We start from the raw sequence: 57,205 nt of genomic DNA on the forward strand, positions 1-57,205 counted from the left end.
TTCAAGGCCGGCAAGTTCAAGTCATACACGGATCAATTCAGCCGCGCCGACATGTCGGAGCAGGAAGAGCAGGAGAGCATGGCGTGGTTGAACGCGCTGTGGGCTCAGTATCAGGAGGGTGTCACCAAGGCGCGCGGCCTGGATGCGGGCGCGATCGCCGCTTATGCGAATGAGTACGCCGAGATCGCCAAGGCCCATCGCGGCGACCTGGCCACGGCGGCGCTCGAAAAGAATCTGGTGACCGAGCTGAAGTCGCGCCGGGAGTTCGAGGATCAGATCAAGGCGCTGGTCGGCGAGGACAAGGACGATCATTCGTTCAACGGCGTGATGAACTGGGATTATCTGACTGCGGCCCGCTCCAGCGAGTCGCTCATCGAAGGCGATCACATCGGCGTCGTGGTGGCCTCGGGCGAGATCCTCGACGGCGCGCAGCCGCCGGGCACGATCGGTTCGGATTCGACGTCACGGCTGTTGCGTGATGCGCTGTATGACGACAAGGTCAAGGCGGTGGTGCTGCGAATCGACAGCCCCGGCGGCAGCATGCTCGCGTCGGAAGTCATTCGTCGCGAGGTCGATGCCTTGCGCCAGGCCGGCAAGCCGGTGATCGCGTCGATGAGCAGCACAGCGGCGTCGGGCGGTTATTACATCGCCATGGATGCAGATGAGATCTGGGCCAGCCCCGCGACGCTCACGGGCTCGATCGGCGTGTTCGCGGTGTTTCCAACCATCGAGCGTACGCTCGAAAAATTCGGCGTGACCATCGATGGCGTCGGCACGACGCCGTACGCCGGCTCGTTGCGCCTCGATCGCACGTTGAACGATGGCGCCAAAGAGATCCTGCAGAACTCCATCGATCATGCCTACAGCGTGTTCGTGAACAACGTGGCGACGGCTCGTGAGAAGTCTTTCGAGGACATCGATGAGGTCGCGCAGGGCCGGGTGTGGGCTGGCGTGGACGCGGCTCAACACGGCCTCGTCGATAAGCTCGGCTCGTACAAGGACGCGCTGGATTCCGCCGCGGAGAAGGCGGGCCTGGGCAAGGACTACAAGGTTCATTACATCGAGCCGCCGATGGGCTGGCGTCAGGCGCTGGCGATGCGTTCGCAAGCACTGGCGGCGCGCATCACCAGGGCGCTCGTGCCGGAACATGATTTGTTCGCCAACGCGCGCCGGGTTCTGGCGCCGCTGGAAGCGGAGCTGGCGCGCCTGGCGCGGTTCAATGATCCGCAGAATGTGTACTACTACTGCCCGTGCTCGGCGCCATGAGCTGAATGTTTTCTCTCCCTTCGGGGGAGAAGACGAGGGACGGTTGCTCAGTCCCTTGAGTCGCCCTCATCGATAGAAGATATGGTTGCCAATCCTGGCAACCATTTTCTTCGAGCTTGCCCAGTACGGCTGCACGCTCGTCGCGTGGTAGAACAGCGCGTCCGGTACCACCGGCTCGTAGTAGCCGTGATACACCGTCGTCGCGACGTCCATCGCCTGCTTCCAGGCCGGGCTCCCTGACTCCAGCCGCAGTTTGAACGCCGTCCACGAGAAGTGGGCGACGAGCCGCTGTCGTAACGGATCCCAGCGCGTGTCGTGCACCACCTCGCAGATCGTATCGGGGAAGTACGGCGACGCGAGTCGGTTCATGGTCACTTCCGCGACCGCGTACTGCCCTTGCAGCGTTTCACCGCGCGCCTCGAAATAAATGTTCTCGGCGAGACAATGAATCTCCCGGGCCCGTTCCTTGGCGGCGTCGACGCGTGAGCCGTCGATGGTCGATCGTGCGCTATACGCGAAGTAAACGATCAGGCCGACCACCAGAAACGGCACGCTGAGGATCGCGAAGAAGGCGAGGTCTCCCTGCTCGCGAAGCAGCCAATACAGGGTCCATCTGCGCCGGCGCAGGATGATCCAGGCGCGGGCGTCGTAGAACAACGATCTGAGCATCGGGTCGGTTCAGCGGCCGAACGTCACAGCAGGCCGTCGAGGCGCTCCAGGTCGTTGATCATTCGCCACCGTCCGCCGGCTTTCTCGACACGCTGCCGCCACGTGTCCACGCGTGCCAGATATTCGCGTGGATCGTAGTTGTCCGAGCGCAGCTTCGTCACATTGAGGGCCACGACTTCGAAGCCCTTCAGGTCGAACGGCACGTCGCGCACGTAGCCTTTCTCGAGGTCTTCCTTCAGATCCGAGAAGATCAGGATGGCCTTGCGGCCGGAGTTTTTCTCGTTGAGGAACTCGATGCCCTGGAGCAGCCCGCCGGTGATGTCCGTGTAGCTCGCCGCCTGCGAGTGTTCGACGAACACCTTGATCGCATCGGCGAAGGCGCGCTTCTGCACGTTTGCAGTACTGGGCCGATCGTCGAACGTCGCCTTGGCGATGATGTCCTTTTCACTGAAACTGCCGGTGTCGATGCGGGCCACCGCGAACGAGTCGGTCGGCTGCAGTTTGGTGAGCGTGTACAGAATGATGCTCTGAGCTTTCTTCAGTTCTTCGTTGTACGTGCCCGAGGTGTCGAGCAGCAGGTACACGCCTGTGTTACGAGGCGCAGTCGGCGCGCAGCCGCCGACCAGCAGTGCCGTCAGGACCAGGATGAGCCTTTTCATGTCTGGACCTCCTGGACGGGAGCCGGCGCTTCTTGAGCGCGTGCCTCGGTGGCTGCGGCTTTCGCTCGGTTTTCCAGCCACAAGGGCACGAACAGCGGCAGGTCGTAGAGGCGCTCGAGCAACTTGCCGATGTGCAGGAACGAGTTGCTGAGCACGCGGAAGATCAGCGCCACCGCTCTCAACAGACCGATGCCGCAGATCCCGAGCACGGTGCGCGATGAGTGCACGAACGTCTCGAACGGAATCGCTACGAACGTCAGCGCGAACGGCAGGATGAAGCCCATGCCCATCTGCGCGGCCGTCGTGATCCACAGGAACTCGTTCTTCAATCCGCCATTGTCTTCACCCCGCAGCAGCGCGCCGGTCGCCAGTTCGTCCTGAAGCAGCACTTCGCGCATGTAGGCCAGACCCGCCTCGACGCTGGCGAGCAATGTCAGCAGACAGAACGTGATCCAGATCATGCGCACGCGCATCTTGTCGGGCAGCGCGGCGATGACAGGAAACAACCGTGTGATACGCAGGGATTCCATCAGGAACAGACCCATCGAGATCTCGACCATGATGATCACGAGGGCGGCGATGTCGGCGGTCCGGAACGTGCCGATATAACTGGTGCCACCCACCATTTCCGACATGGGGCGGGCAATCAGCGAGAAGTTGATGGCCGCACCGCCGATCGCGATCATCAGCACCAGTCCCGAGACGAAGAACTGCACCACCGATGACGAGGACAGCGTCGATACGGCGTGGTCGTGGCCGCGCACGATGTCCTGATAATCCTGCATGTGCCGATCGATGGCATTGGACCGGTTCAGCAGACTCTCGACGGACGCCATCACGCGATCGAGCGTTTCTTTGATGACGCGCCACTCCGGCATCATCTTGCGCAGGAGGCCATGTCGCTCGGCGCTCGCCTCGCGATAGGTATCCATCGCTTCTTTGTGAGCTTTGACCAGCGACTTGTGGATGTCTTCGAGGATGGCGCCCGCGCCGTTCTTGCCTTCCATCTTGGCGACCGCATCGACCGCGCGCACCCAGCCCGGCGCTTCCGGCGGCACGTCGACGGCGGCCTGATGGTCTTCATCGATGCGCCGGATCGACTCGCTCAGCGCACGATGCAGCGTGGGATAGTTGGACAGATCCTTGCGCACGCTCTCGCTGATGCGCTCGAACTCACGTTCGATGATCCGTTCCTTCGCTTCGCGTCCGGCCGCCAGCAACACGTCGCGGTTGCGGGTCGCGAGCCTCGATTCGAGGTGGGTGGTCGAGTGAGAGGCCAGTCGCAGGCCGCGCGCGATCGCGCTGGTCGCCGTACGAATCGCCTGATGGGCCGTATCTCGCGCCAGGAACAGTACGAAGACTGCCACGATGAATAGGATCAGTAGGGAGAGAGTGGGCCAGGGTGTGAATTCGAGAACCGCGCTCAAGGACATAGCTTTCCCCTTGCAATGGGAGTCCGGCGCGGCACCCTGAATGAGGGTGCCGCTAGCAGTCTGAATTCGGCTGAACGGGGCGGGTGGATGCCGCCTGAATGAATGGGCCTGAAGAATTTAGACGCAGGTCTCAGGCCGCGAGACCTGCGCCGTTCAGATTTTCGTTCAGGCGGTTTCCCAGTCCAGCACCACTTTGCCCGACTGGCCCGCGCCCATGATTTCGAAGCCGCGCCGATAGTCGGCGATCGGCAGGCGATGGGTGATGATGGGTCGGACGTTCAGGCCGCTCTGGAGCATGGCGGCCATCTTGTACCAGGTCTCGAACATCTGGCGGCCGTAGATGCCCTTGATGGTGAGGCCCTTGAACACGACCTCGTTCCAGTCGATGGCGACCTCGGTCGAGGGAATGCCCAGCATCGCCAGGCTGCCGCCGTGATGTAACGTGCGCAGCATGCTGCGAATGGCGGAGGCATTGCCGGACATTTCCAGGCCGACGTCGAAGCCTTCCTGCATGCCGAGCTGTTTCATCGCATCGTCGAGGGAATCGCGCGTGACGTTCAGCGCCAGCGTCGCGCCCATCTTGCGGGCCAGGTCGAGACGATAGTCGTTCACGTCGGTGATCACGACGTTGCGCGCGCCGATGAAACGAACGATGGCAACCGCCATGATGCCGATTGGGCCGGCGCCGGTGATCAGCACGTCCTCGCCGACGACATCGAACGCCAGTGCCGTGTGCACGGCGTTGCCGAGCGGATCCAGAATGGACGCGATCTCATCGTCGATGGCGGCCGGCAGCTTGAACGCGTTGAAGGCCGGAATGACGACGTAGTCGGCAAACGAGCCCTGGCGATTCACGCCGACGCCGAGAGTGTTGCGGCACAGATGGCGACGGCCGGCGCGACAGTTGCGGCAGTAGCCGCAAGTGATATGGCCTTCGCCCGAGACCCGATCGCCCGGTTTGAAACCCTGCACTTCGCTGCCGACTTCGACCACTTCACCGCTGTACTCGTGGCCCACCGCCATCGGTACAGGAATGGTCTTCTGGGCCCAGGCGTCCCAGTTGTAGATGTGCATGTCGGTGCCGCAGATCGCGGTCCGCTTCACGCGGATCATCACATCGTTTGGGCCGACGGTCGGCTTGGGAATGTCTTGCAGTTCGATGCCGACAGCCGCATGGGCTTTGACTAGTGCGCGCATGATTGTTTGCTTGGGTTTGGATTGAAATAATTATCGAATGACGCCGAGTTCTTTGCCTACTGCGGTGAATGCGGCCACGGCTTTGTCCAGCTGTTGGGTGGTATGAGCCGCCGACATCTGGGTGCGGATCCGCGCCTTACCGTGCGGGACCACTGGGAATGAGAATCCGATGACATAGACCCCGTGATCGAGCAGCCGCTGCGCGAACTCGGACGCGACCTTTGCATCGCCGAGCATGACCGGAATGATGGGATGTTCGCCCGGCACCAGATTGAAGCCGGCCGCGCTCATCTGTTTGCGGAAGTGCGCCGAATTTTCCCAAAGGCGAGAGCGCAGCTTGTCGTCGGCTTCGAGCAGATCGAGCACCCGCAGGCTCGCGGCGGCGATGAATGGCGGGATGCTGTTGGAGAACAGGTAGGGGCGCGAGCGCTGCCGCAGCCAGGTGATGATTTCCTTGCGGCCCGACGTGTAGCCGCCAGCCGCGCCGCCGAGCGCCTTGCCGAGCGTGCCGGTGATGATATCGACGCGATCCATCACGCCGCGCAACTCATGCGTGCCGCGCCCGCGCTCACCGACAAAGCCCACTGAGTGCGAGTCATCGACCATCACGAGCGCATCGTAACGATCAGCCAGATCGCAGATCTCCTTCAAGCGGGCGATCACCCCGTCCATCGAGAACACGCCGTCGGTGGCGATGAGGCGCACGCGGCAGTTCGCGGCTTCTTTCAGGCGGGTTTCCAGCTCGTCCAGATCGTTGTTGGCGTAACGAAAACGCTGCGCTTTGCACAGCCGGATGCCATCGATGATGCTGGCGTGATTCAGAGAGTCGCTGATGACCGCGTCCTGCTCGTCGAGCAGGGTTTCGAACAAGCCGCCGTTGGCGTCGAAACAGGACGAATACAGAATGGTGTCGTCGGTGCCCAGAAAGCGGCTCAAACGTTCTTCCAGATCCTTGTGGATCTGGTGCGTGCCGCAGATGAAGCGCACCGACGCCATGCCGTAACCGTAGCGATCCAGCGCCAGCCGGGCGGCTTCGCGCACCGAGGCGTGATTGGCGAGGCCCAGATAGTTGTTGGCGCACAGGTTCAGGACCTCTTCGCCGCCGACCACCCGCACCGACGAGCTCTGCGGCGAGCTCAGCACGCGCTCCGGCTTGAACAGGCCTTGGGCGCGCAGTTGTTCCGTTTCCGCCGTCAGTCGCTGAAAAAAATCGCGCTTCACATGGACCTCACTACCCCTGTTCAGGGCGCGGATTGTGCCACTGTGCGGATGACGGCTAGCAGGTCAGCTAGGTTCCGCGGCTTGGAGTACAGCTTTATGGAACCGTGAATACAGGTCTGTAGTGCGGGATTATCCGGGGGCGCCCTTGCTCCACTGCGCCACGGCGGAATGCAGCACGTCGATGGGCACCGGCCCCGATCTCAACACCAGATCGTGGTAGAGCCGAACGTCGAAGCGGCCGGCCATTTTCTGGCGCGCGGCCTCGCGGGCGGCGCGGATTTCAGTTGCGCCGACCATGAAGCTGCAGGCCTGGCCGGGATAGACACAGTAACGATCGATCTCACGCTCGGTGGACAGCTGCCGTTCGCCCGCGTTCTCGACCATCCAATTGACCGCTTGCTCGCGCGTCCAGCGATGATGATGAATGCCGGTATCGACGACGATGCGAGCCGCGCGGAACAATTCCGATTGCAGCAGCCCGATCCGGCCCGCCGCGTTCTTCTCATAAATGCCCAGCTCATCGGCCACGCGCTCGGCGTACAGCGCCCAGCCTTCGGTGTAAGCGGAGAAGCGCACCAGTCGACGGAACAACGACAGTTCGCCCGCCGATCGCAACACGCTGAACTGGAAGTGATGTCCTGGAATGCCTTCGTGATGAGTCAGTGTCGGCAGACGCCACAAAGGCAGCTCGGCCGGCGATTTCAAATTAAGCGAGAACGTGCCGGGCGCGCCGCCGACGCCGTCGCTGTAGAACGCACCCGGCGCGCCATTCTCGATGGCGATTGGAATGCGCTTCACCAGCAGCTCGTCCTTCGGAATCGTCTTGAAGCCCTTCGGCAGCAGCGCACGAATCGCAGCGATGTCGTCACGTGCGGCGGCGAGCAACTGCTCACGTCCGGCATCGGTCTCCGGCACGAGGAAGCGAGGATCGGCATCCAGTGCTTTGATGCGCTCGCCGATGGGGCCTTTCTTCAGTCCTTGTTCCCGCAGGCTGCGATCGAGCTGCGCGGAAATGTCGGCAACGAGTTGCAGGCCGCGCTTGTGTAAATCGCCCGGCGCGATCCGGGTCGTCGTGTTCGAGAGCACGGACGCCGCGTAGTAAGCGTCGCCGTCGGGAAGTGCCCAAACGCCCGCGGATGTTTTTGCTTTCGGCGCGAGTGCGCGCAACGCATCCATCTGCCTTGTGAGTGCAGGCACGATCTGAGATCGGAATATTTCTTCCGCGCGCGGCCCGAGGTCGCCGAGCTTCTTCGCTCGGGCACGCTCGACGGCCGGGCCGATCATCGCGGTTCGAGCCGGTGGCGTCGCTTGCAAGGTCCGGATCTGATCGAGCGTTCTGGTGATTACGAAGCTGGGAGGAATCACACCGATGCCGGCGTCGTGACGAATCCTCTCGGTCTCCTGATCCAGCGCGCGTGCCACTGCGCTCATGCGCGAGAAATAGGCATCGACATCCGGTGCGGACTCGAGCGGATGACGCGAGCCGAGGAATTCCGGCAGCCAATAATAGGTGCCGTTCATCTGGCTGACCGGATACGGACTCGGTCGCAGATCGATATCCATGGTGCCGTAGCGGCCGGTTAGATCTTTCAGCGACGAATACACGAATACGCCGGTGTCGTAGTCGAGCCGGGCGCCGGCCCCGAGCCTGGTGCGATCGATCCGGGCAAGCTCGCTCAGTGCCCGGCTCGCCGATTCATGATCCTTCGCGGTGGCGGCCAGCGAGCGGTCGTCGAGCCTGGAGCGAAGCTCGGCATTGGCGCCGACATCGAATTCATATTGTGTCGCTTGTTCCGGGCTGCGCCGCAGATACTCCTCTGCCAACCGTTGCAGGAGAACATCGAGCGCGGGGGACGTGCCATTGGCTGCGAACGCGGGCAGCCCGCTGACAGCTGCAAGGCTGGCTCCGACGGCGGCGCGGAGTAGAGTGCGGCGGTTCATACATGTCCTCTGGTCGAAAGCGGCCAAGGCCCTTTCGACACGTCCGCCAAAAGGCGCGACTTTTGTCGGACTGCAGCTTACCCACTCCCGCCCGGGCCGGCCATGCGGGTACCAGCTAAGTTCGTTGCGAATCGAACAATTGCGCGACCCGGTGTCGTTGCGGTTCGTTCAAATGCAGTCCCAGCTTGGTCCGGCGCCAGAGTATGTCCTCGCCGCTACGGGCCCATTCATTGGCGATCAGATAGTCGATCTCGGCCTGGGTGAGGCCGGCGCCATAGTGCTCGCCCAGGTCCAGCATGGCTTGCGCCTTGCCGAGAATTTTCCCGACGCGCGTTCCGTACGCGTGCGCCAGCCGATTCGCCGTCGCCGCGGGCAGGAACGGCCAGCGTTTGTGGACGCCTTCGGCGAAGGCGGCAAAGTCCGCGCGCGGCAGGTCGCCGCCGGGCAGGGCCGCCTTATCGGTCCACTCACGATCGCTGCTGTTCAAATGGGGCTGCAGTTTTTCCAGCGCGCTTTCAGCCAGCCGGCGATAGGTCGTGATCTTGCCGCCGAACACGGATAGCACGGGCGGAGCGTCGGGCGTCGTTTCCGTCAGTTCGAGTTTGTAATCGCGGGTGACTTTGGAGGCGTTCTTCGATTCGTCATCCGACAGCGGCCGCACGCCGGCGTAACTCCATTTCACATCCGCGGGCGAGATGTGCTTGCGGAAGTAACTGTTGACGGTACTGCACAGATACAACACTTCTTCGGACGAGATGCTGACCCTGGTCGCATCGCCCGTGAACGGCACGTCGGTGGTGCCGACCAGCGTGAACTGATCCTGGTAGGGAATCGTGAATACGATGCGCCCGTCGGGATTCTGCAGCATGAAGGCGTGCTCGCCGTTGTATAGCCGAGGCACGACGATGTGACTGCCCTTGACCAGGCGCACGTGCGCTTCGTTATCCATCGCTGGAAAACCTTTGAGCACTTCCTGCACCCAGGGACCCGCGGCATTGACGATGGCGCGAGCATGCACCTGTGTGGTCTGGCTGCTCTTCACGTCTTGAAGGGTCGCTAGCCATTGCGAGTTGTCGACCTTCGCGGAGATGAAGCGTGTGCGCGTGCGAATCGACGCGCCACGCAGCGCTGCATCGAGCGCATTCAACACGACCAGCCGGCTGTCATCGACCCAGCAATCGGAATAAGAGAAGCCGTGATCCAGTCCGGGGCGCAAGGCGCCGTACTGACCGTTGGCCAGTCGCACGCCGCGTGACGCGGGCAGAATCTTTCGACCGCCGATGTGATCGTAAAAGAACAGGCCGAGACGCATCAGCCAGCGCGGCCGCAGCTCAGGCACGTGCGGCAGGATGAATTGCATGGGCCGGATGATGTGAGGTGCGATGCGCAGCAGCCGCTCGCGTTCCATCAATGCTTCGCGGACCAGCCGGAACTCGAAAAACTCCAGGTAACGCAGGCCGCCGTGAATCAGCTTGGTGCTGGCGGAGGAGGTGGCCGAAGCCAGATCGGCCTGTTCGACCAGCATGACTTTCAAGCCGCGCCCGGCCGCGTCGCGCGCGATGCCGGCGCCGTTGATTCCGCCACCGACGATGAGCAGATCGACGGCCGTCGCGGTCATGTGCTCAAGCCCAAGAGATAAAACCTCTGGTAATCGAAGCCACCCGGGTACATGGAAGTGCCCCGCCGCTTGCGGCGGCGAGAGGTGACAGTCACGCCTGTTGCCGAATCGCACGCGGGTCGCGGCAGGATGCCCGATCCCGCGTACGATGTGTATGCCCGTTCGTGCACCTGCGTTACGTGAACGGCGTACACTGCCTTCATGAGCGACGACAAGGCCTCCGGGGATCAGACCGGATTACGCATCGACAAATGGCTGTGGTTTGCCCGGCTGTTCAAGAGCCGTTCGCAGGCGACGGACGCGGTCGCGGGTGGCCTGGTGCATGTGAATGGCGATCGCGTGAAGCCCTCGCGTGTCGTGCATGTCGATGACAGGTTGCATATCACCAAGGACGAGACGCGGCTCGAAATCATCGTGCGGGGCATGCCGGTGCGGCGCGGCCCCGCGCCCGAAGCCCGGCTGCATTATGAAGAGACGCCCGGGAGCATCGCGGCGCGAGAGCTGCAGCGGGAGCGCAATCGACTCGCGGCCCCGGCGCCGGACGGCCGGCCCGATAAGCACTCCCGTCGAATCCTGCGCGATCTGCGTCGAGGCTAGCCCGGCGGCGCCTTGCTGAACGAGCCGCCTTCGCGACCCGCCATCACGGCCTGAATTTCGGCGACGATGGCCAGCGCAATCGCTTCCGGCGAGCGTGCACCAATATCGAGCCCGATCGGTCCATACAAGCGACCGCTGAGCCGGGCCGCTTGGTCGCCGAGCTCATGTAACAAGCGAATGCGTCGGGGCGCCGGGCCGAGCAAGCCCACATACGGAATCGAGCTGTCCGCGAGTGCCGCGAGATACGCTTGATCCGACAGCAGGTGATGACTCATCACGACCGCGGCGTCGTACTGCCCGACCTGCAATTCCTGTGGCAACTCGGCTGAGGGTTTGAGTGCAACCCGTCGGGCTCGTGGAAAGCGCTCCGCGACGGCGTAGGCCGGTCGGTGATCGAGCACAGTGACTTGCCAGTTCATCAGGCCGGCGATCTCCACGAGCGGCATGGCATCCGGCCCCGCGCCGAGCAGCAGCAGGCGCGGCGGCAGTTCGATCGGCACGACCAGAAAGGTCGCATTGTCCGCCTCGACCACCCGGCTCGACGGCCCGGCACCACGCGGCGTCGATATCTCCATCGCGGCGGCCACTGGCGCCGGCACCGAATGTTTGTTCTGAGTCCAGAACGCCGCGCCCAAAGGAAATTTCGGATTGCCCGACTGCGTGACCACGACGAAGCTCGCCTCGGTTTGATCGAAGCGGCACCGCGACGCGAACTGGAACGGCTGATAGTCGTTGGCGGGCTCCAGCCGGCTCAACAGGATGGTCATCGCGCCTTCGCACCCCAGGCCGATGCCCCAGATCACGTCGTCCGAGCTGCGCGTGTCGTAATGAACCGTTTCCGGCTCGCCGCTCTGGAGCACGGTCCGCGCGCGCTCCATGAGGTCCGCTTCCAGACAACCGCCGCTCAGCAGGCCGGCGACGCGTCCATCGCCGGCGATCAGCATCTGGGCGCCGGCCTTGCGATAGGTCGAACCCAGAGTCTGCGCGACGGTGGCGAGCACCAGCGGCTCGCCGCGGTCGACGTAGTGGCGAAAGAAGTCGTCGGCGGCGACGCCGCTGTGGATCAGGCCTGGCTGAGTCATGGCTGGGATTGGAACTGTCGCGACTGACAATCATCCCAGCTTCGTGGCGGCCGTGCATGCAAAACGGCACGCAATGCTTGCCTGATCCAGCAAGATTTCACACAGCAGTATGGCGCGGGATGCTGGCAATTCTGCACACACGCGCAGTTCCTGCATGGCCGGTACGCGCTTACAATGACTCGCCGAACCGATGGGGGAGATGACCAGCAATGCCGGGGCCCGAACCGCAGACCAGCACGCCAGCCTCTGACGTTGCTCTGATCGACGTCCTGCCTCAGCACCGGTTCGATGAAGCCCCCCTGTGGCAATACCTGCAGCAGCACCTCGAGGATTTCTCGACCCCGGCGCGGCTGCGCCAGTTTCAAGGCGGCCAATCCAACCCGACTTATCTGATCGAGACTCCGACCCGGAAGTTCGTGCTACGGAAGAAGCCGCCGGGCAAGCTGTTGCCATCGGCGCATCTGATCGAGCGCGAATATCGCATTCTGCGCGCGCTGCCCGATACGGATGTCCCCGTGCCTCGCGCGCGCCTGCTTTGCGAAGACCCGAGCATCATCGGCACGCCGTTCTATGTGATGGATCATGTCGAGGGTCGCGTGATCACCGGCGTGCATCTGCCGAATCTGACGCCGGCGGACCGCCGCGCAATTTACACCGACTACGCACGCGTCGCCGCCAGGCTGCATGGGGTCGACTACAAGGCCTGCGGCTTGAGCGATTTCGGCAAGCCGGAGGGATACGTCGCGCGCCAGCTGGATCGCTGGACCAAACAGTATCTGGCGTCGCAGACCGAACAGAACGCCGACATGAACGAGTTGATGGCGTGGCTCGGCGCGCATCTGCCGGCGAGCGATGAGACGGCGATCGTTCATGGCGACTACCGGATCGGCAACACGATTCTGCATCCCACGGAGCCGCGCATCATCGCGGTGCTGGATTGGGAGCTGGCGACCCTCGGTCATCCGCTCAGCGATCTGGCGTATGCCTGCATGTTCTATCGCATCCCGCCCAGCGATACCGGCGGCGGTGGGCTCGCCGGTCTCGACATCGCGGCGCTGGGCATTCCAGATGAGCAGGAGTTCCTGAGCCTGTACTGCAAGTACTCCGGTCGCGAGCACATCGCCGACTGGCCGTTCTTCCTGGCGTTTGCCTATTTCCGCATGGCTGCGATCACGCAAGGCGTGTACGCGCGAGCCCTGCAGGGCAATGCCGCCGATCGACGCGCCATCAAATATGGTGAGCATGCCAAGGCCTTCGCCGCCGCCGGTCGCGAGATGACACGCCGGGCGGGCTGACGAGCGCCGCTGTTTTGGAGAGAACTCATATGTCCGCACCACTGAATTCAGACCAGACCCTGGCCGCGTTCCGTCGCGACACTCGCGCGTGGCTGGAGGCGAATTGTCCTGCCGAGATGCGTCAGCCCATTGTCGATGAATACGATGTTTGCTGGGGCGGCCGGCGCGCCCAGTTCAAGAACGACGCGCAGCGTGTGTGGCTGGAGAAGATGGCCGAGCGCGGCTGGACCGTGCCCGAGTGGCCCAAGCAGTACGGCGGTGGCGGCCTGAGCAAAGACGAAGCGCGCGTGCTGCGTGAAGAGATGGCGGCGCTGAAATGCCGTCCGCCGCTCACTTCATTCGGCATCTCGATGCTCGGCCCCGCGCTGTTGAAGTATGGCAACGAGAAACAAAAGAGCGAACACATTCCGAAGATCGTGCGCGGTGAGATTCGCTGGTGCCAGGGCTATTCCGAGCCGGGCGCCGGTTCCGACCTCGCCTCGCTGAAGACGCGCGCCGAGGACCAGGGCGATCACTTCCTGGTCAACGGCTCGAAGATCTGGACCAGCTATGGCGACCAGGCCGACTGGATCTTTTGTCTGGTGCGCACCAGCTTCACCGGCAAGAAACAGGAAGGCATCAGCTTCGTGCTGTTCGACATGGAGTCGCCCGGCGTCAGCACCCGTCCGATCCGTTTGATTTCCGGTTATTCGCCGTTCACCCAGACGTTCTTCGACAACGTCAAAGTGCCCAAGGAGAACCTGCTCGGTGAATTGAACAAGGGCTGGACCATCGCCAAGTATCTGCTCACACACGAAAGGAACATGATCGGAGGCATGGGCACGCAGCGGGTCACGCCGCTCAGCCAGCTTGCGATCAGGAACCTCGGTCTAACTGCAGGTCGTCTCTCCGAGCCTGCGTTACGTACCGATATCGCGCGCTTCGAGATGGACGCGCTCGCGTTCGCACTCACCATGAACCGCGTGACCGATGAGGCGAAGGCGGGCAACGAAACGGGCGCGATGTCATCGATGCTGAAGTACTACGGCACCGAGCTCAACAAGCGCCGCGCCGAGCTGACCATGTCGGTGGCCGGCAGTGAAGGGCTGAAGTTCGGGGACGCGCACAGCGAGGAGCAACTGGCCGCGATGTGGTTGCGGACCAAGGCCAACTCCATCGAGGGCGGCACGTCGGAAATTCAACTCAATATCATCGCCAAGAACGTGCTGCGTCTGCCGGGCGCCTGACGCGGAGGATGAATTCATGACTCTGGTACTCACTGACGATCAATTGATGTTCCGTGACGCCGCGAAGCGCTTTGCCGCCGAGCGCACGCCGGTCTCACAACTGCGCAAGCTGCGCGACGATCTGGACCTGGACGGTTTCAGTCGACCGGTCTGGAAGGAAATGGCCGAGATGGGCTGGGCCGGCGTGCTCGTGCCCGAGGAGAACGGCGGCGTGGGCTTCGGCTTCGTCGGCGCGGGGCTGATTGCGACCGAGATCGGCCGCAATCTCAGCGCAACGCCGTTGCTGTCGAGCGCCGTGCTGGCCGTGGCCGCTCTGTTACGTGGCGGTACGCCCGCGCAGAAAGAAACATTGCTGCCCGCCATCGCCGGCGGCGATCTGCTGATCGCGTTCGCAAGCGATGAATGCGTGCGTCATACGCCGTATCACATCGCCACCCGCTGCACGGGCAAGTACAAGTTGAGTGGCCGGAAGCTGCACGTACTCGACGGCCACGTCGCGGACCGGTTGATCGTCAGCGCGCGCACGTCGGGCGACATCGGCTCGCGCGACGGCATCACGTTGTTCCTGGTCGATCCGAAGGCCAGCGGCGTCACGATCACGCGCTCATCGATGGTCGACAGCCGTAACAGCGCGGTCATCGATCTGCGTGACGTGGTGGTGGGCGAAGCCGACGTCATCGGCACCTTCGATAAGGGCGCGATCGTTCTGGACGCCGTGCTCGATGCGGGCCGTGCGGTGTTGTCGGCGGAATTACTAGGCGTCGCCGAGGAAGCCTTCGAGCGCACGTTGACTTACTTGCGCGAGCGCGAGCAGTTCGGCGTGAAGATCGGCACCTTCCAGGCGCTCCAACATCGTGCGGCTCACCTGTTCTGCGAGATCGAATTGGTGCGTTCGGTGGTGCTGCGAACCCTGCAGGCGCTGGATGCTCAGGAGCCGACGGCATCATCGCTCGTGTGTCTCGCCAAGGCCAAAGCCAGCGATGTCGCGCGCATTGCGACCAATGAAGCGGTGCAGATGCACGGTGGTATCGGTATGACCGACGAATTCGACATCGGATTCTTCATGAAGCGCGCTCGCGCCGCCGCGGAAACGTTCGGCGATCAGTACTACCACACCGATCGCTTCGCTCAATTGTCTGGTTATTGAGGCCTGTCTGGAAACAGGAGTTGGCAGGCTATTCGCATGACATAGCCTGTCACTACCTTGTAACCCGACCAGCGGAACCTGGGCTTCCAGCCATGCATTGGTCACGAAGCGTGTGCGAGACCGCGATTCGTGCGCGAAGGTTCACTTCAGGATGACGAGCTTGTGATCCGCTGCTCACGACCCCATTGGGGTTGCGGGTAGGGTGTCCAAATCGTCTTGAGCGTTGAGTGTCGAAGATTATGACAACCGAGCGAGAATACGATCCCGAAGCCACCCTCGAGATGCCACGCCCGGTATTGATCGATCCGGCACTGGAAGAGGTGGATCCCGAGAAGACTTTGGTTCGCGAGGACTGGGAGAGCACGGTGATCCGTCGCGTCGCTCCCCATGTCGCTGCCGTGCAGAGCGCGGTCGGCGAGGATGCCGCCGCCGAGGCCCGCTTTGGTTGGGAGGCTCAGACCCTGCGCCTGCTGTCGCGCGCCGTGACGCGCGAGCAGGGCGAATGATTCAGCCGATACTGGCTTTGCTGGTACCCGCGGTCACATCGAACTGCTGACCGACCTTCAGCTCATGGCCCACCCCGCCGGTCAGGATCATGTTCTGACCGAACAGCACGCCGCGTAGATTCCGATCGAAGCGGAATTCCTTCAGCGCCTTGAGCGGCTCGTCACTGGTGCGCTCGCCGGTGATCTGATCGGTAGTCGTGACCACGCACCGATCGCAGGGCTTCACCACTTTCAGTCGCACGGCCCCGGCGACGAATTCATCGACACTGTCTTCGCCGAACGGCGGCAGCCCGTCCACCACGATGTTGGGACGGAAGCGGTTCATCGGCAGCGGCTGCTCCATCCGGCGATTCAGCTCATCGAGCGAGCCCTGCGAGATCAGCAGCCAGGGATAGCCGTCGGAGAATTGATTCAGGGCCTCGACCCCGCCGGTCCACTTGGCCTCGCTGGCGCGCTTGTGGCGCTTGTCGAAACGGACCAGTCGCGCGGGCTTGCCGAGATGCTCGGTGAGCCAGGCCGCAGCCTCGTCGCCGGCGTCGAAGGCCTGTGCCTTGTCGCGCCAGATCGTGACTTCCCGCTCCGGGCCCGTCATGTTGAGCGGCACCGACAGATCGGCACCGTTCGGCTTGCGCAACACCAGCTGATCGCCCGTGATGGCGGTTGCCACCTGCGCCAGCTGCGGACGTTCACGCTGCGTCAGGAAGCGGCCCTCGGGCGTGATGACCAGCCACTCGCGGTCGTGCTCGAAGCCGGTCTCGGTGAGGCGTGCCTGCGTGAGCGCAATTCCGCGACAAGACTTGACCGGATAGATATTGAGTCCCGTGACCTGGACCATGAGCTGGCGAACCCTGCGAAGGAAGGATTCGAAGCATAACTGGTTCGCACCGGGGCGGCACCGGTTGCCGGGCTGGAAGTGGTGCATACTCGTACGGATCCAAAACTCCAATATCACCTGGTGAACCTTGGTTTCATCCGCTGACTCAGCCCGGCCGCCCGCCGGCGGCCCGGCCTCGCAGGCCATCGACCTGGTGGCGACGGCCGTGGTGGAACATCCCGTCGAGAACCGGGCGGCGAAGCTGTTCCTGGTGCTCGCCGCGTTCCTGGTCTGCAATGCCATCATCGCCGAGTTCGTCGGCGTGAAGATTTTCGCGCTGGAGCCGACGCTCGGCCTGGAGCCGTTGAACTGGAATCTGTTCGGGCAGAGCGGCTCGCTGTCGTTCACCAGCGGCGTGCTGCTGTGGCCGTTCGTGTTCCTGATGACCGACGTCATCAACGAATATTTCGGCACGCGCGGCGTCCGGTTCATTTCCTGGCTGACGGTCGCGCTGATCGTTTACGGATTCCTGGCGGCCTACGCGGCGATCGCGCTGACGCCGGCGGGCTTCTGGGTCGCGGTCAACAGCGGGCGCGGCGTGCCGGACATGCAGGCGGCCTTCAGCAATATCTTCGGGCAAGGGATGTGGACCATCGCCGGCTCGGTGACCGCCTTCCTGATCGGTCAGTTGATCGACGTGGCGGTGTTCCACCGCATCCGGATGGTGACGGGCGAACGTTGGATCTGGCTGCGTGCCACCGGTTCGACGGCGGTGTCACAGCTGGTCGACAGCTTCGTGGTGCTGTACATCGCGTTCGTGATCGGCCCGCAGAAGTGGCCGATGTCGTTGTTCCTGGCCGTCGCCAGCGTGAACTATGTTTACAAGCTGCTGATGGCGTTCGCGCTCATTCCGCTGATCTACCTGACGCGCCAGGCCATCAAGGGCTACTTGGGAGCCCATACGGCGCAGCAGCTGGAAGCGGCGGCGCGCGTCGTTCGTTGAGGCGCGGCGCTCAGAACAGCAGGCGCGCCATTTCCTTGCGGGTGCGCGCCACGATGGGATCGGCGTCGCCGATCAGTTCGAATGCTTGCAGCAGGCTGCGGCGTGCCAGGTCGTCCTTGTAGCTGCGATGATTGCGCATCATGTCGAGCCACGTCTGCAGCGCCGGCTCGACGTCCCCGCCCAACAGCTGATGCACGGCGAGTGCATGACGCAAGTCGAGATCGTTGCCGTTGCTCCCGACTCGTTCACGTAGCGAGCGAACATCGGGATACGCGGCGACGATATCGCTGAAGGCGAGTATTGCCGCCAACCGTTTCACCGCGGCGTGATTCGGTTCGAGGCCTCGCAGGCGTTCGAGCTCGGTGCGTGCGCCGTCGAGATCGCCATCCAGCGCCCGCAGCTCGGCCAGTTCGGTCAGATAGGTGATGTTCTCGCGATCGCTCGCCAGCGCGGTTTCGATGATGGCCCGCGCCCCGGAGAAATCGCCCTGGGTTTTCAACGCCTGCGCGCGTTCCAGCGGTGCGTCGGAGCTGGTGGGCAAATGCTTGTCGAGCAGGCGCCGGATCTGCGCCTCCGGCACCACACCGACGAAATGATCCACCGAAGTGCGATCCTTGAACAACACGACGGTCGGCAAGCTGCGGATGCCGAGCTGCTGAGCCAGCTCCTGTTGCTCATCGGTGTTGATCTTGGCCAGGCGAAAGCGGCCACCGTATTCCCCGGCGAGGCGGTCGAGAATGGGCATGAGCTGCTTGCACGGCCCGCACCACGGTGCCCAGAAGTCGACCAGCACCGGCACGCGTGCCGAGGTCTCGACCACTTCGGCCATGAAGGTATCCGCGGTGACGACTGTCGTTTCCTGGCTCACTGAAATCCTCCGGTCAGACCGAAAATAATCGTCGGCTCAGACATTGAGTTCCTGGGCGGGAATTTCAAGCGATTGTGACAACGCCCGCTGTCGCCATCTACGTACAGCGGGTACCGCACTGCGTGTGTATACCGGGGTTCCCTGCCAGAAGAAATAAACCATGCTGTCGTCTCGGCAATACACCAATGCTCGGCGGCCCATCGCCGACGCCATCAATAGGAACTATCTCGGCGACGAGGAGCAGATCGTTCGCAGGCTGGCGGAGGCCGCGCGCGTCTCGGAAGGGCAACGGGCCAGAATTGCGAGTCGGGCGCAGGCGCTGGTCGAAGGCGTCCGCACGTATCAGGCGCGCAGAACCGGCCTCGATGCGTTCCTGCGCAAGTACGATTTGTCCTCGCAGGAAGGCGTGATTCTGATGTGTCTGGCGGAGGCGCTGCTACGCATCCCCGACGATGCCACTGCGGATCGCCTGATCGCCGACAAGATCAAAGCGGGCGACTGGGCTTCGCACCTGAGCGATGCCGAGTCGCTGTTCGTCAATGCGTCCACCTGGGGCTTGATGCTCACCGGTCGCATCGTTCGTCCCAGTGATTCAGATATGCACGACCCGCGCGGCGTGCTGGCGCGTATCGCGGGTCGCATCGGTGAGCCAGTGTTGCGAGGCGCGTTTCGTCAGGCCATGCGCATCATGGGCCATCAGTTCGTCATGGGCCGCACGATCGAGGAGGCACTGGATCGTTCCGTCGGTGCCGAGAGCAAAGTGTATCGTCACTCGTTCGACATGCTGGGCGAGTCGGCGCTGACGACTGGGGATGCCCTGCGCTATCTGAAGGCCTATCACGAGGCGATCCAGAAGATCGGCGCGCACTCCAGCAAGCTGTCGGCGATCGAGCAGTCGCCGGGCATTTCGGTGAAGTTGTCGGCGTTGTTCGCTCGCTATGAATTCGCGCAACGCGCGCGCGTGCTCAAGGAGCTTGCGCCGAGGCTGCATGAGCTGGCGGTTGCGGCGAAGGCGGTCAACATTCCATTGACGGTGGATGCGGAGGAGGCCGAGCGGCTCGAGCTGTCGCTGGAGTTGATCGAGTACGTCGCGCAGTCGAGGGAATTGCAGGGCTGGGATGGGTTCGGCCTGGCCGTGCAGGCTTATCAGAAGCGGGCGATCGACGTCATTCGCTGGCTGAAGGCATTGGCGCAGTCGAACGGCCGGCGCTTGAACGTTCGCCTGGTGAAAGGCGCGTATTGGGACAGTGAGGTCAAACGCGCGCAGGAGCGAGGGCTGTCGGGCTATCCGGTGTTCACGCGCAAAGTGAATACCGACGTTTCCTATATCGCCTGCGCTCGCGAGCTGCTTGCCTCGGGCGGCGAGATCTATCCGCAGTTCGCGACGCATAACGCCCAGACGGTGGCGACCGTCATCGAGCTGGCGGGCGAGAAGGGGCGGAAGTTCGAGTTCCAGCGTCTGCATGGCATGGGCGAGGAGCTGTACGAGCAGATCGTCGGCGATCACAAGCTCGGCATTCCTTGCCGCGTGTATGCCCCGGTGGGTTCTCACGAAGACCTGCTGCCGTATCTGGTGCGCCGTCTGCTCGAGAACGGGGCAAATACGTCGTTCGTCAATCGCATCGTCGATGAGGAGCACGCGGTTGCCGACATCGTTCGCGATCCGGTGCTCGAAGTGTTTTCCTTGAAACAAATCTCGCATCCGCGCATCCCGTTGCCGCGCATGTTGTACGGCTCGTCTCGATTGAATTCCCTGGGGGTCAATCTCGCCGATCCGGCGGAGCGTGAGCCGCTGCTCGCGAAGATCGAACAAGCCGCTCAGCAGCGGTGGGTGGCCGGTGCCATCGTCAAAGGTCAGTTGCTGGGCGACGGTGGCGTCGAGGTGCGCAATCCGGCGAATCGGAATGAAGTCATCGGCACCGTCAAAGACGCGGATGCCGCGCTGGTCGACAAGGCGCTCGCGGCAGCGGTCCCGGCGCAAGTGGAATGGGATGCGGTGCCCGCGACCGAGCGCGCGGAAATATTGGAACACGCCGCGGATCTTTATGAAGAACGCATGCCGGAACTGATCGCCTGTTGCGTGCGAGAAGGCGGCCGCACGATTCCGGACAGCATTTCCGAAGTTCGTGAAGCCGTCGATTTCCTGCGTTACTACGCCGATCGCGCGCGCCATGAGTTCGGCGCGGGAATTCGCCTGCCTGGGCCGACCGGTGAGAGCAATGAGTTGAAGTTGCGCGGTCGCGGAGTGTTCTGTTGCATCAGTCCTTGGAACTTCCCGCTCGCGATCTTTACAGGCCAGATTGCCGCCGCGCTCGCTGCTGGAAATTCGGTGCTCGCGAAGCCGGCGGAACAAACGCCGCTGATTGCGACGCGTGCCGTTCAAATCCTGCTGGAGGCGGGCGTGCCGCCGGACGTTCTGCATCTGTTACCCGGAGACGGAGCGACGGTGGGTGCGCGCATCGTTGCGGATCCGCGCGTCGCGGGCGTTGCGTTCACGGGCTCGACCGATACCGCGAAGTTGATTCACCGCTCGCTCGCGAATCGAGAGGGTGTGATTCCGGTGTTGATCGCGGAGACGGGCGGCCAGAACGCCATGATCGTCGACAGCTCGGCGTTGCCTGAACAGATCGTGCTCGATGTCGTGCAGTCGAGCTTCAACAGCGCGGGCCAGCGCTGCTCGGCGCTGCGTGCGTTGTATGTGCAGGAGGAGATTGCCGACCGTGTCGCTGAGCTGCTCGCCGGATATATGGAAGAGCTGACGCTCGGCGATCCGATGTTACTGACGACGGATGTCGGGCCGGTGATCGATCCGCCCTCTTGCGACATGCTCCGGGCCCACGCGGAGAAAATCACGCGCAAGGCTCGCTGGAGTCATGCTTACAAGCTGCGTCCGGAACATGAGCAGGGGACGTTCTTCGCGCCGGCAGCGGTGGAGATCGAAGCGCTGTCGCAGCTGACGGGCGAAGTGTTCGGCCCCATCGTGCACTTGATCCGCTATCAGGCGCATCAGCTCGACAAGGTGATCGAAGCAGTCAATGCGACCGGCTTCGGCTTGACGCTTGGCGTGCACACTCGCGTCGATGCGACGGCTCGTTACATAGCCGCACGGGTTCGCGCCGGCAATGTCTACGTGAATCGAAACATGATCGGCGCCGTGGTTGGAGTGCAACCGTTTGGGGGCCGCGGGTTGTCGGGCACGGGCCCGAAGGCCGGTGGACCCTACTACCTGCATCGCTTCGCGACCGAGCAAACCGTGACCGTCAATACCGCGGCGGTCGGCGGCAATGCCAGCTTGCTGACCCTGGCCGGAGAGTAACCGGCCCGATCTGCAAAGTTCTTTGCCCGGATGGTACGGCCGGGCGGCGGCGCCGGGACTACCGTGACAGTGCCGGAAAAACGGCGCTGATTCGTCTTCAGTTGCATGTCCGGCAACACCTTCCTGTTCGACGTCTTCATGGCCTGCCGGGCCCGCCTCGCGCGGGTCGTGTCGCGCATCGTGCCGCCTCACGAAATCGAAGACATCGTCCAGGAAACCTACGTCCTGGTGTGCCAATCCAAAACCAGCCGGGACATCACGCGGCCGCTCGGCTTCATGGTGAAGACCGCCCGCAACCTGGCGCTCGATCACATCAAGCGCGCTGAATGGCGGCTGGCGTCCTCGCTCGACGAGCAGATGGAAGCGTTGCTCGAGGCTGGCGCCGACGCCACTGACGACACGTTCAAACAGGCTGCATCGGATGAGGAGTTCGCCCGCTTTTGCGAGGTCGTCAGGCAGTTGCCGGTGCAGTGCCGGCGCGTCTTCGTGCTGAAGAAAGTCTACGGTTACTCGCAGAAAGAGATCGCTCGCGAGCTGGGCTTGAGCGAACACACCGTCGAGAAGCATGTCGCCAAGGGGCTCGAGATCTGCGCCCGGCACCTCCTGGCAAGCGATGCGGCGAATGACAGCATGGACACCGCAAAGAGGCGGGCCGCCACGAGGGCGCGAGGATGAGCAACGTATATCGTCTTCCCGGTTCCCGCGGGATCTCTCCGGCTGCGCTTCCTGGGTCGCACAGCCTTGAGGGAGAACCGGCCGCTGTGGCCGGCGAGGCCAGCGAATGGATCGCGAGAATCGATCGCGGTCTGTCGGCAGTGGAGCAGCAGTCGCTGGAAGAATGGCTGGCTGCCGATCGAGCCCACGTCGTCGCCTTGATGAAGCTGGCCCGCGTCTACGACAAGCTCGACTCGATGGGGCGGCTGGCGGATCTGTTTCCCAGGCCGGAAGCACGCCCGCGTCGCTGGCTCCTGCCTGCTGCCGCTGCCGCATCGCTGCTCATCCTGATTGGCGCCGTGAGCGTCCTCGCCTGGCGCGCCACAGAGGCCCCTCACAGCGCAATGACGGCTGCGTTGGAGATTGCCGCCGGCGAGCAAACATTCTCGACGCCCGTGGGCGAGCACTCCACGATCCGTTTGCCCGACGGCTCCAGTCTGACCTTGAACACCGATACGCGCGTTCGCGCGCGCTTCACGGCTCGAACGCGCGAGTTGTTTCTGGATCGAGGCGAGATGCATCTGCAGGTGGCGCATGAGCGCGATCGCCCGTTGAACGTCTATATCGGCGACCGTTTCGTGCAGGCGGTCGGCACCGAATTCAATCTGCGCATCGCGAACGATCAGCGGGTGGAACTGCTGGTCACCGAAGGCAAGGTGCTGGTCGGGCTGCGCGGCGAGTTGCCATCGACGACCGAGCGCATGCCGGGCGTGGTTCCAGCGGGCAAGTCGGTGAAGCTCGCCAGCGCCGGCGATCTGCTGGTCGTGAACGATGCGTCGCCGGGCGACGCACGGCATCTGGCGCCGGAAGAGATCGTCGTTCGCTTGTCCTGGCGTGCCGGCAATCTGGTGTTTCGTGGCGAATCGCTCGCGGAGGCGCTCGGCGAGATCGAGCGCTACACGTCCGTGGAATTCATCATCTCCGATGAGCGCTTGAAACAGATCCGCGTCGCCGGCCTGTTCAAGACCGGCGACGTGGAAGGCCTGCTCAAGACGTTGCAGGAGAACTTCAACGTCAGTTACCGGCGCGTGGGCGATGACAAGATCATTCTCGCCAGCGCTCCTCAGACTGTTCTTTGATACGTTTCCTCGCGATGACATGGCGGAAAATTCCAGCACAGTCGTCCTTGGTTGCAGCGTGCGTGACGCACGCCGCTGAGGAAGACCGGAACGAATTGCAGCGATGCCTGGCCAGCATCGTGCTCGCGCTCGCCACGACGATGCTGTCGGCGGCAGCGTGGGCGGGCGAAACCATCGCCGGCAAGCGGGTCGCTTTCGATATTCCTCGGCAAAGAGCGGATCAGGCGCTCATCGAATTTGCTGAGCAGGCGGATGTGACCTTCATGTTTCCTTATGAAGTGTCGCGGGACCGGACGACCAACCAGGTCGTCGGCGTCTATGCCGTGGCCGAAGCGATAACGCTGCTGCTGCGGGATACAGGATTGCATGCCGAGTTCGGTGTCGATGGTGCATTGACCGTGAGTAAGGGGTCATCGGCTCCGGCTTATCGCCGGGCCGACCATGCAACGAGAGACGACACCATGGGCGCGAGCAAACAAAGAATTTCCTTCCTGGCACGAGTCACCGGCGCGGTGGGCTCGCTGTTCTCCCTCGGCGCGGCGGCACAGGTCGCCGACAACGAGACGACCAGAGTGGAGCCGACGACGGTCGAGGAAGTCGTCGTGGCGTCCTCACGCATCACGCGCGAAGGCTTCAATGCGCCCACGCCGACGACCATCCTCGGCGCGGAGGAGCTGCAGAACAGTGCAGTCGTCAACGTCGCCGATCTGCTCAACGAATCGCCGGCGTTCAGCGGCTCGGTCACACCGTCCACCACGGTGGTCAACTCACAGAACGCCGGTGGCAACTTTCTGAATCTGCGCGGCCTGGGATCGGCGCGCACCCTGGTGTTGTTGAATGGGCGGCGCCACGTGCCGACGCGCGTCACGGGCTCCGAAGTCGACATCAACGTCATTCCTTCGGCATTGCTGGAGCGTGTCGAAGTCGTTACGGGCGGCGCTTCGGCGGCCTGGGGCTCGGATGCGGTGGCGGGCGTCGTGAATCTGGTGCTGCGGACCGATCTCGACGGTTTCGAAGGCAAGCTGCAGTCCGGTATCTCCGAGCAGGGAGACAACGAAGAGACGCTCGGCACGCTCGCGTTCGGTACCGGCTTTGCCGGCGGACGCGGGCATTTCACTGCCGCGGCTGAAATGTCACGTAGCGAAGGCGTGTCGCCGCAAACCTCGCGCGATTGGGCGACGGGCGCCTGGGGCATCGTTGCGAATCCAGCTTACGCACCGGGCAACGGACAGTATCGTCAGTTGATCGTCAGCGGCTACGGCATGTCGAACGGCGCGCTCGGCGGCTTGATCGTGAACGGCCCGTTGCGTGGCACGCAGTTCGGCGCCGGCGGCGAGCCGATTCCCTATAACTACGGCTCGTACGTCGGCAGTCAGTACATGGCGGGCGGCGATGCCGTGTGGCTCGGTCAGAACATCGCGATCAAGATTCCGGTCGATCGCGACAACGTGTTCTCCAGCGCACATTTCGATCTGACCGACAACCTGCGTGTGTTCGCCGAAGCCTCGTATGCCACGTCGACGACCGAGAGCGATCTGGTGCCGACCTACAGTCTCGGCGCCACCACGATCTATCGCGACAACGCGTTTCTGCCGCAGTCGATTCGCGATCGGATGGCGCCCGAGAATCTGAATCTGACCTCGTTCCTGCTCGGCCGCTTCGATTACGACCTGCCATTGATCACCACCGATATCGAGACGACCACGCGTCGCGGCGTGCTCGGGCTGCAGGGCTCGTTGGGCGAGTGGAAATGGGAACTGGGCTACCAGTACGGCAAGAGTCGCTACGATTCGAAACTGCACGGCAATCGCATTCGAACCAACTACGCGCTCGCCACCGATGCCGTGCTCGATCCCGTGACCGGCCGCATCGTGTGTCGCTCGACGCTGACCGATCCGACCAACGGCTGTCAGCCGATGAACGTGTTCGGCGTGGGATCGCCGTCGCCGCAGTCCATCGCTTATACGACGGCAACGCAGTGGCTCGATGCGTACTACACGCAGCGTGCGGTCGACTTCAGCGCGCAAGGCCCGCTGTTCAACACTTGGGCGGGTGAGGTGTCCGCGGCCTTCGGTGCCGGCTATCGCAAGGAAGAGTTGAGCTCCGCGGTGGATGCGCTGTCCGCGAGCAACGCATTCCTGATCGGCAATCCCAAGGCCAACTCCGGTTCGTTCGACGTGAAGGAAGCGTTTGCGGAGGTGGTCGTGCCGCTGTTGTCCGGCCGCGCCTGGAGCGAATCGCTGGAGTTCAACGGCGCCGTGCGTCACACGGACTACAATCTCAGCGGCAAAGTCACCACCTGGAAGGGCGGCCTGTCGTGGCAGATCAACGATCAGGTTCGTCTGCGAGGCACGCGCTCTCGTGACATTCGAGCGCCGAATCTCGCCGAGCTGTACACGCCGTATCAGCTGAGCCTGGGCAACATCATCGATCCGGCGACCAACGTTCAGGCCAACACCTACTTCATCACCACCGGCAATCCGAATCTGGATCCGGAGGAGGCCGATACCACGACGTTCGGCATCGTGTATGAGCCGTCATGGGCGAGCGGCCTGCGCACGTCGGTGGATTTCTATGACATCAAGGTCGCGGGCGCGATCTCGACCATCAGCGGACAGAACATCGTCAATCGCTGCTACTCCGGTGCCGCGCACCTGTGCGCTCTGATTACCCGCGATGTGAGCTCGGGCGTGATCACGCAAGTTGCGCTCAGTGCAGTGAATCTCAGTGAGCTGACGACGCGCGGCGTGGATATCGAGCTCAGCTACGACCTGCCGCTGTCCGTCGGTAAGCTCGGGATGCGATTGTTGAGCACGTATGTCGATGAACTCGCGACCAGCGATGGCATCACGACCATCGATCGCGCTGGCGACGTCGGCGCCGGGCACGGTGGCGTGCCGCATTGGAAGGCGCAGGCGAGCCTGACGTACACGCTCGATCCCATCACCGCGAACGTCGAGGGTCGTTATATCGGCGGCGGCAAGTACGACAACACCTTCGGCCCGTACGACATCAACGACAACACCATCGGCTCGGTCTTCTATCTGGACACGGCCTTGCGCTACGCGCTCGACGCGGACGGTCGCATGGAAGTGTATGGACGCATCCAGAACCTGCTGGACAAGGATCCGCCGATCAACGTTTATAACTTTTCACAATCCATGGCCACCAACTTCGCGCTCTACGACGTGATCGGACGCTCGTATGTCGCGGGAGTGCGTTTCAAATTCTGATGCTGGAGAAAGCGCCTTGACTGTTGCCAATATCACACGTCGTTCAAGAGTCGCCCTGGTGGTTGCGCTGGCTTTGGCCAGCGCCTCATGCAGCCGCGAGAGCGTGCCGGCGTACGACATCGTCGTCGCCGGCGGCACCATCTATGACGGCTCGGGCGGTGAGCCGTTTGTGGGCGATGTGGGCGTGAAGGGCGATCGCATCGTCTACGTCGGCCCGAAGGCCGAGGGAGGGGCGAAGCAAGTGATTCAGGCGCAGGGCAAGGCGGTGGCGCCGGGCTTCATCAACTCCATGAGCCACGCCACGTATTCGCTGCTGACGGATCGCTCCGCCGAGAGCGATCTGCGCCAGGGCATCACGCTCGAAGTCATGGGCGAAGGCGGTTCGCCCGGTCCGCTAACCGAAGCAATGGCGGCGAAGGCGATGGCGGATTCCTCTCCGCCACCGCCTTTTCAATGGCGCACGTTTGGTGAGTACATGGAAGGCGTGGAGAAGCTCGGCGTTTCAGTGAACTTCGCCGGCTGGGTCGGCGCGACCACGGTGCGCAGCTACGTGCTCGGCGATGAGCATGTGAAGCCGACACCGGAACAGCTGCAACAGATGGGCCAGCTGGTTCGTGGAGCGATGGAAGAGGGCGCGCTCGGGTTGTCGACGGCGCTGATCTACTTGCCCGGTTTGTTTGCCGATGTTGACGAGCTGTCGTCGCTGGCGACGGAGTCGGGGAAGTGCGGGGGCATGTATGTGAGTCACATGCGCAGCGAGGGCGATCATTTCATCGAAGCATTGGATGAGCTGATCGAAATCGCCCGCCGCTCGCAGGCGCCCGCCGAAGTGTTTCACCTCAAGGTCGGCGATCCCAAGAACTGGCCGAAGATGGAGGCGGCGTTGAAAAAGATCCGCCTGGCTCGCAAGCAAGGGGTGAGGATCACGGCCGACATGTACACCTATCCGGCGTCCGGGACCGGCATGACGGCGTCGATGCCGCCGTGGGTGCAGGAGGGCGGGCCGGAGAAATTCCGCGCGAGATTGAAGGATCCGAAGATTCGTGCGCGGGTGATTGCTGAAATGCGGGAGCCGGTGACGGATTGGGAGAATGTCATGCGCGGCGCCGGTGGCGCGAAGGGCGTGATGCTGGCGTCGTTCAAGAATGAGTCGCTGCGGCCTTTGATCGGCAAGACGCTGGCTGAAGTCGCGCAGATGCGAGGCGTGAGTCCGGAGGAGGCGGCGCTGCAGCTCGTCGAGGAGGATGGCAGTCGCGTCGGGGTCTTCTACTTCACCATGAGTGAAGACAATCTGAAGATGCAGATCCAGGAACCGTATGTTTCCTTCGGCTCGGACGCGCCGGCGGTGACGGCGGCGGGCGAGGTGTTGAAGTCCGGCGCGCATCCGCGCACGTATGGAACGTTCGCGCGGGTGTTCGCCAAGTTTGTTCGTGAGGATAAGTTGCTCACGGTGCAGGAAGCCGTGCGGCGGTTGACCAGTCTGCCGGCGGCGAATTACTCGCTGTCCGAGCGGGGCTCGCTGAAGAACGGATACTTCGCCGACATCGTCGTGTTCGACCCGGCGACCATTCAGGACCACGCGACCTACGTCGATCCGCACCGCTATTCCACCGGTGTGTCCGATGTGGTCGTGAATGGTGTGCCGGCGCTGGCGAACGGCGAGCCGACCGAGGCGCGGCCCGGTCGTTTCGTTCGCGGGCGGGCATGGACGGGGCACGAGGGCGGAGGATGCAAGGCGTCGGCGACTGAGTGGAGCTGGGTGGGATAACGCAGCAGCTATCGTATTCTCTGCTGAGTTCACGGGTCCGGACTGAAGCGGCGTCGGTGGTTCGCATCGCCGGGGCGGGGTATCTCCCCCGGCACCGCGCTCGCCCGTCGCACATTGTGCTCCGAGGCGCACGTCCCTGATGTGCGCTGATACGAAAACACGTCCCTGTATTTTCGAATCTGCCGGGAGGAGATACCCCGCCCCGGCGATGCCGAGATGTTCGTTTGAATTGACGCAGCCCCGGAAGCGGAGCTGTGGCTACGCTAACCCGCCAGGTCCTCGAACTCACCCGACACTGCATCGCCGGCCAGTTTCTTGAACGGCCGGCGCTTCTGCTCGAATCGCTTGCGCGCATCCGGCTCGGATAGCGCGGTGTCGAGTGCGGTGTTCATCTCATACACGTTCGTGTCGTAGCCCGCTTCACGCATCGCGCGCGTGAAGGCGTCGACGTGGGCGGCGCCGGCTTGATAGACCATCGGCGCGAACTCCGGATCGATCTCCAGATTGTCGGGATCTTCGAACGATTGCTGGCAGCCGGCCACGTCGGTCGCGTGATAGTTGCGACAGGTCTGTGGGCGGGCTTCGTAGATGGAGCAGCGGCCGGCGCTCAGGAACGGGCATTTGACGTTGTGTCGCATGCGCTCCATGTCATCCAGGCCCTTCAGTGCAGTGCTATTCGCGCGCACCTCAGAAAAAATGCGCGCCTTCTCCTCGGCGGGCAGTGAGCGTTCAACGAAGTCCAGGATGGTGAAGACTTCGACCCCACGGATATCCACGCTGAAATGACAGCACCAGGTGCAGCCTGCGCGACAGGCGAGCGTGCTGACATCGGGTGCCGCGGCGATTCGGGCATCGTGACGGAGGCGCGAGTTCTCGTATGCCTGCACGACACCGAGCTCGCGAATCTCACGCTGAGCGAGCTGCTGTTCCTCGGCGAGCACGCCGAGTACGAAAGGAACGTCGAGGGAAATCTCCATGAGAGAAGAGCTGCTTCTGATAGCCCCTCTGCCTGGGCAGAGCGGCTGGGGTGAGGGTCAACGAGCGAGCCCGTTGACGCGGTGTCAAAGTAAGGAGCTGCAGCTAACAACTGCTGCAGTTCTTCGGATAATCCAGCTCGGCATTCACGCCGCTGTCCCATTCCAGCTCGCTCCAGTCCTTGATCTCGAACTCGACCGTATAGATCGCGCAGGTCGGCATGTTGTCGATCTCGCGCTCGGCCGAGACCCGGTCGGCGAACTCCGTCAGGCCGGGGTTGTGGCCGACGATCATCAGGTGCGGCACCTTCCCGCCGAGCTCGCGGACGACTTCCTTCAGCACCTTGGGCGACGCCAGATACAACCGCTCATCCTGCCGCATCTTCGCTGCCGGCAAATGCAGCTCACGCATGAAGATCTGCGCCGTCGTCAGCGCTCGCACCGCTGGGCTCGTGATCACCAGATCCGGCTTGAGCTTGCGCTCGCGCAGCCGGCGCGCCATCTCCGGCGCATCTTTCTGGCCGCGAGGTTCGAGCATGCGATCCCAATCTTCCTGACCCGAATGCTGAGCTTCGGTCTTGGCATGGCGAAGCAGAGTGAGGCGCATGGCAATCCTTGGTGGCTTTGGCCTTAGTCGGTTTCGATCTCGACCATGCCGTCAGTGACGCGGGTCGGGTAGGTGCGCACGGGCTCGTAAGCAGGTGGCGTCAAGGCCGCGCCGGTGCGCAAGCAGAAGCGGGCGCCGTGGCGTGGGCAGATGACGACGTCGCCGTCGACCGCGCCGCCGGCCAGCTCGCCGCCATCATGGGTGCAAAGATCGTCGATGGCGTAGAACGTGCCGCAGATATTGAACACGGCGATCAGTTGAGCGTCGATCTCGGTCTGCGCGTAGTCGCCTGGCGCAATCGACGCCGCCGGAGCCACGGGATGCCAGCTCATTACATCATTCCTGTCTGCAGGCGCGCCGCTTCCGACATCATGGTCTGATTCCAGGGCGGGTCGAACACCAGTTCGACATCGGCGCGCGACACCGTCGGCACCAGCTCGACTTTGTCTTTGACGTCCTGCACCAGTACTTCACCCATGCCGCAGCCCGGCGCGGTGAGCGTCATCTTGATGTCGGCAACGCGAGTGCCTTCGGGCGTGTGCGTGATGTCACACGAATACACCAGCCCGAGCTCGACGATGTTGATGGGAATTTCCGGGTCGTAGCAGGTGCGCATCTGATCCCACACCAACTGTTTCACGTCGTCGTCGGTGGCGTCGGGCGGCAGCTCGGGCGCGAGACTCGGCTCCTTGCCGAGCGCGTCCGCGTCCTTGCCGGGGATGCGAAACAGGTTGCCCTCCACGTAAACCGTGAAGCTGCCGCCGAGGGCTTGAGTGATGAAGCCTGTCTTGCCTTCGCGCAGGGTCACCGGGATGCCGGCGGGCACCATGATGGCTTCGACGTCGCGCTGTAGGGTTACAGGTTCGTTGTCGTGGCTGTGCATGAAAAGAACTAACTACTCTGTAGTCACTGGTTCGGCGGCGCGGTCCAGGGCTGCATTCAAGGTATGCCAGCACAGGCTGGCGCATTTCACGCGGGCCGGAAACTCGCGTACGCCGGAGAGCGCGGCGAGCTTGCCGAGCTTCGACGGATCCACCGCTGCATCGTGCTGAGTGAGCAGCGCGTGCACGTCTGCAAACAATTCCTTCACTTCCGACCTGGTCTTGCCTTTCACGGCTTCGGTCAGCAACGACGCGGACGCGACCGAGATCGCGCAGCCGGTGCCTTCGAATTTCACATCGGTGACATGCTCGCCTTTCAGATTGGCATACACCGTCAGCCGATCGCCGCACAGCGGATTGTGGCCGTCGGCGTGCACGTCGGCAGGATCGAGCTTGCCGAAGTTCCGCGGATGGCGGTTGTGATCGACGATGACGTCGCGATAGAGATCTTTCAGGTCCATGTCGTCAGCCCAACACTTTGCGAGTGTGTTCGAGCGCGGCCACCAGCCGGTCGATTTCCTCGCGCGTATTGTAGAACGCCATCGACGCGCGCGCCGTCGCCGGAATCTTGAAGAAGTCCATCACCGGCATGGCGCAGTGATGACCGGTGCGGATCGCGACTCCCTCGGTATCCAGAATGGTGCCGATGTCGTGCGGATGAATGCCGTCGAGCGTGAACGACACGACCGCCGCCTTTTCCGGCGCCGTGCCGACGATGTGCAAGCCGGGCAGGGCGCTCAAACGCTCGGTCGCATAGTCGAGCAGCTCATGCTCATAGGCAGCGATGCGCTCCATGCCGATCTTTTCCAGATAGTCGATGGCCGTCGCCAGTCCGATCGCGCCGGCAATGTGCGGCGTGCCGGCTTCGAACTTCCACGGCAGCTGATTGAATGTCGTCTTCTCGAACGACACCGACAGGATCATGTCGCCGCCGCCTTGCCACGGCGGCATTTTCTCCAGCAGTGCCTGCTTGCCGTACAGCACGCCCATGCCGGTCGGGCCGAGCATCTTGTGGCTGGAGAAGCAATAGAAGTCGCAGCCCAGTGCCTGCATGTCGACCGGCGTGTGCGGGATGGCTTGCGCGCCATCGAGTAACACGGGCACGCCGTGCTGTTTGGCGACCTTGATGAACTTCTCGACCGGAACGATGGTGCCCAGCGCATTGGAAACATGCGCCAGCGCCAGCAAGCGCGTGCGCGGGCCGATGAGCTTCTCGAACTCATCGAAGTCGACGATACCCTGCTCATTGATCGGGATGACCTTGAGCACCGCGCCGACCTGTTCGCGCAGCATCTGCCACGGAACGATGTTGGCGTGATGTTCGAGCGCGCTGATCAGAATCTCGTCGCCGGGCTGGAAGCCGGGACGCAGGAAGCTCTGGGCCACCAGGTTCACGGCTTCGGTCGTGCCGCGGACGAAGACGATCTCCTTGGTGTCGCGGGCATTGATGAAGCGACGGATGGTTTCGCGAGCGCCTTCGTACGCGTCGGTGGCGCGCTGGCTCAGCGTGTGCACGCCACGATGCACGTTGGCATGATCGTGCTCGTAATAGCGCGAGATCGCCTCGATCACGGACTTCGGCCGCTGACTCGACGCCGCGTTGTCCAGGTACACCAGCGGTTTGCCGTTCACCGTCTGGTGCAGGATGGGAAAGTCGCGCCGGATGGCGGCGACGTCGAGCGCAGTCGCGCTCCGCGTGGCTGTCACAGCAGCGTTCATGCTTTGGCCTCGTTCGCTAGCTTGAACCGCTCATCGATCTGTTTCTCGAGCGCGGCGCGCACCGGAGCGAGATCGATGGTCGAGAGAATGGATTCGGCGAATGCCCGGATCAGCGCGGCGCGGGCGTCGGATTCCGACAGGCCACGCGAGCGCAGATAGAAGAGGGCGGTGGCATCGAGCTGACCGGTCGTCGCGCCGTGACTGCATTTCACGTCGTTGGCGTAGATCTCCAGCTCGGGCTTGGTATCGATTTCGGCGGTGGCCGAGAGCAGCAGATTGCGGCTCGACTGGCGGGAGTCGATCTTCTGCGCATCCGGGCGGACGATGATCTTGCCATTGAAGACGCCGCGTCCGCGCCCGCCGGCGATGCCGCGATAGTCTTCTTCGCTGGTCGTGTGCGGGGCGATGTGATCCAGATGCGTATGAGCGTCCAGATGCTGATTGCCCATCGGTGCGAACAATCCGAACAGCGCGGCGTGCGAGCCGGCGCCTTCCAGCAGTCCGGTGATGCCCGTCCGGCCCAGGCTCGCGCCGAGCTGGATGTCATGAACGCAATAGCGGGCGTCCTTCGCGAGCCTCGTCTGGATGTGGCCGATGTGGAACGCGCGGGGCGCTTCCTGCTGAACCCGGAAGTGCGCGATCGCGCCACCCGCAGCGACTTCGAAGCGAGTGACCGAATTCGTGAAGTATTCAGTCTCGTTCGCGCCCAGGTAATGCTCGACGATCGTCGCGCGGCTGTTGCGACCGGCACGAACCACGATGCGCGGATGACTCATCCGGCCCGCCGCTGCGGTGGTCGATTGGTGCACGATATAGATCGGCTCGTCGAGGATCGTATTGTCCGCGAGATTCACCACGACGCCGTCTTCAAAGAACGCCAGATTCAACTGCTCCAGCGCGTTGCCGGTGAGCTGATCGTGTTCCTTCAAGTAACTGGCGACGGCGGCAGGGTCACGTTGCAACCATTGTTTGAGCGTGAGCACGGTGACGCCCGGCGGCTGTGCCGTTTGCGACGATAGGGCAGGCAGCCAATGACCATTGACCAGCGCGATCCGTGTGCCCGTCGTGGTCAGCCAATCGGGCTGGTGCGCGTCCAATGCGGACGCATCGGCGGACGTGAACGAGCGCGTTTCCAGGCGGCGCAGGTTGGTGTACTTCCAAGCCTCGTCACGCTGCGTCGGAAAGCCAGTCGACAGGAACCGATCGAGCGCGGCTCGACGCAGCGCTGTCAGCTCGTCATTACCTTGCCATCGCGCATCGAACGCGGCTTGGTACCGTTCGACCGGCGCTGCAGTGGCTTTTGCGTCAACGGCGCTCACGCCGCGGCCTCCTGCTTCACCCAGTCGTAACCGCGCTTCTCGAGCTCCAGCGCCAGCGACTTGTCGCCGCTCTTGATGATCTTGCCGCCGGAGAGCACGTGGACATGATCCGGTTCGATGTAGTCGAGCAGGCGCTGGTAATGCGTCACCAGCACGATGGCCCGGTCCGGGCTGCGCAGGCTGTTCACGCCGTTGGCGACCACACGCAGCGCGTCGATGTCCAGGCCCGAGTCGGTTTCATCGAGCAGCGCGAGCGAGGGCTCGAGCACGGCCATCTGCAGGATCTCATTGCGTTTCTTCTCGCCGCCGGAGAAGCCTTCGTTGACGCCGCGGTTCAGGAAGCTCTCGTCCATCTGCATGAGCTTCATCTTCTCGCGCACCAGCGTGAGGAACTCGAACGCGTCCATCTCGGACTCGCCGCGATGTTTGCGAATGGCGTTGAGGCCGGCTTTCAACAAATAAACATTGTTCACGCCCGGGATTTCGACCGGGTACTGGAACGCGAGGAACACACCTTCACGCGCGCGCTCTTCGGGCGACAGCGAGAGCAGGTCCTTGCCTTTATAAGTGACGCTGCCGCCGGTGACGGTGTAGCCCTCGCGACCCGCGAGTACCTGCGCGAGCGTGCTCTTGCCCGAACCGTTCGGACCCATGATGGCGTGCACTTCGCCCGCGCCCACTTCGAGGTCGAGGCCGTGGAGCACCTGCTTTTCGCCGGCGAGCGCGTGGAGATTCTTGATACTGAGCATGATTAAAACTGCGATTCCAGGTTGGCGATGGCTATCGAGTCGACTGTCAGCCGACTGAACCCTCGAGACTGACGGCCAGCAGGTTCTGCGCTTCGACGGCGAACTCCATCGGCAGTTCCTTGAACACGGCCTTGCAGAAGCCGTTGACGATCATGTTCACCGCGTCCTCCTCGGAGATGCCGCGGCTCAGGCAATAGAACAATTGATCGTCGCCGATCTTCGACGTGGTGGCTTCGTGCTCCACGCTCGCGGTCGGCGTGCGGACTTCCATATAAGGGAAGGTGTGCGCGCCGCACTTGTCGCCCATGAGCAGCGAGTCGCACTGGGTGAAGTTGCGCGCGTTGATGGCACTCGGCAGCACCTTCACCAGACCGCGATAGGCATTCTGGCCATGACCGGCGGAAATGCCCTTGCTCACGATGGTGCTGCGGGTGTTCTTGCCGATGTGAATCATCTTGGTGCCGGTGTCGGCCTGCTGATAATTGTTGGCCACGGCCACCGAGTAGAACTCGCCGACCGAGTTGTCGCCGGTCAGGATGCAGCTGGGATATTTCCAGGTGATGGCCGAGCCGGTCTCGACCTGAGTCCAGCTGATCTTGGAGTTCGCGCCCCGGCACTCGCCACGCTTGGTGACGAAGTTATAAATGCCGCCGACGCCGTTCTCGTCGCCCGGGTACCAGTTCTGCACGGTCGAGTATTTGATCTGCGCGCCTTCCAGCGCGACCAGCTCGACGACTGCCGCGTGCAGCTGATTCTCGTCGCGCATCGGCGCCGTGCAGCCTTCGAGGTAGCTCACATGCGAGTTCTCCTCGGCGACGATGAGCGTGCGCTCGAACTGACCGGTCTTGGCCGCGTTGATGCGGAAGTAGGTCGACAGCTCCATCGGGCAACGCACGCCCTTGGGCACGAACACGAACGAGCCGTCGGTGAACACCGCTGAGTTCAGGGCCGCGAAGTAATTGTCGGTGTGGGGCACCACGCTGCCGAGATACTTCTCGATCAGCTCGGGGTGCTTCTGCACGGCCTCGGAGAACGAGCAGAAGATCACGCCAGCCTTGTTCAAGCGTTCCTTGAACGTGGTCGCGACCGACACGCTGTCGAACACCGCGTCGACGGCCACGCCGGCGAGGCGGGCGCGCTCGTGCAGGGGAATGCCCAGCTTGTCGTAAGTCTCGAGCAGCTTCGGATCGACTTCTTCCAGGCTCTTGGGCGCATCCGTCTTGGGCTTGGGCGCCGAATAGTAGGAAATCGATTGGTAGTCGATGGGCTGGATGCGCAGGTGCGCCCAGTGCGGCTCTTTCATGGTCAGCCAGTGCCGGTACGCGCGCAGGCGCCAGTCGAGCATGAACTGCGGCTCGCCCTTTTTGCGCGAGATGAGACGAATGACGTCCTCATCCAGGCCGGGCGGCACGGTGTCGGATTCGATGTCCGTGACGAAGCCGTGCCGGTACTTCTGGGCAACCAGAGCTTCAAGAGTCGGATCGGTTTGCGGATTGCTTGCCATTGCTAACTTCAACCCAAAAATTATTCGTGCGAGACGCGCAGCCGGGTGAGCGGCACGGTGGTCGTCGTGACTCCGCGCGGCGCACCGGCCAGCTCGGCGAGCGAAATGTCGGTGAGCGCGCGACGGATCGCGGCGTTGACCTTCTGCCAGGTATGACCGACAGCGCATTTCGACTCGATGCCACAGGTGCTGTGGGAGCCGCTGCATTCGGTGATGGCGAAGGGCCCTTCGAGCGCGTCCAGGATGCGGGCGGCGGTGATTTCACCGGGCGGCTGGGCCAACTGGTAGCCGCCGTGACTGCCGCGCGTGGAGGTGACCAGACCGCTCCGTTGCAGCTTTTTCAGCAGCTTGCTGACGGTCGGCAGGCCGATATGAGTGGCCTCGGCCACCTCGGCGGCCGTCCACAGGCGGTCCGGCTGCCCGGCGAGGCGGGCCAGGATCACCGTGCCGTAATCGGTCAGCTTGCTGATGCGAAGCATGAGGGTTCTGTAAAGGAGGTCCGAAGAGGATATGGGACCATTCTAGTCCCAATACAACCGTATGACCACCCCGTGACACTCTTGAGCTTGGATTGCGTCGATTTTACCCGCTGGAAACCGGCGCCGGGCCGGATAGTCCAACGTTGTCGTTCCAGTACAACATGTGTATCGGCCGGAGCTGAAGGCGATTTGCTATCCTACGCGCCCCATAACTTGAGGCTTGCCGTCGCATCGCGCGCAAGCTCACCCCTGACGGTGGAGGATCGTATGAATCGCACTGAGCTCGAATCGATTGCGCGCGCAATGGTTGCAAAAGGCAAAGGCATCCTGGCGGCTGACGAATCCAGCGGCACCATCAAGAAGCGCTTTGACAGCATCCAGCTCGAATCGACCGAGGAAGCGCGTCGTACCTATCGCGAAATGCTGTTCACGACGCCGGACGCGGCGAAGTACATCAGCGGCGTCATTCTTTATGATGAAACCCTGCGCCAGAAGACCAAGGACGGCACGCCGTTCTCGCAGTACCTGACCCAGCTCGGCATCGTCCCGGGCATCAAGGTCGATGCCGGCGCCAAGCCGCTGGCCGGCTTCCCGAACGAAACGATCACCGAAGGCCTCGACGGCCTGCGTGAGCGCCTCGCCGAATATCACAAGCTGGGGGCCCGTTTTGCCAAGTGGCGCGCCGTGATCGACATCGCCAAGGACATCCCGACCCGGTTCGCGATCGACGCCAATGCGCACGCGCTGGCCCGTTACGGCGCGCTCTGCCAGGAAGCGAACATCGTTCCGATCATCGAGCCGGAAGTGCTGATGGACGGCGATCATTCGATCGAGCGTTGTGAGGAAGTGACCAGTGCCGTGCTGCAGTCGGTGTTCGAACAGCTGGATTCACACCGCATTCATCTCGAAGGCATGATCCTGAAGCCCAACATGGTCATCTCGGGCAAGAAGAACACCTCCCGCGCGGGCCGCCAGCAGGTTGCTGAAGCCACCGTGCGCACGCTGAAGCGTTTCGTGCCGAGCGCCGTGCCGGGTATCGCGTTCCTCTCCGGCGGTCAGAGCGCTGCCGAAGCCTCCGAGCACCTGAGCCTGATGAACAAGCTCGGCAATCTGCCTTGGGAGCTGACCTTCTCTTACGGCCGCGCCCTGCAGGACGAAGCTCTGAAGGCGTGGGGTGGCAAGGCGGATCAGTTCGCTGCCGGCCAGAAGGCGTTTGGTCGTCGCGCCCGGTTGAATGGCGACGCGCGCAACGGCACTTACACAGCCGCTTCGGAGCAGGCTGCTTAAGCCTGGCATAAGTATGGGCGCAGACAATGCATCGCGTGTTCATATCGGGGTCGTGAATGGTCTCTGCTGTTAGCACCGATGTGTCTGCCGCCCAACGCTCCACCGCCGCCGAATCGCTCATCGAGATTCGGGATGTGTCCTATTCGGTCGGCGGCCGGAGCATCTTCTCCGGCCTGAACCTGTCGATTCCGCGCGGCCGGATTACCGCGCTCATGGGGCCGAGCGGCACCGGTAAAACCACGCTGCTGCGTTTGATCACCGGCCAGATCAAGCCGACCAGCGGCACCATCCTGTTCGACGGCATCAATGTGTCGTCGCTCAAGACCCGGGATCTGTTTGCGCTGCGCCGGCGCATGGGCATGCTGTTTCAGAACGGCGCGCTGCTCACCGACATGAGCGTGTTCGAGAACGTCGCGTTCCCGTTGCGCGAACATACCGATCTGCCCGAATGTTTGATCCGCAACATCGTGCTCACCAAGCTGCAGGCCGTCGGCTTGCGAGGCGCGGCGCAGCTGATGCCGGCCGAGCTGTCGGGCGGCATGAATCGTCGGGTCGCGCTCGCGCGCACCATGGCGACCGATCCCGAAGTGCTGATCTACGACGAGCCGTTCACCGGTCTGGACCCGATTTCGATGGGCATGATCGTGCGACTGGTGCGTCACATGAACAGCGCGCTTGGAATTACCAGTATCGTCGTCTCACACGACGTGAAAGAGCTCTCCGAACTGTCCGACACCAGTTACATCATCGCCGGCGGCAAGGTCGCGGCGTCGGGCGAGCTCAAGAACCTGAAAGGTCATCAATCCGACATCGTCAACCAGTTCGTCAACGGACTGCCGGACGGGCCGGTGCCATTTCATTATCCGGCGGCTGACTACTACCAGCAGCTGCTGGGGTCCGAAGCATGAAATTACTGCGAGAGCTGACGGACAACGCGGGCGATTTCGCGGCGACCGTCGGCGGCGTCACACTGTTTCTCGGCCGCGTGCTCGGCCAGGTGCCGCGCGCGTTGATGCGGCCGTCGCTGGTCATCGATCAGATCCACAACGCCGGCGCGCTGTCGCTGGTCATCATCATGACTTGCGGACTGTTCGTCGGCGCCGTGCTCGGCCTGCAGGGGTATGACTTGTTGTTACGTTTCGGTTCGGAAGACGCGCTCGGCACGGCCGCGGCGCTGGCGCTGATCAAAGAGCTGGGGCCGGTTATCACTGCATTGCTGTTCGCCGGTCGCGCCGGCACCGCGCTCGCCTCCGAAATCGGCTTGATGCGTGCCACCGATCAGCTGACGGCAATGGAAATGATGGCAGTCGACCCGATCCGCCGCGTCATCGCGACCCGTTTCCTGGGCGGCTTGATCGCGATGCCGTTGCTCACGATCATCTTCATCGCCATCGGCATCTTCGGCGTGCAGGTCGTCGGCGTGCAATTGATGGGCGTGGACTCGGCCTCGTTCTGGTCGCAGATGCGCTCGAGCGTCGATTTCGATGACATTTTCGAAGGCCTGCTCAAAGGCTGTGTCTTCGGCTTCGCCTGTAGCTTGATCGCGGTGTACGAAGGCTACACCGCCGAGCCGACCGCCGAAGGCGTCGGCCGTGCGACTACCCGCACCGTGGTGATTTCCGCGGTACTGACCCTGATGCTGGATTACATGCTCACAGCCTTGTTGCTGTGATTGCGGAGCGATTATGCGTTCGACACGCACTGTAGAAATCTCGACCGGTCTGTTCGTGCTGCTGGGCTTCGCGGCACTGTTTTTCATGGTGACCCAGATCACCAACCGTGAACTCTCGGTCGATGGCGGGAGTTATGACGTCACTGCCCGGTTCGAGAACATCGGCAGCCTGAAACCGGGCGCCGCGGTCTCGATGGCCGGCGTCACGGTGGGCCGGGTCGATTCCATCAGCTTCGACCAGAATGTTTACAAGGCGGTTGTGAAGATGCGGATTGCCTCCAATTACAACCGCATTCCGAATGACAGCGATGCGGCCATCATGACCTCGGGCCTGCTGGGCGGTCAGTACATCGGCATCACCGCCGGTGGCTCGGAAGAGTTTCTGAAGTCCGGCGATCAAATCGAGTTGGTGCAGGACGCGCTGGTGCTGGAGAACCTGATCAATCAGCTGGTCGCCAGCTTCATGAGCAAGAAGGACGATCAGTCGTCCGGCTCGGGCGGACAGCAGAGTGGACAGAACAAGACGGAGGAAGCGAAGCAATGAGTATCTTCGTGCGGAGTCGTAGAAACATTCTTGCGGCCGGCCTGGCGCTCATCGCCACGTTCGGTCTGTTCGCCGCCGGCGCGCAGGCGCAGGACGCGGCCAAGCTGGGGCCGCAGGAGCTGATCTCCAAAGTCGCCAACGACACGCTGAAGGATCTCGACGCCAATCGTGCTGCGTACTCCAAGGACAAGTCCAAGGTGCACGAGCTGGTCGACAAGACCATGCTGCCGTACTTCGATACCGCCTACGCCGCGCAGCTGGTGCTGGCGAAACATTGGCGCACGGCGACGGCGGAACAGCGCAAGCGCTTCATCGACGCGTTCTATCAGTCGCTCTTGCAGAACTATGGCGAGGCGCTGCTGGAATTCACGCCGGATCGTCTGAAGATCCTGCCGTTCCAGGGCAACCCGACCGATAAGGTCGCCACGGTTCGCACCGAGGTCCGTCGTGACAATGGCAGCCGAGTGCCGGTGAACTACTCGTTGCGTCAGACCGAGAAGGGCTGGAAGGCTTACGACGTGCAGATCGAAGGCGTGTCGTATGTGAAGTCCTTCCGCACCGACTTCGGCTCGGAGATCGACCAGAAGGGTCTGGAAGCGGTGATCCAGCGTCTGGAGCAACAGGTCGCCAGCGGCACGGTGAAGAAGCCGACCGAGAAGGCGAATCCCGCTTGATCAAGCCGGCCACGACTCCCGGTCCCGCCAGGCTTGAAGCGCTCGGTGACGGGCGCTTCAAGGTCTTCGGCGCGCTCAATGCCGATACCGCGACCGAGCTGCTGAAGAATAGCGAGGCGGCTTTCAAGGGCGCCACGGCGCTCGACATCGACCTGGCGAATGTTCCGGAAGGGGACAGCGCGGGGCTGGCGCTGTTGATCGAGTGGCTGCGGCTGGCGAAACAGCGTCAGCAAACCATTCACTTTGAGAATGTGCCGGAGCCCATCGCCGCCCTGGCCCGGATCAGCGAAGTCGAAAAGCTGCTGAACTGCAACGGCAAGCACTGAGCTATCGGTTCATAATGCGTGCTCCGCCTCAGGCCGGTGTCCGCATGCTCTCTCAAGTCGATACATTCAACGCCCTTGCCATCAGCCGCCTCGCTCACGAGCTGCAGGCGCAGGGCCGCTCGGTCATTCATATGGAATTCGGGCAGCCGTCCACCGGCGCGCCCCGGGCCGCGATCGCGCGGGCCCATCAGGTGCTCGACAGCGATCCGGGCGGCTATTGGGAAAGCACCGCGCTCAAAGCGCGGCTCGCCAGGCACTATCTCGACAACTACGGCGTCAAGGTCGAGCCCGAACAATTCATTCTGACGTGCGGCGCTTCCCCGGCGCTCACGCTGACGTTGACCGCGACGTTTTGTGCCGGCGACCGGATTGCACTGGCTCGGCCGGGCTACGTTGCTTATCGCAATACATTGCGCGCGTTGCATCTCAAGCCGGTGGAGATTCCTTGCGGACCGGAATCGCGATATCAGCTGACCGCCGCCGGCCTGGCTGCACTCGATCCCGCACCCCACGGCGTCATCGTCGCGAGTCCGGCCAATCCGACTGGCACCATCATTGTTCCTGCCGAACTGGAAGCGATCGCGCGCGTGTGTCGTGAACGCAATATCACCCTCATTTCCGACGAGATCTATCACGGCCTGAGCTACGTCGGCCCGGCGCGCTCGATGCTGGAGTTCGAGCCGAACGCACGCATCGTCAACAGCTTCTCGAAATATTTCAGCATGGTCGGCTGGCGCCTGGGCTGGCTGCTCGTTCCCAAGGAGCACGTGCCTCGCGCCCGCGCCATCATGAGCAATTTGTTCCTGACGGCTCCGTCCCTGAGCCAGCACGCCGCCCTCGTGGCGATGGACTGTCACGAAGAGCTCGACCAATACGTCGCGACGTATGCCCGCAATCGCAAGCTGTTGCTGGAGGCTCTGCCCCAACTCGGCTTGAACAACATCGCCCCGCCCGACGGCGCGTTTTATATCTACGCCGACATCGCCCACCTCACCGATGACAGCCTGTCGTTCTGCCAATCCCTGCTCCGCGACACCGGCGTCGCCACCGCCCCCGGCGTCGACTTCGACCCCGTCGAAGGCCACCACTTCATGCGTATGAGCTTCGCCGTCTCGACCGCCGAAGTCGAAGACGCGATTGCTCGCATGACGCCGTGGTTCGCGGCACGTGCACGCACCTAACACGCTGTAAATAGGTCTACTGCTATTGGCCGAGCCCGCCCCGGAGGGGCGAGGCCCGCCGCCTTGCCGGTCTATACAAGAATTTGTATAGTGAGGGCGAGGCATGAAGCCCATCGAGTTCTGCGCTGATTCGCTGGACTGTCTGCGAGAGTTCCCCAGGGATGCCCGGCGTGAGGCCGGTTTCCAGCTTGATCGCGTTCAGCGTGGTCTGGAACCCTTTGATTGGAAGCCGATGTCGACAGTGGGGGCAGGGGTTCGCGAAATCCGGGTTCGAGAGGATTCGGGCGCGTTCCGAGTGCTGTATGTGGCCAAATTCGCGGACGCTGTTTACGTGCTTCACTGTTTCCAGAAGAAGACACAGGCCGCGTCCAGGCGTGATCTCAGTCTGGCGGAGCAGCGATACCGCGATTTGTTGAAGGAGCGGCAATGACCAAGAAGCGTTTTTCCTCCGTCTGGGACGCGATCGAGGATTCGGCGTCGGAGGCGGCGAGCATGAAACTGCGCGCGGAGTTGGCGAACGAGATCATCGAAAGATTGCGCGCCCGCAAGCTGACTCAGGCAAAGGCGGCGGAGCTGATCGGCGTGACACAGCCGCGGGTTTCCGATCTGATGCGCGGTCGGTTGAATCTTTTCTCGTTGGACTCCTTGGTGGATATCGCCGATCGGATCGGATTGCGCACGCGGGTGGTCGTCAGTCCCAAACGGGCGGCATGAACTGAAAATGAAAATCCCGGCCTTGGCCGGGATTTTCGTTAGCGAGTCTGCGATTGCCGCTCACTGCGGCGGCGGATTTTCCGGGGGCGTCTCGGTCTCGCCTTCTTCCGGCTCCTCACCGATATCTTCCAGCGTCTCAGGCGGCGGGTTGCCGTCGAAGATGTTGAATTCGCGTTGCTGGACCCAGGCGTCGCGGATGAAGACATAGGGGTCGTAGGTGCGCTTGAGGGTTTCGTCCAGCGGCAGCAGTTCCGAGCGCGTGTGGATCGGGTTGATGATGCGCACGGCCCAGTCGGCTTCCCAGGGAAGATCGGTGTATTGCAGCGGCGTGGTGAACCAGTCGACGACCCGCGACGGTGCATCACGCACCGAAGAAGGGCCGAACAGCGGCAGGTTCACGAACGGCCCGGAAGGCACGCCCCACACGGCGAGCGTCTGACCGAAGTCTTCGTCGTTCTTTTCCAGGCCGAGCGGGGTGGCCACGTCGAAGATGCCGGCGACGCCGAGGGTGCTGTTGAGCAGAAAACGGCCGGTGTCCTTCAGCCCCAGCAGCACCTTGCCCTGCAGGAACTGATTGAGGAACGTGCCCGGGTATTCGAGGTTGCTCAGCACATTGCCGATGCCGGTGCGGACGAACTGCGGGGTGACTTTGCGGTAACCCTTGGCGACCGGCTTCAGCGCGGCCTTGTCGATGGTGTCGTTGAATTTATAGACGCCGCGATTGAATCCTTCGAAGCTCTCCTTGTTCGTGGTGCGGCCTGGTGCGCTGGCGCATCCGGCCGCGGCGAGGGCAAGCAACACAAGCGCGGCGCGCAGTAACGTGGACATGCGTCGTGATCCTTCAAACAAACTCAGATGGGACGCCACGGCCCGGCGAAATCATTCGCCGGTGGGCAAAGTCGGGCGGAAGAGGATATCTCACACCCGACGGGTGCGAGGATTGTATCAATTTACGCGGCGGCGGCTGCCACTGCCGCCATTGCTGGCTTCGATGGGCCGGCGGGCGGCCCGCTTGGGCAATGCTTGCTGAATTTCGTCCAGCCGGGCTTCGAAGCGAGCGCGCTGCACCTCGGAGATCTTGGGCACAGCCAGGGCCAGCTGTAGCTGGTTGACGGCCAGCAACAGATCGCCGCTCATGATGTGGTACTCCGACATGTAGTAGTACGAATCGGCCACGTCGCCCGCGGCGTTCGCTGCCTGCGCGGTGAGCTTGGCCTGTTCCGGTGTCGGCGGGACGGTGTTGAACAGGTCGAGCAGAATTTCGTGCGCCTTCTTCGAGTCGCCCTTTTGCATCAGCGTTTCGGCATATCGAATGGTGACGGCCACATTGCGCGGGAACAGCTCCGAGGCGCGCTTCAATGTTTGAATGGACGCCTTGCCATCGCCCGCCTGCAATTGCGCCTGACCCAGCGCCGTGTGGTACTGAAGAATGGTCGGATCGGCCGAGCGCAGCCGTTCGAAAATCGGCACGGCCTTGGCGGGCTGACCGGCCATCATCAACGCCAGCGCCTGTCCGTAAGTCTGCGCGGGTGTCGCGTCGGGTTCGTTGGTGATCGTGGCGGCGTAATACGCACGCGGATCTTCGCCCGCCGGCGTCGAGAGCACGCGCAGACGTTCGCGCGTCAGCGCATAACTCGCACTCTGCGGAGCCGGTGCCACCTCGAGCTGCGCGGCACGTTCCTTGGTCTCGGCGATACGCGTGGTGCTCACCGGGTGGGTGCGGAGCATTTCGGGGATATTCATTTCGCTGCTGCCCGCCAGCCGGCTCATGGTCTCGAAAAATCTGGGCATGCCGTTCGGGTCGAAGCCCGAGCGCGCCAGAAAGCCCAGGCCGACCCGGTCGGCTTCGGTCTCGTTGGAACGTGTAAAGCTGATCTGCTGCTGGATGGCCAGGCTCTGCGCCGCCGCGACACCCGCCATCGCGGCATCGCCGCCGCCGGCCGCCGCACCGACCAGAATCGCCGCCAGCATGGCCGCCGTGGAGACCAGGCTCGAGCGACTTTGAGCCGCGATGCTGCGAGCAATGTGTCGCTGCGTAACGTGTGCAATTTCGTGCGCGAGCACGCCGGCCAGTTCGCTCTCGTCCTCGGTCTTCAGCAGCAAACCCGTGTTCACTCCGATGAAGCCGCCCGGCAGCGCGAACGCGTTGATGGTGTTGTCCCGGACCATGAAGAAGTTGAAGCGCTGCGCGCCGTCGTGCGCCTGGCTCGAGAGCTTGTAGCCCAGCGAGCGGATGTACTCGGTGACTTCGGGATCTTCGAGGATCTGATCCTGATCGCGCAGCCCACGCACGATCATGCGCCCGATCTGGTACTCGTCGTCCAGGGTCAGCATGGTCGACGCTGGACTGCCGATGTCCGGCAGATCGTCCGGATCGGCATGGCTCACGCCCCCGGCCATGACCAGGGACGCCACGGAGGCGCACAACAGCGCCTTGAACGTCGAAAAAGAAGGCATTTTCACAGCGAGCAGTGTGGTGCGGGCCGGCGAGGCTGTAAAGCGTCACTGCTTGGACCTTAACCGCCGCTGTACGTTCATCGCCGACCCAAAAGTCGCGACGGGTCAGGGAGTTGGAGGTCCCAGGCAGGGCCGGGGACCGGGCTGGAGGAGTACCGGCGCGCACGGCTCGATAATTCGTGACGGGGTCGGCGAACGGATTCCCCAGCCGCGATCTGTAGCAAAAACCCCTTTCTAGCCGCAGACGACTCCATTAGAATGCGCGGCCCCGCACGGAGAGGTACCGAAGCGGTCACAACGGCACCGATTCGAAATCGGTTGAGGGCATTACGTCCCTACGAGGGTTCGAATCCCTCCCTCTCCGCCACCTTCCGCCGAAGCCGCGGATTTTTTTCCAATTCTGATCGGGACTTGGACAAGTCGTGTGTCGACCTGTCCGCCATACCGTCCACCATAAAAAAGCGCGTCGCCAGAAAAGTTCACAGCCCCGTGGTCGCGAGGAGGTGTTCTGGATAACGCTCACCCTCGACCTGAATCGCTGCCGCGGCCCGCTGAATTTCAAACAGATTGCCTGCTGTCAACGTCACGTTCACCGCGCCGAGGTTCTCTTCGAGCCGATGCAGCTTCGTGGTGCCGGGAATCGGCACAATCCAAGGCTTTTGCGCGAGCAGCCAAGCCAACGCGATCTGGGCCGGCGTGGCTCCCTTCTCGGCAGCAATCCGCTTCAGCAGATCGACTAGCGCCTGATTCTTCTGCATGGCTTCAGGCGTGAAGCGCGGCAGGATGTTCCGGAAGTCGCCTTCGCCGAGCTTGGTGTCTTGACTCATCGCTCCGGTCAAGAACCCTTTCCCGAGCGGACTGTAAGGCACCAAGCCGATCCCTAGCTCCTCGCATGCCTGGAGAATGCCGTTCGTCTCCACGCCGCGCGTCCACAATGAATATTCGTTCTGCAGAGCGCTGATGGGCTGCACAGCGTGAGCGCGGCGCACCGTCTGAGCACCTGGCTCCGAAAGTCCGAAATGCTTCACCTTACCCGCGGCAATCAGATCCTTCACGGCGCCGGCCACCTCTTCGATCGGAACGCTCGGATCGACCCGGTGCTGGTAGAACAGATCGATCCGCTCGATACCCAGGCGCTTGAGCGACGCTTCGGCGACTGCCTTGATGTGCTCTGGCCGGCTGTTTAGTCCACTCTGCTTGCCGCCGACGATGTTGAAGCCGAACTTGGTGGCAATGACCACTTGGTCGCGCACGGGGCGCAACGCTTCACCGACCATTTCCTCATTAGTAAATGGCCCATATATCTCCGCAGTATCGAAGAACGTGACGCCACGATCCGCTGCTTGCCGAATCAGCGCGATGCCTTCCTGTTTGCTGACCTTGTTCGCGTAACCGAAGTCCAGGCCCATGCAACCGTAGCCGAGCGCGGAGACTTTGAGTCCGCTCTTACCAAGAGTGCGAGTTTGCATCGTGAAATCTCACTTAGCTATCGAATCAAAGCTTGATCATCACCTTGATCGACTCGCGCTCATTCATGGCGCGATAGCCATCTGGCACGCCATCGAGGTTGATGACTCGATCGAAGACGCGTCCCGGCTGAATCCTTCCTTCAAGAACATCAGGCAAGAGTTCCTCGATGTACGCTCGCACCGGTGCCGGCCCACCGGCGATCGTGATGTTTCGATAGAAGGTTTCCTCTGCATCGGGAATCTGGCCGTTTTGAGGGACGCCGACACGGCCCACAGCGCCACCAGGGCGAGCGATGCTCATCGCCGTTCGCGTCGATTCACCATGGCCGACACACTCGAGCACTGAATGTGCGCCGAGGCCGTTCGTGAGTTCCTTGACGCGCTCGATGGCCGCATCGCCGCGTTCGCTCACAACCTCAGTAGCGCCGAAGTCGCGTGCCAGTGAGATCCGGTCGGGATGACGCCCGAGCATGATGATTTGCTCAGCACCAAGACGGCGGGCGGCGACTACGCCGCAAAGACCGACAGCACCATCTCCAACCACTGCCACGATCTTCCCCGGAGAGACTTTCGCAGCGAGTGCGGCATGATGACCCGTACCCATCACGTCAGTGAGTGTGAGCAAGGAGGGCATAAGTGCGTGATCAGGGCCCACTGGAAGTCTGACGAGCGTTCCATCTGCAAGCGGCACGCGCACAGCCTCGCCTTGTCCGCCATCCAGCTTGGTTCCACCCCAAAAGCCGCCGTGGATGCACGAAGTTTGTAGACCGCGCTGACAGAACTCGCACGTGCCATCGGACCATGCAAAGGGTGCGACGACGAGATCTCCTTTCTTCACATTGCGAACCTGCGCACCGACCTCCTCGATCGTGCCAATGAATTCGTGACCCATACGGTTGCCCGTATCGCTTGCTTCCATCGAGTTGTAAGGCCAGAGGTCACTGCCGCAGATGCATGCCCGCGTGACGCGAACCAAGGCGTCGGTGGGCTCGACTATTCGCGCGTCAGGTACGTTCTCGATTCGAACATCGTGGGCGGCATACATAATGGTTGCACGCATGGCAACTCCTTCAACTGTATCTATGGGGATGAGGGCGCAGCAGGCGTACTCACTGTCGGTACTGCGTATCGGTTACCTGTTCCATCCAGGTCACGACGTTCCCGGCTTGCGATTCGGCGATCGCGATGTGGGTCATGGCGCTGCCCGTGGTGGCGCCATGCCAATGCTTGACTCCAGGAGGAATCCACACGACATCACCGAGGCGGATGGTCTGCTTGGATGCGCCTTCGCGTTGAACCCATCCGGTTCCCGCAGTCACGATCAGCGTTTGACCCAGAGGATGAGAGTGCCAAGCGGTGCGTGCACCGGGCTGAAACGTGACCGTGGCGCCGCCGACGCGCGCGGGGGCGTCGCGCTGAAATTGAGAGCGGACCGTTACGTCGCCAGTGAAGTTTCTTGCGCCACCCTGTACCGCGGCGGCGTCCGTCGCACGAAGGATCGTCAACGCCCCCTGGTCCGAGCCACCGCTGTTCTCCGCAGCCTCGACTGACGTTGCGAGGATGGAAGAGAGGATCACCAGACTCGGTCCTACAGGTTTCATAGCTACTCCGGGCGCTCTTCGATGCGGACAAGGTAGTCGCTGTCACCGAGCCGGACTAGTGGGCACGATCTGCTAGGGCTTATGAAGAGCAGTCATGAATCTCGGGGGAACTTCAACGACTACTTGCCTTCCTCGGCGCTTGTCCGTGAGAAAAGTTTCCTGTAGCGGCGCAGATCCGTTTTGAAGTTGAATTCCAGGGGTGAGGTCGAAGCGAGGCCGACTGTTGACGAGTACAACCGTAGCGTTGCGCCTACGGACGTGCCGCACTTGGTTCTCCGAGGCTTGATCTGTGGTGTCAGCGTTTGTATCGAAGCGCCTCCACTAGCAAGCCGAATGCCGGGGATGTCTGTCGCCGGCTCGGGTAGTAAAGGTGATAGCCGGGGAAGGGCGCGCACCAATCCTCGAGCACACGTACTAGTTCCTTGCGCTGGAGATATGGCGTGACGGTGTCCTCTGGAAGATAGCCCAGCCCGAAACCAGCGAGCACAGCCTTCAAGATCTGTGGACTGGAGTTGAAGACGAGCTGGCCATCCACGCGCACCTTGAGTTCGCGCTGACCCTTCTCGAATTCCCACGCATACAGGCCGCCATAAGTAGGAAGTCGAAGGTTGATGCAGTTGTGTGCGGTCAGATCTTGCGGTGCTTTGGGCTTCGCGAGTTTCTCGAAATACGTCGGTGACGCGACCACGGCCATTCTGAAGTCGGGCCCGATGCGAACGGCGATCATATCTTTGGCGACCTGCTCTCCGAGGCGCACCCCGGCGTCGTATCGTTCGGCGGCGATGTCTGTCAACGCGTACTCGGCGTTGAGTTCGACGCGGATGTCAGGATAGGCCCGCAAGAACGGTTGCAGCTTCGGCCAGACGATGGTCTCAGCCGCATGTACTCCTGTTGTGATTCGAATGGTTCCGGTCGGCGTTTCTCTGAGGCCGCTTAGCGACGCGAGCTCGGCGTCGATCTCCTGAAAGTGCGGACCCACGGCCGTTGCCAAGCGTTCCCCCGCCTCGGTGGGCGAAACACTGCGGGTCGTGCGAGTGAGTAGACGCACTCCGAGTCGTGTTTCGAGCCCTCGGATCGTATGACTCAGTGCTGACTGCGAAACTCCCAGCTGCGCGGCCGCCTTGGTGAAGCTTTTCTCGCGAGCCACAGCGAGGAAGGCGAGTAGGTCGTTGAGATTTTCGCGCGGCACTGATGAATCCTTCTCATAGGTTCTATCCGATTCTGCCCGCTAATCGGTGATGGAAGAAGCCTGTAGCTTTGATAGGCGCCGGTCACAACGCAGAAAAAGTGGCCTTGAGGCAGCTGTCAGTCGGCAATTTCCAGGTCCGGTGACGATTCATGAACTCTCCTCATAGGACCTAGCGATTTTCAGGTGGAACCAGACTGGCATCCGGGTAGCTACTCAGGGAGCCGCACGCCTCCACGGCGCTTTGGGAGGGCGACAAGCTCACGCTCTGGACCTCGAATCAGATGGTCAATTGGTGCGTGCTCGATCTGGCCCAAACCTTGAACATTCCGAAGGAGAATATTCGCGTCGTGTCGCCTTACGTCGGCGGCGGATTCGGGGGGAAGTTGTTCGTGCGTGCCGAGGCATTGTTGGCGGCCCTCGGCGCTCGCATGGCCGGGCGCCCTGTGAAAGTCGCGCTACAGCAAGCATTGCTGTTCAACACCACCACGCATCGACCAGCGACGATACAGCGCATCCGCATCGGCGCGACTCGCGATGGAATCATCACTGCGATTGGGCATGAGAGCTGGTCGGGCGACTTGCCCAAGGGCAAGCCCGACGGCGCGGTCCATCAGGCACGCTTGCTGTACGCCGGTGCGCATCGGATGACGACGACCCGGATGGCCGTGCTCGACTTGCCCGAGGCCAGTGCGATACGAGCGCCAGGCGAGGCGACTGGCATGATGGCACTGGAGATTGCGGTCGATGAGATGGCGGAAAAACTCGGCCTCGATCCGATCGAGTTCCGTATCAAGAACGATACCCAAGTCGTACCCGATGATCCGTCCGAACCGTCGGGCGATGATCCGCAGGCGCGCTCATCGAACAATGCGCAGCAGGCGGGTCGGCGCTTTTCGAAGCGCTCGCTCGTGGAATGTATGAGGTCAGGCGCCGACCGCTTCGGGTGGAGCAAACGGAATCCGAAGCCCGCGAGCGTGCGCGAGGGTCGCTGGTTGATCGGCATCGGCATGGCGGCAGCGATTCGGGGCAATCAAGTCACCAAGTCAGCAGCGCGCGTGCGGCTGGATGAAAACGGTGTCGTTACGGTAGAGACTGACATGACCGACATCGGAACGGGCAGTTACACCATCATTGCGCAGACCGCGGCCGAGACGATGGGAGTGCCGATCGAGAGGGTCGAGGTTCGGCTCGGCGATTCGAACTTCCCTGTCTCTGCAGGTTCCGGGGGGCAGTGGGGTGGCAACTGTTCCACTGCGGGCGTCTACGCCGCATGTATGAAGCTGCGGGAGGCAGCAGTTCAGAAGGTCGGACTGAGCGTCGCGGATGCTGTCTTCGCCGATGGCGAGATCAGATCTGCCGGCCGAGTCATACCGCTCGCGCAAGCAGCCGCCCAGCAGCCGTTGGTCGCTGAGGACATTATCGAGTTTGGCCAGATGAACAAGCTGGCCCAGCAGTCAACCTTTGGTGCGCACTTCGTGGAAGTGGCGGTCGACAGTGCGACGGGCGAGATCCGTGTTCGACGCATGCTCGCCGTGTGCGCGTCAGGTCGCATTCTCAATCCAAAGACCGCGCGCAACCAAGGAGTGCCGGTGCACGCGGACATTCCGCACCAAGATGTCATTTTCCTGGATGAGGTCGATGCAATGTCCTCACCCATGAAGGCCAAGGGTGTCGCGGAGCTCGGCATCTGCGGCGTCGCTGCAGCCGTGGCCAACGCGGTTTACAACGCAACGGGTATCCGCGTCCGCGACTATCCCATCACGTTGGACAAACTCATTGATCGACTGCCAGTCATCACTTAGTGAGGAGTGGGCGGCGGAGCCACTGAGTGGTTCCGCAGCAGTTCTTAGCTCGCCAGGACCGATTTGACGTACTCCGGCCTCAATGGGATGCGCCGCGCGGGCCGACCCGTGGCGTCGAAAAATGCGGCAACGATCGCCGGCGCGGCGAGCGCATTGGCGCTTTCCGATCCTTGCCCGTAGACACCAAATTCCGGACGTCCGGCAATCACGACTTTGACCTCCGGCATCTCCGCCATCGTCAGAATTGGATACGTTCCCCAGTGGGTCGAGGTGATTGCGCCCTCATCGAACATCACTTCCTCGTGCAGCGCCTGGCTGACACCCATGAGACTGCCAGCCTGGACCTGACGCTTGAGTTGCAGCGGGTTCACGACGATGCCTGGATCAACGACGATGGTCAGTCGCTCCACCCTGACTTCACCGGTTTCCGGTGTGACCGCGACATGACAGGCACAGGCCCAGTAACCGTTGTCACGTAGCATGATGGAGGCGCCTTGTCCTCGCAGAATCTTTGATTCTTTCGCGCCCGCGCTGGGTGCGGGTGAAGGCCGCGTCTGCCATCCGGACTCCTCGCGCAGCCGCGCGAGAATCGTCTTGAAGCGCTCCTCTTTTGTGTGGTCGATCCGGAACTGAATTGGATCCGCACCGGCTAGCGCGGCAGCTTCGCTGATAGCAGCTTCGCGCGGAAAGTTCTGCTGGAACTGGATTGGCGTACGCATGGAGTGATCGCGCAGACCGACGCCGATGGCTGATTCGCGCTGGCCGATCTGATACGTGCCATGCCCTGCCTCGGCGACATTCGGCACCTCGGTATAGACCCATCGGTCGGCAACATTCATCGTCGTGCTATGCAAGCGCGATGCATTGTTCGGCCCGGGGGCTTCGATCGTCGGTAGGCCCGCCAGCAGCGCGCCGATCGGCCGGTCGTCCTGCATCGGCGGACCGCTATGGTCGGCCTGATACGTCTGAATCTTCCCTTTCTCATCGAGTGAGATACGAATCTTTGACATCGAGGCCGAAGATTGCGTCGACCATTGCATGTCATCGGGCCGCATCCACTGTACACGCACCGGTTTGCCGACTGCGCGTGACAGCAGCACTGCCTCATCTTCGGAGCCAGCATTGCCGCCGTTGGAACGACCGAAGTGACTCGCACCGGGATAGGTACGAATGACCACATCGGTTTCCGGTCGGCCGAGCATCTTGGCGATCGCCATCCGCAGAAATTGCGGGTTCTGGCTGTGAGTATGCAGCGTGACCGATCCGTTGGGCTTTACATCGGCGAGCGAGACGGTCGGAGAGATCGGCGCGTGCTTGTGATAAGGCACGAAATAAGTCCCGCTGTGGGTCTTGCTTGCCTTCGCCGAGGCGGCTACTGCGTCACCGGCCTGCGCGCCCTTGGCGGCCGGGATCTCGTTCCAGTCAACCTTGCTCTGCAGGTGCTCCAACAGATTCCGATGGCCGGGCAATCCCTTCCATTCGGACCATTTCGTGTTAGCGCCCACCACCTGCGCGGCGAGTATCACTTCCCACTCATCGGGCGCGAGAACGCCCACGAGATTGCCGATGACCACGACCTGCGTATTTGGGAACTGTGATTTGTCGACCTTCCCGGCCGATACGAGCGTCGATCCGAGCGTTGCCGGATGAACAACTCGTGCGTGCAGCATCCCCGGGAGTTTCACGTCGTTCACCCATAGCGCCTCACCGGACATTTTTGGACGCAGGCTCGGGTTCTTGATCGGCTGTCCGACGACGGTATAACTGGAGGTCGGTTTGAGCGGCGGGTCGCCGGCGACCTGCAGGCCACCGAAATCGGTCAGATTGCCTCGGACCGGAATCGTAAGCTGCAGCGACTCTCCGGCCACTAACGCGCCATAAGTGACGGACTTGCCGCCGCCTGCAATCACGCCGTTTGCAATCTTCAATTGCGTTCGCGGTACGCCGAGGTTGCGTGCGGCCAACTCAAGCGCCGCTTCGCGAGTGTACGCGGCGGCCTTGCGCAGGTTCATCACGTTGGTGCGTAACAAGCCGAAGGTGCCGCCGCCGTCTGGTGTGCGATCCGTATCACCGGAAATCACGGTCGTGATCGCCTCGACGGGAACATCGAGTTCTTCGGCGACGATCTGTCGATACGCGGTATAGATGGAGCTCTGCCCGAAATCGCATTTGCCGGTGCGGATCACCAAGGTATTGTCTGCGTGGATTTCGATCCACGAGCTCGGTTGTGTCGCATCCAGCGAGTTCGTCGGCGCGGCGACAGTATTGCTGGCAGCAGGCTTCATTCCCAACGCAACGACCAGTGAGCCGCTTGCGACCAGGAACGAGCGTCGGTTGAGTGTGGCGCCGTAGATGGAGAAGACGGTGTCGGGTGTGCTCATTTGGCACCTTTTGCCATGAGCCGCGCGGCATGGTGCACGCCATCGAGGATTGCGGCATAGCTTGCGCATCGACACAGATGCGGCGAAGGTCCAGAAGTCGTCAGTGCCGCCTTGATGTCGGCATCCGTTGGCTTGGGGTTGGCTTCGAGCAATTCAGTGACTTTGATCATCATGCCGAACTGGCAGATGCCACATTGGGGTACCTGCTCTTCGACCCAAGCTTCCTGCACGGGGTGCAGGGTGTCCTGAGCAGTCTGTGCGGACAGGTTGCGTTGCTTCGCCCAGCGGGCAGGCAAGCCTTCAACGGTGGTGACTTCTTTGCCTTCGGCCGCGGCGACTGGTGTGATGCAGGCCCTCATCTCGGCGCCGTCGAGCAGCACGGAGCACGCTCCACATTGCGCCATCCCGCAGCCGAATTTCGGCGTCATGATCCCTAGTTCGTTGCGGAGTACATAGAGCAGAGGCGTATCGGGCGATGACCTGACATCATGCTCTGTCCCATTTACTTTCAGCATCGACATTCGGAACATCCTCGAAAGACTGAGCTGCACTGGCGGACGTCTTGAGTCGATGAGAGTACCCCACGCGGTAGTGTCGGAGAGATGAGCAAACGACATAGGGTCTATGCGAGATATTCATGAATGCGAGGTATCAGGCTGAGGTCCCTGCATGGATCAAACGACCTTCGTCGACCTCGCTCGCATCAACGAAAGCGCCCCGATGGTCGATGCCCACGGCGCCCTTTCTACTCAGCTCATGCCCGTGGCCAAGTTGGTACGTCTCGCGCCAGCCACAACCATTCCCGTTCGTGACTGTCGCACCACGCTGGACAGCTCATGAATCGACTGCCAGTGATCACTTAATGCGACTTATCGATATGGCTCATGAGTGCAATCAAAAATCGCCAATAATCATGTCGAGGGGGACCGCGTACAGTGGCGTCAGCAACGCTAAGCCGCTCGGGCTATTCGATCAATGACCACATCTCGACGGGATTTCCTCAAATCCGCCGCGGCGACCAGCCTAATACTCTCCTTCTCATTGCCCTCGCGCGGATCCGCCGATGGTCCGCCCACCGCACTGAACGCCTACGTTCGAGTGGCCCCAGACGGACTTGTAACGATCGCTTCTCGCAACCCGGAGATCGGCCAGGGTGTAGCGACCATGCTGCCGATGTTGATTGCGGAAGAGCTCGATGTGGAATGGAGTCAGGTGCACATCGAGCAAGCCGCGAACAATGAAGCCATGTATGGCCGGCAGCTCACGGGAGGTAGCTCAGCCACGCCTCGAAATTGGGACGAGTTGCGAAGGGTCGGTGCGGCTGCGAGGCATATGCTAGTCCAGGCAGCGGCGCTCGGCTGGGGCGTGCCCGCGCCGGAGTGCACGACCGAGCGAGGTCGTGTCCGTCACGCGCCTTCGGGGCGAACTGCTGGCTACGGAGAGGTCGCGGCGCGAGCGGGCAGGCAGCCAATACCCGATCTGGCCACGCTGCCGCTCAAGGATCCGAAGAACTACCGGATCATCGGCCAGAGAATTCCCCAAAATGGCGTCGAGAAGATCGTTGCCGGGAAGATGGCCTTCGGCATCGACGTGCGGCTGCCTGGCATGTTGTTCGCCACCTATGAAAAGGCTCCGGTATTCGGTGCCAAGGTCGCTCAGGCTGACGTTGCCGCTGCCGGCGCAGTGAAGGGCGTCCGCAAAGCATTCATAGTCGAAGGGGGCAACGACATCGACGGGCTCTTACCTGGCGTCGCGGTGGTTGCGGACTCGTGGTGGGCAGCCAAGAAGGGACGAGAGCGTCTACAGGCAAAGTGGGCTGACCATCCAACCTCATCCCAAAGTAGCGTTGCATTTGCCAAGCGCGCCAGCGAGCTGAGCAGGGGCGAGCCGCTAACCATTGCTCGCAATGATGGTGATGCGCCAGGCGCGATGAAAGCCGCAGCGAAGACGCTCGACGCAGCCTACGCCTATCCATTCCTCGCGCATGCAACCATGGAGCCGCAAAACTGTACGGCGCATTTTCAGGATGGAAGGATGGAGATCTGGGCGCCGACTCAATTCCCTGAGACCGGCCGTCAGCTGGTTGCGAAAACATTGGGCCTCAAACTCGAGAACGTCGTCGTGCATATGGTTCGCGCCGGTGGTGGTTTCGGCCGGCGCGCGGTCAATGACTACATGGTCGAGGCCGCCTGGATCGCGCGCGAGGCCAACGCGCCCGTGCAATTGATCTGGAGCCGCGAAGACGATTTGCAGCACGATTTCTATCGGCCGGGCGGGTTTCATTTCCTGAAGGGCGGGCTCGACGCCGCAGGTAACATCATCTCGTGGCAGAACCACTTCGTGACCTATACCGCGAGTGGGCAGTTTGCAAACGACACGCGTATGAACGACACGGAGTTTCCGGCTCGGTTCATTCCGAACTATCGTCTCGGCGTATCCAGCATGCCACTCGGCGTGCCTGTGGGGCCGCTGCGTGCACCTATTTCGAACGGCATGTCGTTCGTGATGCAATCGTTCATCGATGAGCTTGCGCACCTCGCGGGTCAGGATCCGCTTGAGTACCGGCTGAAGCTACTCGGCGACCGAGAATCTGTTGGCGAAGGCCAGCAAGCTTACAGCGCAGCGCGAATGCGAGGCGTACTCAGGCTGGTTGCCGAGAAGTCCGGCTGGGCACAACGCTCAAAGCTGCCGAAACGCACCGCGATGGGAATTGCATTCCACTACAGCCATCGCGGCTATTTCGCCGAAGTTGCCCAGGTTACTGTAGCCACGGACGGCAGGATCAAGATCGACAACGTTTGGGTGGCGGGCGATGTCGGTCGTCAGATCATCAATCCGCTGAACGCCGAGAACCAGGTGCAAGGCGCGGTGCTCGACGGCATCTCGACGGCCTTGTATCAGAAGGTACTGATCGAGAATGGCGCAGCCTCGGTCGGCAATTTCGACACGTATCCTCTGCTACGAATTTCTGACGCTCCACCGGTGCAGGTTCACTTCCTGCCGAGCGACAACTCGCCGACCGGC

General features: G+C 62.4%; 51 protein-coding genes, 1 tRNA gene and 1 pseudogene (2 of these 53 running past the window's edge). 25 read left to right on the top strand and 28 right to left on the bottom strand.

The window, feature by feature from the left end; translation table 11 throughout:
• Window positions 1-1,266 carry the 3' portion of a signal peptide peptidase SppA gene (gene sppA, locus EKO19_RS15460; protein WP_129777261.1) on the top strand. 570 nt of this gene lie to the left of the window's left edge, so 1,266 of the gene's 1,836 nt are visible here — the last part of the coding sequence; the start codon falls outside the window, past its left edge; its stop codon occupies window positions 1,264-1,266.
• Window positions 1,267-1,332: 66 nt separating this feature from the next.
• Here the strand turns inward: sppA and EKO19_RS15465 are convergent, their stop codons facing one another.
• The 7 genes from EKO19_RS15465 to glpD form a co-directional block, all read right to left on the bottom strand.
• A complete protein-coding gene (locus EKO19_RS15465) occupies window positions 1,333-1,935 on the bottom strand; it encodes a cell wall hydrolase (RefSeq protein ID WP_129777262.1) in 603 nt (200 codons plus the stop codon).
• 23 nt (window positions 1,936-1,958) lie between these two features.
• Window positions 1,959-2,594, bottom strand: coding sequence for a vWA domain-containing protein (locus EKO19_RS15470; RefSeq protein WP_175597061.1), 636 nt, complete (start codon window positions 2,592-2,594; stop codon window positions 1,959-1,961).
• Complete coding sequence (locus EKO19_RS15475) at window positions 2,591-3,961, bottom strand: hypothetical protein (protein WP_129777263.1); 1,371 nt, start codon at window positions 3,959-3,961, stop codon at window positions 2,591-2,593. The genes EKO19_RS15470 and EKO19_RS15475 overlap by 4 nt, the downstream gene beginning before the upstream one ends.
• A gap of 231 nt (window positions 3,962-4,192) precedes the next feature.
• A complete protein-coding gene (tdh, locus tag EKO19_RS15480; protein WP_129777264.1) occupies window positions 4,193-5,224 on the bottom strand; it encodes an L-threonine 3-dehydrogenase in 1,032 nt (343 codons plus the stop codon).
• A 30-nt stretch (window positions 5,225-5,254) separates the two neighbouring features.
• Entirely contained in the window at window positions 5,255-6,445 is a 1,191-nt protein-coding gene (locus EKO19_RS15485; protein ID WP_129777265.1) for a glycine C-acetyltransferase, read from the bottom strand.
• 129 nt (window positions 6,446-6,574) lie between these two features.
• On the bottom strand, window positions 6,575-8,386 hold the full coding sequence (locus EKO19_RS15490) for a DUF885 domain-containing protein (protein WP_129777266.1): 1,812 nt from the start codon (window positions 8,384-8,386) through the stop codon (window positions 6,575-6,577).
• 115 nt (window positions 8,387-8,501) lie between these two features.
• On the bottom strand, window positions 8,502-10,004 hold the full coding sequence (gene glpD, locus EKO19_RS15495; RefSeq protein ID WP_129777267.1) for a glycerol-3-phosphate dehydrogenase: 1,503 nt from the start codon (window positions 10,002-10,004) through the stop codon (window positions 8,502-8,504).
• 201 nt (window positions 10,005-10,205) lie between these two features.
• Here glpD and EKO19_RS39510 point away from each other — a divergent pair, with 201 nt between their 5' ends.
• On the top strand, window positions 10,206-10,601 hold the full coding sequence (locus tag EKO19_RS39510) for an RNA-binding S4 domain-containing protein (protein WP_129777268.1): 396 nt from the start codon (window positions 10,206-10,208) through the stop codon (window positions 10,599-10,601).
• On the opposite strand, the gene EKO19_RS15505 is transcribed toward EKO19_RS39510, so the two are convergent.
• Entirely contained in the window at window positions 10,598-11,683 is a 1,086-nt protein-coding gene (locus tag EKO19_RS15505; protein ID WP_129777269.1) for an XdhC family protein, read from the bottom strand. The two genes, EKO19_RS39510 and EKO19_RS15505, sit on opposite strands and share 4 nt — an antisense overlap.
• A 209-nt stretch (window positions 11,684-11,892) precedes the next feature.
• On the opposite strand from EKO19_RS15505, the gene EKO19_RS15510 reads away from it, so the two are divergent.
• From EKO19_RS15510 to EKO19_RS15525, 4 genes are all read left to right on the top strand, one after another.
• Window positions 11,893-12,978, top strand: coding sequence for a phosphotransferase (locus tag EKO19_RS15510; protein ID WP_129777270.1), 1,086 nt, complete (start codon window positions 11,893-11,895; stop codon window positions 12,976-12,978).
• Between the two features lie 29 nt (window positions 12,979-13,007).
• Complete coding sequence (locus EKO19_RS15515; protein WP_129777271.1) at window positions 13,008-14,204, top strand: acyl-CoA dehydrogenase family protein; 1,197 nt, start codon at window positions 13,008-13,010, stop codon at window positions 14,202-14,204.
• Window positions 14,205-14,220: 16 nt separating this feature from the next.
• A complete protein-coding gene (locus EKO19_RS15520; RefSeq protein ID WP_129777272.1) occupies window positions 14,221-15,351 on the top strand; it encodes an acyl-CoA dehydrogenase family protein in 1,131 nt (376 codons plus the stop codon).
• A gap of 239 nt (window positions 15,352-15,590) precedes the next feature.
• Window positions 15,591-15,857 carry a hypothetical protein gene (locus EKO19_RS15525; RefSeq protein WP_129777273.1) on the top strand — a complete coding sequence of 89 codons (267 nt, stop codon included), beginning with the start codon at window positions 15,591-15,593 and terminating at the stop codon, window positions 15,855-15,857.
• A 1-nt stretch (window position 15,858) separates the two neighbouring features.
• On the opposite strand, the gene EKO19_RS15530 is transcribed toward EKO19_RS15525, so the two are convergent.
• Window positions 15,859-16,692, bottom strand: coding sequence for an MOSC domain-containing protein (locus tag EKO19_RS15530; protein WP_175597062.1), 834 nt, complete (start codon window positions 16,690-16,692; stop codon window positions 15,859-15,861).
• Between the two features lie 193 nt (window positions 16,693-16,885).
• Here EKO19_RS15530 and EKO19_RS15535 point away from each other — a divergent pair, with 193 nt between their 5' ends.
• A complete protein-coding gene (locus EKO19_RS15535) occupies window positions 16,886-17,674 on the top strand; it encodes a queuosine precursor transporter (protein ID WP_129777275.1) in 789 nt (262 codons plus the stop codon).
• 10 nt (window positions 17,675-17,684) lie between these two features.
• Here the strand turns inward: EKO19_RS15535 and trxA are convergent, their stop codons facing one another.
• On the bottom strand, window positions 17,685-18,542 hold the full coding sequence (gene trxA, locus EKO19_RS15540) for a thioredoxin (RefSeq protein ID WP_129777276.1): 858 nt from the start codon (window positions 18,540-18,542) through the stop codon (window positions 17,685-17,687).
• Window positions 18,543-18,702: 160 nt separating this feature from the next.
• Between trxA and putA the strand changes: the two genes are divergently transcribed.
• The 5 genes from putA (at window position 18,703) to EKO19_RS15565 (ending at window position 28,652) form a co-directional block, all read left to right on the top strand.
• The gene (putA, locus tag EKO19_RS15545; RefSeq protein WP_129777277.1) at window positions 18,703-21,858 is read left to right on the top strand and encodes a bifunctional proline dehydrogenase/L-glutamate gamma-semialdehyde dehydrogenase PutA; all 3,156 of its coding nucleotides are present in this window, start codon (window positions 18,703-18,705) and stop codon (window positions 21,856-21,858) included.
• A 105-nt stretch (window positions 21,859-21,963) separates the two neighbouring features.
• Window positions 21,964-22,533, top strand: coding sequence for an RNA polymerase sigma factor (locus tag EKO19_RS15550; protein WP_129777278.1), 570 nt, complete (start codon window positions 21,964-21,966; stop codon window positions 22,531-22,533).
• An 86-nt stretch (window positions 22,534-22,619) separates the two neighbouring features.
• The gene (locus EKO19_RS15555; protein ID WP_175597063.1) at window positions 22,620-23,651 is read left to right on the top strand and encodes a FecR family protein; all 1,032 of its coding nucleotides are present in this window, start codon (window positions 22,620-22,622) and stop codon (window positions 23,649-23,651) included.
• Window positions 23,652-23,713: 62 nt separating this feature from the next.
• Entirely contained in the window at window positions 23,714-26,884 is a 3,171-nt protein-coding gene (locus EKO19_RS15560; RefSeq protein WP_175597064.1) for a TonB-dependent receptor, read from the top strand.
• A 58-nt stretch (window positions 26,885-26,942) separates the two neighbouring features.
• Window positions 26,943-28,652, top strand: coding sequence for an N-acyl-D-amino-acid deacylase family protein (locus EKO19_RS15565; protein WP_217705370.1), 1,710 nt, complete (start codon window positions 26,943-26,945; stop codon window positions 28,650-28,652).
• Window positions 28,653-28,915: 263 nt separating this feature from the next.
• On the opposite strand, the gene EKO19_RS15570 is transcribed toward EKO19_RS15565, so the two are convergent.
• The 10 genes from EKO19_RS15570 to EKO19_RS15615 all read right to left on the bottom strand — a co-directional run bounded on the left by EKO19_RS15570 (window position 28,916) and on the right by EKO19_RS15615 (window position 36,884).
• The gene (locus tag EKO19_RS15570) at window positions 28,916-29,629 is read right to left on the bottom strand and encodes a YkgJ family cysteine cluster protein (RefSeq protein ID WP_129777281.1); all 714 of its coding nucleotides are present in this window, start codon (window positions 29,627-29,629) and stop codon (window positions 28,916-28,918) included.
• A 103-nt stretch (window positions 29,630-29,732) separates the two neighbouring features.
• Window positions 29,733-30,233 carry a SixA phosphatase family protein gene (locus EKO19_RS15575; protein WP_129777282.1) on the bottom strand — a complete coding sequence of 167 codons (501 nt, stop codon included), beginning with the start codon at window positions 30,231-30,233 and terminating at the stop codon, window positions 29,733-29,735.
• Window positions 30,234-30,256: 23 nt separating this feature from the next.
• Window positions 30,257-30,565, bottom strand: a complete 309-nt coding sequence (locus EKO19_RS15580; RefSeq protein WP_129777283.1) for a Rieske (2Fe-2S) protein — start codon at window positions 30,563-30,565, stop codon at window positions 30,257-30,259.
• On the bottom strand, window positions 30,565-31,116 hold the full coding sequence (gene sufT / locus EKO19_RS15585; protein ID WP_129777284.1) for a putative Fe-S cluster assembly protein SufT: 552 nt from the start codon (window positions 31,114-31,116) through the stop codon (window positions 30,565-30,567). The genes EKO19_RS15580 and sufT overlap by 1 nt, the downstream gene beginning before the upstream one ends.
• A gap of 12 nt (window positions 31,117-31,128) precedes the next feature.
• Entirely contained in the window at window positions 31,129-31,575 is a 447-nt protein-coding gene (gene sufU, locus EKO19_RS15590) for a Fe-S cluster assembly sulfur transfer protein SufU (RefSeq protein WP_129777285.1), read from the bottom strand.
• A 4-nt stretch (window positions 31,576-31,579) separates the two neighbouring features.
• Window positions 31,580-32,833 (bottom strand): cysteine desulfurase, encoded by a 1,254-nt coding sequence (locus tag EKO19_RS15595; RefSeq protein WP_129777286.1) that lies wholly within the window; start codon window positions 32,831-32,833, stop codon window positions 31,580-31,582.
• A complete protein-coding gene (gene sufD, locus EKO19_RS15600; protein WP_157995275.1) occupies window positions 32,830-34,152 on the bottom strand; it encodes a Fe-S cluster assembly protein SufD in 1,323 nt (440 codons plus the stop codon). The genes EKO19_RS15595 and sufD overlap by 4 nt, the downstream gene beginning before the upstream one ends.
• Window positions 34,149-34,901, bottom strand: coding sequence for a Fe-S cluster assembly ATPase SufC (gene sufC / locus EKO19_RS15605; protein WP_129777288.1), 753 nt, complete (start codon window positions 34,899-34,901; stop codon window positions 34,149-34,151). The genes sufD and sufC overlap by 4 nt, the downstream gene beginning before the upstream one ends.
• A gap of 46 nt (window positions 34,902-34,947) precedes the next feature.
• Window positions 34,948-36,405 (bottom strand): Fe-S cluster assembly protein SufB, encoded by a 1,458-nt coding sequence (gene sufB / locus EKO19_RS15610; protein ID WP_129777289.1) that lies wholly within the window; start codon window positions 36,403-36,405, stop codon window positions 34,948-34,950.
• A gap of 20 nt (window positions 36,406-36,425) precedes the next feature.
• Window positions 36,426-36,884, bottom strand: a complete 459-nt coding sequence (locus EKO19_RS15615; protein ID WP_129777290.1) for an SUF system Fe-S cluster assembly regulator — start codon at window positions 36,882-36,884, stop codon at window positions 36,426-36,428.
• 267 nt (window positions 36,885-37,151) lie between these two features.
• On the opposite strand from EKO19_RS15615, the gene EKO19_RS15620 reads away from it, so the two are divergent.
• The 9 genes from EKO19_RS15620 (at window position 37,152) to EKO19_RS15660 (ending at window position 43,282) form a co-directional block, all read left to right on the top strand.
• Entirely contained in the window at window positions 37,152-38,171 is a 1,020-nt protein-coding gene (locus tag EKO19_RS15620; RefSeq protein WP_129777291.1) for a class I fructose-bisphosphate aldolase, read from the top strand.
• 56 nt (window positions 38,172-38,227) lie between these two features.
• Window positions 38,228-39,079, top strand: coding sequence for an ABC transporter ATP-binding protein (locus EKO19_RS15625; protein WP_129777292.1), 852 nt, complete (start codon window positions 38,228-38,230; stop codon window positions 39,077-39,079).
• Window positions 39,076-39,843, top strand: a complete 768-nt coding sequence (gene mlaE, locus EKO19_RS15630; RefSeq protein ID WP_129777293.1) for a lipid asymmetry maintenance ABC transporter permease subunit MlaE — start codon at window positions 39,076-39,078, stop codon at window positions 39,841-39,843. The genes EKO19_RS15625 and mlaE overlap by 4 nt, the downstream gene beginning before the upstream one ends.
• 13 nt (window positions 39,844-39,856) lie before the next feature.
• Window positions 39,857-40,387, top strand: a complete 531-nt coding sequence (gene mlaD, locus EKO19_RS15635) for an outer membrane lipid asymmetry maintenance protein MlaD (protein WP_129777294.1) — start codon at window positions 39,857-39,859, stop codon at window positions 40,385-40,387.
• Entirely contained in the window at window positions 40,384-41,061 is a 678-nt protein-coding gene (locus tag EKO19_RS15640; protein ID WP_129777295.1) for an MlaC/ttg2D family ABC transporter substrate-binding protein, read from the top strand. Before mlaD ends, EKO19_RS15640 begins: the two co-directional genes overlap by 4 nt.
• A complete protein-coding gene (locus tag EKO19_RS15645; protein WP_157995276.1) occupies window positions 41,058-41,387 on the top strand; it encodes an STAS domain-containing protein in 330 nt (109 codons plus the stop codon). The genes EKO19_RS15640 and EKO19_RS15645 overlap by 4 nt, the downstream gene beginning before the upstream one ends.
• A 44-nt stretch (window positions 41,388-41,431) precedes the next feature.
• The gene (locus EKO19_RS15650) at window positions 41,432-42,568 is read left to right on the top strand and encodes a pyridoxal phosphate-dependent aminotransferase (protein WP_129777297.1); all 1,137 of its coding nucleotides are present in this window, start codon (window positions 41,432-41,434) and stop codon (window positions 42,566-42,568) included.
• 103 nt (window positions 42,569-42,671) lie between these two features.
• Complete coding sequence (locus EKO19_RS15655) at window positions 42,672-42,998, top strand: type II toxin-antitoxin system RelE/ParE family toxin (protein WP_129777298.1); 327 nt, start codon at window positions 42,672-42,674, stop codon at window positions 42,996-42,998.
• On the top strand, window positions 42,995-43,282 hold the full coding sequence (locus EKO19_RS15660) for a helix-turn-helix domain-containing protein (protein WP_129777299.1): 288 nt from the start codon (window positions 42,995-42,997) through the stop codon (window positions 43,280-43,282). The genes EKO19_RS15655 and EKO19_RS15660 overlap by 4 nt, the downstream gene beginning before the upstream one ends.
• A gap of 60 nt (window positions 43,283-43,342) precedes the next feature.
• Here EKO19_RS15660 and EKO19_RS15665 read toward each other — a convergent pair whose 3' ends face one another.
• Window positions 43,343-44,110 (bottom strand): MlaA family lipoprotein, encoded by a 768-nt coding sequence (locus tag EKO19_RS15665; RefSeq protein WP_129777300.1) that lies wholly within the window; start codon window positions 44,108-44,110, stop codon window positions 43,343-43,345.
• Window positions 44,111-44,227: 117 nt separating this feature from the next.
• Window positions 44,228-45,739, bottom strand: a complete 1,512-nt coding sequence (locus EKO19_RS15670) for a M48 family metalloprotease (RefSeq protein ID WP_129777301.1) — start codon at window positions 45,737-45,739, stop codon at window positions 44,228-44,230.
• A gap of 274 nt (window positions 45,740-46,013) precedes the next feature.
• On the opposite strand from EKO19_RS15670, the gene EKO19_RS15675 reads away from it, so the two are divergent.
• A tRNA-Ser gene (locus EKO19_RS15675) sits at window positions 46,014-46,106 on the top strand.
• A 112-nt stretch (window positions 46,107-46,218) separates the two neighbouring features.
• Here the strand turns inward: EKO19_RS15675 and EKO19_RS15680 are convergent.
• From EKO19_RS15680 to EKO19_RS15695, 4 genes are all read right to left on the bottom strand, one after another.
• On the bottom strand, window positions 46,219-47,208 hold the full coding sequence (locus EKO19_RS15680) for an aldo/keto reductase (protein ID WP_129777302.1): 990 nt from the start codon (window positions 47,206-47,208) through the stop codon (window positions 46,219-46,221).
• 25 nt (window positions 47,209-47,233) lie between these two features.
• Window positions 47,234-48,268: a zinc-dependent alcohol dehydrogenase family protein gene (locus tag EKO19_RS15685; protein WP_129777303.1), complete on the bottom strand. Its 1,035-nt coding sequence runs from the start codon at window positions 48,266-48,268 to the stop codon at window positions 47,234-47,236.
• A gap of 49 nt (window positions 48,269-48,317) precedes the next feature.
• A complete protein-coding gene (locus EKO19_RS15690) occupies window positions 48,318-48,809 on the bottom strand; it encodes a (R)-mandelonitrile lyase (RefSeq protein WP_129777304.1) in 492 nt (163 codons plus the stop codon).
• 295 nt (window positions 48,810-49,104) lie between these two features.
• Window positions 49,105-49,998, bottom strand: coding sequence for a LysR family transcriptional regulator (locus tag EKO19_RS15695; protein ID WP_129777305.1), 894 nt, complete (start codon window positions 49,996-49,998; stop codon window positions 49,105-49,107).
• Window positions 49,999-50,210: 212 nt separating this feature from the next.
• On the opposite strand from EKO19_RS15695, the pseudogene EKO19_RS39860 reads away from it, so the two are divergent.
• Window positions 50,211-51,800: pseudogene (locus EKO19_RS39860) on the top strand (molybdopterin cofactor-binding domain-containing protein); the annotation flags it as partial.
• A gap of 44 nt (window positions 51,801-51,844) precedes the next feature.
• Here the strand turns inward: EKO19_RS39860 and EKO19_RS15705 are convergent.
• Together EKO19_RS15705 and EKO19_RS15710 are read right to left on the bottom strand one after the other, a co-directional pair.
• A complete protein-coding gene (locus tag EKO19_RS15705) occupies window positions 51,845-54,181 on the bottom strand; it encodes a molybdopterin cofactor-binding domain-containing protein (protein ID WP_129777306.1) in 2,337 nt (778 codons plus the stop codon).
• The gene (locus tag EKO19_RS15710) at window positions 54,178-54,702 is read right to left on the bottom strand and encodes a (2Fe-2S)-binding protein (protein ID WP_129777307.1); all 525 of its coding nucleotides are present in this window, start codon (window positions 54,700-54,702) and stop codon (window positions 54,178-54,180) included. The genes EKO19_RS15705 and EKO19_RS15710 overlap by 4 nt, the downstream gene beginning before the upstream one ends.
• A 148-nt stretch (window positions 54,703-54,850) precedes the next feature.
• On the opposite strand from EKO19_RS15710, the gene EKO19_RS38305 reads away from it, so the two are divergent.
• Both EKO19_RS38305 and EKO19_RS15715 read left to right on the top strand, forming a co-directional pair.
• Window positions 54,851-55,021: a hypothetical protein gene (locus EKO19_RS38305; protein ID WP_157995277.1), complete on the top strand. Its 171-nt coding sequence runs from the start codon at window positions 54,851-54,853 to the stop codon at window positions 55,019-55,021.
• A gap of 135 nt (window positions 55,022-55,156) precedes the next feature.
• Window positions 55,157-57,205 carry the 5' portion of a xanthine dehydrogenase family protein molybdopterin-binding subunit gene (locus EKO19_RS15715; RefSeq protein ID WP_129777308.1) on the top strand. It continues 114 nt past the right edge of the window, so only the first 2,049 of its 2,163 coding nucleotides appear in the window; it begins with the start codon at window positions 55,157-55,159; the stop codon falls past the right edge of the window.

It is taken from the genome of Peristeroidobacter soli (assembly GCF_004138485.1).
In the GTDB taxonomy this organism is placed as follows: Bacteria; Pseudomonadota; Gammaproteobacteria; order Steroidobacterales; family Steroidobacteraceae; genus Steroidobacter; species Steroidobacter soli.

Excerpts from the sequence above, each read along its gene's own strand:
- EKO19_RS15465 (WP_129777262.1), bottom strand. The coding sequence starts at position 1,935 with ATGCTCAGATCGTTGTTCTACGACGCCCGCGCCTGGATCATCCTGCGC.
- EKO19_RS15470 (WP_175597061.1), bottom strand. The coding sequence starts at position 2,594 with ATGAAAAGGCTCATCCTGGTCCTGACGGCACTGCTGGTCGGCGGCTGC.
- tdh (WP_129777264.1), bottom strand. The coding sequence starts at position 5,224 with ATGCGCGCACTAGTCAAAGCCCATGCGGCTGTCGGCATCGAACTGCAA.
- EKO19_RS15490 (WP_129777266.1), bottom strand. The coding sequence starts at position 8,386 with ATGAACCGCCGCACTCTACTCCGCGCCGCCGTCGGAGCCAGCCTTGCA.
- glpD (WP_129777267.1), bottom strand. The coding sequence starts at position 10,004 with ATGACCGCGACGGCCGTCGATCTGCTCATCGTCGGTGGCGGAATCAAC.
- EKO19_RS39510 (WP_129777268.1), top strand. The coding sequence starts at position 10,206 with ATGAGCGACGACAAGGCCTCCGGGGATCAGACCGGATTACGCATCGAC.
- EKO19_RS15505 (WP_129777269.1), bottom strand. The coding sequence starts at position 11,683 with ATGACTCAGCCAGGCCTGATCCACAGCGGCGTCGCCGCCGACGACTTC.
- EKO19_RS15510 (WP_129777270.1), top strand. The coding sequence starts at position 11,893 with ATGCCGGGGCCCGAACCGCAGACCAGCACGCCAGCCTCTGACGTTGCT.
- EKO19_RS15515 (WP_129777271.1), top strand. The coding sequence starts at position 13,008 with ATGTCCGCACCACTGAATTCAGACCAGACCCTGGCCGCGTTCCGTCGC.
- EKO19_RS15520 (WP_129777272.1), top strand. The coding sequence starts at position 14,221 with ATGACTCTGGTACTCACTGACGATCAATTGATGTTCCGTGACGCCGCG.
- EKO19_RS15525 (WP_129777273.1), top strand. The coding sequence starts at position 15,591 with ATGACAACCGAGCGAGAATACGATCCCGAAGCCACCCTCGAGATGCCA.
- EKO19_RS15530 (WP_175597062.1), bottom strand. The coding sequence starts at position 16,692 with ATGGTCCAGGTCACGGGACTCAATATCTATCCGGTCAAGTCTTGTCGC.
- putA (WP_129777277.1), top strand. The coding sequence starts at position 18,703 with ATGCTGTCGTCTCGGCAATACACCAATGCTCGGCGGCCCATCGCCGAC.
- EKO19_RS15550 (WP_129777278.1), top strand. The coding sequence starts at position 21,964 with ATGTCCGGCAACACCTTCCTGTTCGACGTCTTCATGGCCTGCCGGGCC.
- EKO19_RS15570 (WP_129777281.1), bottom strand. The coding sequence starts at position 29,629 with ATGGAGATTTCCCTCGACGTTCCTTTCGTACTCGGCGTGCTCGCCGAG.
- EKO19_RS15575 (WP_129777282.1), bottom strand. The coding sequence starts at position 30,233 with ATGCGCCTCACTCTGCTTCGCCATGCCAAGACCGAAGCTCAGCATTCG.
- EKO19_RS15580 (WP_129777283.1), bottom strand. The coding sequence starts at position 30,565 with ATGAGCTGGCATCCCGTGGCTCCGGCGGCGTCGATTGCGCCAGGCGAC.
- sufT (WP_129777284.1), bottom strand. The coding sequence starts at position 31,116 with ATGCACAGCCACGACAACGAACCTGTAACCCTACAGCGCGACGTCGAA.
- sufU (WP_129777285.1), bottom strand. The coding sequence starts at position 31,575 with ATGGACCTGAAAGATCTCTATCGCGACGTCATCGTCGATCACAACCGC.
- EKO19_RS15595 (WP_129777286.1), bottom strand. The coding sequence starts at position 32,833 with ATGAACGCTGCTGTGACAGCCACGCGGAGCGCGACTGCGCTCGACGTC.
- sufC (WP_129777288.1), bottom strand. The coding sequence starts at position 34,901 with ATGCTCAGTATCAAGAATCTCCACGCGCTCGCCGGCGAAAAGCAGGTG.
- sufB (WP_129777289.1), bottom strand. The coding sequence starts at position 36,405 with ATGGCAAGCAATCCGCAAACCGATCCGACTCTTGAAGCTCTGGTTGCC.
- EKO19_RS15615 (WP_129777290.1), bottom strand. The coding sequence starts at position 36,884 with ATGCTTCGCATCAGCAAGCTGACCGATTACGGCACGGTGATCCTGGCC.
- EKO19_RS15620 (WP_129777291.1), top strand. The coding sequence starts at position 37,152 with ATGAATCGCACTGAGCTCGAATCGATTGCGCGCGCAATGGTTGCAAAA.
- EKO19_RS15625 (WP_129777292.1), top strand. The coding sequence starts at position 38,228 with ATGGTCTCTGCTGTTAGCACCGATGTGTCTGCCGCCCAACGCTCCACC.
- mlaE (WP_129777293.1), top strand. The coding sequence starts at position 39,076 with ATGAAATTACTGCGAGAGCTGACGGACAACGCGGGCGATTTCGCGGCG.
- mlaD (WP_129777294.1), top strand. The coding sequence starts at position 39,857 with ATGCGTTCGACACGCACTGTAGAAATCTCGACCGGTCTGTTCGTGCTG.
- EKO19_RS15640 (WP_129777295.1), top strand. The coding sequence starts at position 40,384 with ATGAGTATCTTCGTGCGGAGTCGTAGAAACATTCTTGCGGCCGGCCTG.
- EKO19_RS15650 (WP_129777297.1), top strand. The coding sequence starts at position 41,432 with ATGCTCTCTCAAGTCGATACATTCAACGCCCTTGCCATCAGCCGCCTC.
- EKO19_RS15655 (WP_129777298.1), top strand. The coding sequence starts at position 42,672 with ATGAAGCCCATCGAGTTCTGCGCTGATTCGCTGGACTGTCTGCGAGAG.
- EKO19_RS15660 (WP_129777299.1), top strand. The coding sequence starts at position 42,995 with ATGACCAAGAAGCGTTTTTCCTCCGTCTGGGACGCGATCGAGGATTCG.
- EKO19_RS15665 (WP_129777300.1), bottom strand. The coding sequence starts at position 44,110 with ATGTCCACGTTACTGCGCGCCGCGCTTGTGTTGCTTGCCCTCGCCGCG.
- EKO19_RS15670 (WP_129777301.1), bottom strand. The coding sequence starts at position 45,739 with ATGCCTTCTTTTTCGACGTTCAAGGCGCTGTTGTGCGCCTCCGTGGCG.
- EKO19_RS15680 (WP_129777302.1), bottom strand. The coding sequence starts at position 47,208 with ATGCAAACTCGCACTCTTGGTAAGAGCGGACTCAAAGTCTCCGCGCTC.
- EKO19_RS15685 (WP_129777303.1), bottom strand. The coding sequence starts at position 48,268 with ATGCGTGCAACCATTATGTATGCCGCCCACGATGTTCGAATCGAGAAC.
- EKO19_RS15690 (WP_129777304.1), bottom strand. The coding sequence starts at position 48,809 with ATGAAACCTGTAGGACCGAGTCTGGTGATCCTCTCTTCCATCCTCGCA.
- EKO19_RS15705 (WP_129777306.1), bottom strand. The coding sequence starts at position 54,181 with ATGAGCACACCCGACACCGTCTTCTCCATCTACGGCGCCACACTCAAC.
- EKO19_RS15710 (WP_129777307.1), bottom strand. The coding sequence starts at position 54,702 with ATGTCGATGCTGAAAGTAAATGGGACAGAGCATGATGTCAGGTCATCG.
- EKO19_RS38305 (WP_157995277.1), top strand. The coding sequence starts at position 54,851 with ATGGATCAAACGACCTTCGTCGACCTCGCTCGCATCAACGAAAGCGCC.